The organism is Vibrio sp. ArtGut-C1 (assembly GCF_002105475.1).
GTDB classification, from domain to species: domain Bacteria; phylum Pseudomonadota; class Gammaproteobacteria; order Enterobacterales; family Vibrionaceae; genus Vibrio; species Vibrio diabolicus.
The window spans coordinates 1-57,671 of record NZ_NCTH01000018.1 but is presented as its reverse complement, the minus strand read 5'-3'; the positions used below and the strand labels follow the sequence as shown (position 1 = coordinate 57,671).

Here is a 57,671-nt window from a genome sequence, read left to right as displayed (position 1 = left end):
TTTGGTTGACTTAATGATCTCTGAAATCGATCAAAAACTGTCCAAGCAAGTTGATGCGATTCTTCACAACGAAGAAGTTCAAGCGATTGAGTCAACGTGGCGTGGTCTTAAGTACCTTGTTGATCACACTGACTTCCGTGAGAACATTCAAATTGAACTGATTTCTGCGAAGAAAGATGAAGTACTTGATGACTTCGAAGACGCTCCAGAAGTGGTGAAGTCTGGTCTTTACAAACAGATCTACACACGTGAATACGGTCAATTTGGTGGTAAACCAGTTGGTGCTGTTATCTGTGATTTCGCGATGTCAGCGTCTTCTCCAGATATTAAGTTGATGGAATACATGGCGAACGTGGGTGCTATGTCTCACGCACCTTTCATCACGTCTGCTTCGGCTAAGTTCTTTGGTCTAGATAGCTACGAAGAGCTACCAAACCTGAAAGACCTTAAGTCAGTATTCGAAGGTCCACAATATACGAAGTGGCGCGGTCTACGTGAACACGAAGATGCACGTTACCTAGGTCTATGTACGTCTCGCTTTATGCTACGTACGCCTTACTCAGTAGAAGATAACCCAATTAAGGCGTTTGACTACGATGAGCAAGTAACAGACAGCCATGACAACTACCTATGGGGTAACTCTGCGTACGCGATGGCATCAAAAATTAGTGAGTCTTTCGCTAAGTACCGTTGGTGTCCAAACATCATTGGTCCTCAAAGCGGTGGTACTGTGCATGACTTACCGGTTTACAACTTTGAAGCCATGGGTCAAATCGAAACTAAGATCCCAACTGAGATTCTTGTTTCTGACCGTCGCGAGTACGAGCTAGCAGAAGAAGGCTTCATTGCGCTAACCATGCGTAAAGGTTCTGACAACGCGGCGTTCTTCTCTGCAAACTCTGTTCAAAAGCCGAAAGTGTTTGCGAACACGCCAGAAGGCAAACAAGCAGAGATGAACTACAAGCTAGGTACTCAGCTTCCTTACATGTTCATTATCAACCGTTTAGCGCACTATATTAAAGTGCTACAGCGTGAGCAAATTGGTTCGTGGAAAGAGCGTTCAGACCTAGAAATTGAACTGAACAAGTGGATTCGTCAATACGTTTCTGACCAGGAAAATCCGCCAGCAGAAGTCCGTGGTCGTCGTCCACTACGTGCTGCTAAGGTTGAAGTATCAGACGTAGAAGGCGACCCAGGTTGGTACAAAGTATCAATGTCTGTACGTCCTCACTTCAAGTACATGGGTGCAAGCTTCGACTTGTCTCTAGTTGGTAAGTTAGACCAATAACCCATTGCTGAAACCATAAAGCAGCCAGTAAAGACTGGCTGCTTTTTTCGTAGGAGTGAAGATGGAAAAAGGTTATCGCCTTTTAGAGCGTATTGAGCTTGGTGAACCCAAAAACTGTTACGAGAAAGTCGTTTCTCACAAGCATTTGATTGAATCTATTCATTCTCATCTCGCAGACTTGCTGAATACCCATTCTGGGAATGCAATGATCGACAATGAGTATGGTTTACCAGATTTTAATGACGTACTTTCTAACAACACGAACCTAGTTCGCCACATTCAAAAAAATATCACGTCAACCATAGAACGCTTTGAACCGCGACTGTTGAATGTCGAGGTTAATTACCGTGAAGATCACCATAACCCGCTACAACTCGGCTTTGGTATTCGCGGCGAAGTTTCCCATAACGGCGGTAAAGTCCCAATGTCGATAGACGTCTACATGGGAACCGACGGCCAATTTAACGTTTAGTAGGTGCCACTTGAGTAACAGTAAATACTTTCAAGATGAACTCACGTATTTGCGTGAGTCGGGTAGTGAGTTTGCCAAATATCATCCGAAGTTAACTCACTTTCTATCTGAGGGAACCTTTGACCCAGATGTCGAACGACTTCTCGAAGGTTTTGCCTTTCTGACAGGTCGAATCCGCGAAAAGATTGATGATGAACTGCCTGAGCTGACGCAATCTCTGATGACTTTGCTGTGGCCACATTACATGCGTTCGATTCCGTCTTTGTGCATTAGCGAACTAAAACCGCATACCGGAAGTGTTACTGAGAAAACCGTGGTGAAACGTGGCGCAGAAATGGCGAGTGAACAGGTAGAGGGCACGCAATGTTTGTTCCGTACTTGTTACGACGTCAATCTATACCCAATTACGATCACTAACATCGAACAGACCAACAGCCGCACCAGTTCGATGATTGATGTGACTTTATCGACGGAGCATGGCCTTGAACTGTCTCGGATCGGTTTAGACACGCTGCGATTACACCTGCATGGCGAGATTCATATTACTCGAACTGTCTTCTTATGGCTGTTCCGTTACCTAGATTATGTCGAATTAGATGTTGGTGGTGGTTACAAACATCGCTTAGGGCCAGAATACGTTAAGCCAGTTGGGCATGAAGAGGACGAAGCGCTCTTGCCTTACAGCAAAAATTCATTTGCAGGCTATCGTTTGCTGCAAGAATTCTTCTCTTTGCCAGATAAGTTCATGTTCTTCGACATTAAAGGCTTAGAGTGGTTAAAAGGCATTCCACAACGTAGCACGGTCAAAATCAAATTCCACTTTAAGCGTGCATTACCGTCAGAAGTGGTGCTTAAAGATAAACACTTGAAATTGCACTGTACGCCTGCCGTTAATTTATTTGAAAAAGATGGCGATCCAATTCGTTTAGAGCACCGACGTAACGAGTACAAGGTACGTCCGCAAAGCAACACTCAGGAGCATTACGAAGTCTATTCCATTGAGCAAGTGGAAAGCTGGAGTAAAGACGAGCGTCGTCGAAAGTCTCTGATTGAATTTGAATCATTTGAGCATCAAATTAACCAACGAGATAAGCGCGAGTTCTACAAATCTAAAGTCGCTGAGCGTGTAAGCGGTAGAGGCCTTGAACGCTACATATCATTTCATACTCATAATGGGGACATTGCGGAACTGGGGACAGAAACGGTACTCATGAAACTGCAATGTAGTAACGCAGATTTGGCGGAACGTTTGTCAGTGGGGGATATCACTTACGCGACTCATAAATCACCGACCTATGCGACGTTTAGGAATATTACCAAGCCCACTCAATCGGTCAGTCCGCAAGTGAATGGTGAGCTTCAGTGGCAGCTAATTGCGAATATGTCACTCAACTATTTATCGCTGGCAAATATTGATGTACTTAAAGTACTTCTCTCTACCTATGATTTCCACTCTCGAGTTGACAGACAAGCGCACCGTGCATCAATTCATCGACTTGATGGGGTTATCTCTTCGGAAATGAAACCAATCGACCGTGTGTTTCGTGGCGTTTCGGTACGCGGCAATCAGTTTAAGTTGGTCACCAATTCCAAATTTTTTGTCAATGAAGGCGACATGTTCTTGATGGCAACGGTGCTTAACGAATTCATCCGTTTGTATTCGAGTGTGAACTCCTTTACCGAACTGGAAGTGTTTGATGAAGCGACAGGCGAGGTTTATAACTGGGCAAGTCTTATCGGACAGCAGACGATACTATGATTAATACACTTTCTGATAAGTCGAATGAGTTTAGTTTCTATCAAGCAGTCTTGCTGCTAGAGAAGCATTATCAACTAGAGCCGAACTCTAACTTTGTCGCCGTCGGTGAGAACAAGTACTTCCACCAAGAACGTATTGAGTTCAGCGTTTCGCCAAACTTATCTTTTCCAAAGAGCGATATGGACTTTATTGCTCATATGGAGAGAAATGGCCAGCAGTATTCTAGAGTCGAAACTAACTTTCTTGGCTTGCATGGTTCAAGCTCACCACTTCCTGCTTCTTATACTGAGAAACTGGCAGGGCGAGATCCCGAAGACAATCCGGTAAAAGATTTCTTTGATTTTTTCCATAATAGGTACACCAGTTTGTTGTATCGGGTTTGGAAGAAATACCGATATCACGTGCAGTACCAAAGCGGGGCAAGTGATGCCTTCTCTGGACGTATTCTGCACTTGGCGGGCCTATCTAGCGTAATGCAAGATAGTAAGGTCGCAGAGTTAGATCGAGCGAAAATACTGTCTTATGTAAACCAACTTTCTACGCGTACGCGTTCGCCGAAGCTGATTTCCGGTATTGTTTCGCATTACTTCTCGTTGCCTAGCGTGCGCATTGAAGAGTGGGTATATCGCCGCGTAGAAATCGCAGAAAGCCAACGGAATAAACTCAACCGTGCTAATTGCATATTAGGGCAAAATTTGCACTTAGGACAAAGTATTGCGGACTTAAACGGCAAATTTAATCTTTGCATCGACAGCATCGATTTTGAAACATTTAAGCAGTTTTCCTACGATGGTGAGTTACACAAAACACTGGTCGGCCTAATGCGTTTCATTTTGCGTGACCCGATGTCGTGGGACTTAAAGTTGACAGTTAACTTAGATAGTATACCAGAGAATAAGCTAGGTAATGGGGAAGGGAACCACTTAGGACAAACATTCTGGTTAGGTAACCCAAGTGATAAAGATGCCAAAATCCGAGTTATCGGAAGCATATAAGAAAGCCGCTCTACGAGCGGCTTTTTATGTTGTCATCAAAAAGGTCAGAAAAGCTTAACGGCTGATCGGCTGGTGAAGTACGACGGTAGTATCAAGCCTTTGAATCCCGTTAAATGACTCAATTTCGTTACAAAGATGATGAATAGACTGCAGATCGGGCGCTTCAATTAGGGCAATAATATCAAAGTTGCCACCAACAACGCTTGTTAAGCGAACCTCAGGGATTTCTTTAAGCGCATTTGTTACATCATTTTTCTTACCCTTTTCACAAGATATCAATAGATAGCTTGCGGCTTTGCGCCCTTCGTTTTCTACACGAATTTGTGCGGTATAGCCTTTGATAATACCGGTCTTTTCTAAACGATTAATCCTTTCTGCTACTGCTGTACGAGACAAACCAATGTTTCGAGATAGATTCGCAATAGACTCACGCCCGTTTGACAATAGACTTGAAAGTATTTTTCGATCTAATTTATCTAAACCTTGTAAAGTCATGTTTGAAATCATGTGTTCTGCCTATTTTGTTTTTATATTGTTATTTAATCGACTCTGGGAGCGTAAAGTTATATAGCTCAGCAAGAGTGAATGGGTTTTTCTGCGTCAATGGAGTGATGCGTAAGCTTAAGTCCCTCCCTGACACTTTTATGTCACTGACAAAGCTGCCGTTATGAGTGTTTGTCAAGGTCGAGTCACCTAGCAATCTGTATATCGCCCATTGACCACTCTTATTTAAAACGTGCTGTCTACCTTCGTCGGTTACATCCTGGAGTGTGATACTAATATTGAAGTCACCATTTTGCGGTGGCCAGGCCATTTCACGAATTCGGCTTGGACCGTGGTAGTAACTCATATTGGTATCTGCAATTTTTAAACTGGCTCTAATTGCACTAGAGTCAAGGTCGAGTACTCTTGCACTAAACGGAATATGAACTCGGTTGGTGCTTTTATTAATTAATGTATCTCGAATGACATTATAGTTGCGTAGTTGCACTAGCAGAGCTGGAGAGATTGGCATCGTCTCACCATCTACCTGCTTTGGCGTCCACAAGTTCGTATCGTAGAACGGTGCAAAGTTTTTCTGAATAAATGTGTCTAACAAGCCACCTGAAGCAAATAGCAATTCGAAATCTTCAATTGAGATTTCCTCGGTCGCTGTTAGGTCAAATGGATATTTCCCTAATCCAATCTCTTTAAACTTGGTATAAATTTCACTGTACCACTGAGTTTGGATGCCTTTTGCGGACTCTGTAATCATTACTGACCAGCTTTGCTGAACCACATCTAGTAACCAGCTGCGAACGGGTTCTGGTGATTTTTGTGCAATCTGTTTAAGCTTGATTAATGGGTCCGCCTCAGTACTGTTCATTCGATGCTGTGCTGCTGCTAGCGCCGCCATTTGTGGATCTGGCGCGTCGGCGATGTCTTTCATGTAGGTGCGAACACGACTCAACGCTGCAACGGTCTCATCCCAAGGAGTAGGGGAGTTTGGTGTCTCACTCACTTGAAGCTGGTTTAATAGGTGAAAGGCTTGCTCAACACGTTGCATTAGCAAGTAATCAGGCTTTACCACTTCTTCTACAGCATCTGATGCCGAATCTGCTGCTGCCGCGAGTTTCGGGTCAAGTTTTGAAATTAGAGCGCTTTTTTCGCCAACGGGTGAAAATTGTGTGTTGGCATAGACCTGCTTCAATACCGTTGTCATTGGTGAAGAAGGGCCAGAGATTAAGTCTATCGCGTTGGTCAGGTCACCAACGTTGTCATAGTTTTGGACTTTGAGCTCACTCAGCGCATTACGCCAGTTATTGATGTAGTCATCAGTATATTTTTTTCGCACTTCTTCTTTAAAGGCTTCTTGCTCTTCGTTGGTAGGGATGACATGTTGCGATAGACCTAGAACCCAGTTGTCGCTGATTACTCGTTGTGACATTAAGTCCACGCGTGGTCGATAAAAGGTGCTAAAACCAGTGGAGGTATAGATCTTATCGACGATTAAGCGTTCGCTATCGATTGGCGTATTAAATACATTGCTAAACTCAAAACCGACGGCTCGTTGCAGATCTAATGTTCCTAAATCAATAGAGCTTGCTTCGTTTAAAATGCCTGCATACACGAGGTCGACATTCGAATTTGCAAGTAATGAGCGACGTGTTGCGCGAACAAGATCCATGTTGATATCGATTGGAGCAAATTGTGTGCGAAAGTAGGCGTCTAAGTAGCGCATGGCCTGATCAACGACGTCACTTTGGTTACTCAAATCACTCATCATTTGGAGTGTTTGATGACGTAAAAAACGGATATCACGCTTAGATGGATCGTTAAGCATTAAATACCCCTTCAATAGAGGTAAAGCGCGCGTGAAAGCGTTTTGATTTTGTGCCAATTGTAGGCGGTAACCTTTCTCAATCAGAGGTATTAGCTGCTGAGCGACTTCCTTAAGTAACGCTTCGTAGGCAATGCGAGTGCTTTGATCCAAACGGCTAATATTGAGTGGTAATATTTCCTCATCTAAAGCCTTAGAACCTTTAAGCCATGCCCCATAAGACGGTTCTATCGCTTTGGTTGCATTTTCTAAAAGCTCACTAAATCTTGCATCGTGCTCTGCTTGTGATTTGTCATCAATACTTAGTAGTTGATTCATCACATGTAAATTACTGTCTAACGTAGTTGCAAAAAAGTAACCACCGCCAGCAAGCAGAATAATGGAGCCGAGTATGGCTAACCGGCTTTGTCTCTGAATTAGACGAAGATACGTCTTGTTTTCTCCCGCAAAATCGCTTTCAGGCAATATTTGCGAATCAATCAGAAAGCGAGAAAAATACGGTGTTTCCGTCAACTGGGTATGCTCAGAGGCGATAATTGGTAAGTTGAAGTAGTTACTACAACTTTTTGCTAGTAAATTGTATTTACGACCGCCTTGTAAACTTGAGCTAAAGAAAATTTCACGGATATCTAGCGAATAAACACCGTTGTTAACATCACACAGACGCTCAAGGACATAGCTGACTTCAGACTGACATAGCTCAAACTGCTTAGGGAAAGCGAGAATTGCCTGTTTCTCGTCGATATCTGTTGAGTTAGCTGATGCATCTAGCGCGTTACTTTCAAGCACTTTAACTAGATTTCGGTAGCTATCACGGTAGTATTCTGAAAAAACACCTTTGGCCTCTTTCAGCGGGATAGAAAGGAACTCTACACGTGTCTTAAGAGAGCTAAAGTGCATGTATTCTTTAAATCCATCTAACTTGTCTAGCTTCGACATAATTAGATAAATGGGTAATGCTGACGACGTTTTAGAGTTGATAGTGCTCAAGCGCTCCAATAACGACGAAATAGTGTACTCTTTTTGTTCTGGCTCAGAGACGATCATGAACTCGAAGTCGATAAAGAATAAACAGCCAGAAAATGGTTTTCTAGGTCGGTGGCGAATCACTTCTTCGATGAATGTATTCCATAAAGAAGCATCACTGCTTGATATTTCTTGAAACACTAAGCGTTGGTCTGGTTTGATGTACACAGCGCTGTCAGATTCGTACCATTCAAAAAAATCATTCTTAGCGGTTCTCGTGCGATCCATTGGTTTAATTGCACTAGAATTAAATAAAAATTGACGTCGCCCTGCCCCTTTATTACCAAGCATCAGATAAATTGGTTTCTTGCCTGAGTTAGCAAGAAGAGGCTGGATAACCATAGAAAGAGCTTCTTCCTCAGTTTCCAAATTTTGAGCTTTAGCGCTGTTCTTTTTTTTCAACCATAGTGTGAATTGAAAAGTGACGTAGAAAATGGCGATAACACCAAGGCTCAGCCAAAGATACAGTTTATCTGCATCTTTTAGAAAAAGAAGATAAATAGCGGTAATGGTTATCGCCACTAAAAGCGTTAATATAGTAGAAATCACAACTGGATTTCTAAACAGTTTTTGTTTGAACATAAGCCTAAAACTTCTTTAATTGTATTGTTATTTATTGTCTGTTTTTTCAGCTTGTAGCTGACTCAATTTATATAGGTAGATGTTCAGTAAAAGGGTTGCGCGGTCAATTTCCTTTTGCTGTGAATACTTTTCAGCGTATTCAATACGACCTAGAAGCGGGAATAGTGAGTTACTATATTCGTACGCCGTTTTAGAGTTCTTATCTACATTCTGTCTAGCTACGTTGGCAAACACCGTTCTTGCGTCTGAAAATCGCTTATATACATCCATAAACTGGTCTTCTAAATGGGCGCTCTGTGTCAAAAAGTTTTGACGTAGCTGCTGGGCAGAAGATGAATCTGGATAGATTGCGATTAATTCATTGGTCAAGCTATCGAGCTCGCTGACGTTACTTACTTTGGCCGAGTCTAAAAACCAGTTATTCATCATAATATCTACGCGATTAATAGTTGGTGTTTTCAGTGACTGGGCATATTTTTTATTTTCGTAATCTAACGAGGCGACCAACTTTACAAGTTCATTAAGTGAAGCTTGACTAATTTTTTGCTCCAGCGTTCGATAGCGTTGTTGTTCGTATACAAAATGTGAACATATCGCCGTAACAATCAAGCCAATGATGAAGTAGATCATAAATCGGCCGGACTTTGTTGGGTTCGTTTTTTCACTGTTGTTGAGGGGGGATGGCGAGTCCGGGGCAGGAGAGGGAGATACATTCACTTTAATTTCAGGTGTTGCCTGTGCGGAAGCTGAAGCGTTAGTATTTGCTTGTTTTTTCTCGCGTAACTCTATGGCATGTTGTTGTTCTTTTATCTGTTCAGCCCATTGATTTAAGATACGACGAATGCGACCAAATGAAGGCGCTTGAATACCGTAATGAAGGCGAAGCTCTTCCTCTATTCTTAAACACAACTGGTGCGCAGCTTCAATCAGTGGAAGTTCTTCCGGCAACGCACGGTGCTTATTAATACGTTTTTCAGTATGCTCCACCATCCATTCAATTGCGCTCATTCGTGCTTTTGACTTTGAATGTTCAGGGTATGCGGTATTCCAATAGACGACACACACATCAAGCAATGAATTTAACCCTTCAACAAGGCCTCTTAGACCATCGTTATATGTTGATGCGACTGTGAAGTAGCAGCAACAACGTAAGTCTTTTGCGTGAGTGCTCAAGATTTTTTTTGAGAGTGTTTGAACCGTTTTCCAAGAGACTCTTCCGGTGACTTTATTAAGATTATTTATTTGACGTTTTATTTCGTCAAAGTCTTCAGAGCCATTAGGGTTAGAGCCGCTTGGGTTATTTTCATCGATTGGTCTTCGAGCGAAGTCGCTAAAAAACATAAGGCAAATTCCAACTGATCATATAGAAGTATTAAGGTATACGGGAATAGAAGTATTAAGGCATATGGGAACGATACCATAAAAAACCAATCAATCAACGAATTCGATGTCTCAAAATCAAGAACAACTGCGTATGGTAAATTTTATTTAATAATACAATCACTTAAAAACCATCAAGGATGTAACAAAATATAAAAGGTGATTTAATTCACGCTTTATAAGTGATTTATTTTTTACGATTTTCATAGAGCTAAACTAATTTTCAGGCTTTGTTGCTTAAATCGATGGAACTAAATCAAGAAGCTACGATCTGATCGGCTACACCCATTAATCGTCGTAGCCTCATGCCTAAACCTCGTTACAAAACAACTATACCCGAGTTGCAGGCTCATTGGCATCCAGAATTACGGATAATTTTCAGATATTGAAATCTGCATCTTCAAGTTGAACGGGTATAACTGGACGCAGTACAACAAAGCCTTAATAAACCGTGGTTCTCTGACCTTTTGGATTGATGAGGAAGCGATAGCCGAGTGGAAGTAAAACAAACAAGGCAAGCGCGGCAGACCTCGCCAATTCAGCGACTTAGCCATTACTACTGCACTGATGGTGAAACGCATATTCTCTATGCCCTTGAGAGCACTGCAAGGATTTCTAGACTCGGTATTTAAGCTGGCTAACATCCCGCTAGTTTGTCTCCACTACACCTGTATAAGCCGTCGAGCTAAGGAAGTTGAGGTTTCATTTAAAACTAAAACCAGAGGTGCGATACAACACCTCGCCATTGATGCCACTGGCCTCAAGGTTTATGGCGAAGGCGAATTGAAGGTCAAGAAGCATGGTACTGACGGGAAGCGTAGGGTTTGGCGTAAGCTGCATATCGCAGTAGATACTAGCACCCACGAAATAGTCGCAGCAGAGCTGAGCTTATCTAACGTAACCGATGCCGAAGTACTTCCCAACTTGCTTAAGCAGACACGTCGTAAAATCATTGAGATATCAGGCGATGGTGCTTATGACACAAGGAATTGCCATGATGCCATACGGCTCAAGCGAGCTGTTCCGCTCATTCCGCCACGAGAAGGGGCAGCCTTCTGGGAACGAGGACATCCTCGCAACTTAGCAGTGGGTTGCCAGAAGCTCTACGGCTCTAACAAGAAATGGAAAAAGCGGTATGGTTATCATAAGCGCTCGCTCTCAGAGACAGCAATGTATCGGGTAAAACAGTTGTTAGGTGGGAAATTAAGCCTGAGGGACTACAACGCTCAAGTTGGTGAGACTTACGCTATGATCAAAGCGCTGAACAAGCTTACAGGGCTAGGTATGCCTGAAACTCAGTATGTTGTTTAAGAACTGAACAACATGGGGCTACTATGTCTTCTCATCGAATTAAGCAACAAAGCCAAGGTATATAGGACTCCACTGCTGTTATATTAAATTGTAAGCAGTGCATTACCGAAGTGATTCTATAGATAAAAGAAGTTGTTTAGATAATAAAAACACTTAAAAAATAAATTAAATTATCCTTAGTGTGATCTTTGTTCATAATATTAATGTCAATAGTTCGATTTGTTTTTAAGGAGAGCCTTATATATGACGAAGTCGATCTTTTGAGTTAATAAATGTGATTAAATTGTTAATTTTGTCTGTTTTTTGTTCGTCTGTGTTCTTTAAAATAGCCCTCTTAAATTGGTGATAGAGCCTTCTTAATTTTTATTTAATTAAATAGGTTTACAGGCTCATTGCTTTAACTCAGTTCGGTCCATTAGTTTTTGTTTGTAGGTAAAATAACCAACCCTGTAGTTGAAATGTATTAAGTTATAGGTGTTTTTTTAGGCTTATTGAAAAAGAGAATATAATTGATATCTTTCGCCTCTAAGTAGAATATCGGTTTTCCTAGAGGGACGAAATGCTAAAACCAAGTCAAATCGGGCTGATTTCAGCCATGTGTCTATTTTCTTCTTTTGCAGTCGCAAAGGGAGAGCGTTATGGACTCTCTGCCAGTATGTTGACTATCGATAGCATTAATTACGAAGAAGGTAACAGTGGTGAACAAGACACTCTAAGGTTTGGCTTGGTTCATTCTCGCCCTATTGATGAAAATAATAACCGTTGGCGCTGGTGGTTAGGGCTTAACTACCTAGCAGAAGATATCGAAGCGCCAGCTAGCGGTCTATATCAAGAAGTAACTAACTATGAACTTCGTGTTGTACCGCAATATGCGCTGGCTTCTTGGAGCGTTTTCACACCGTACGTAGGTGCTGGTTTATCTGCAGGTTACTCACAATATTCAAACCGTTGGGAAGTTGACCCAGAAGGTTACCGCTATAAGAGTGTCGAGGACATCGATCAGTTCGAGCTGGGTGCAGTTATCGCCGTTGGTACGGTCATTAAGCTAGGTAGTAACCCAGATGCTCATATACAAATCATTCCTCAAGCCTCTTATATTCTCCCAGTTATCAATGATGGGATAGGTGGGCTTGAACTGTCTGTTTCTATGCTATTTTGAGGTATATAGATGCACTCAAATCAGCTAGTTCTATTTATTTCTAAATGCCCAGAGGAATACACGGGTGCTAAGCACATTGAAATGCCCGAGAGTGGCGGTTCAATGGGGCGTTCACCAAGTTGTAGTGTGTCTTTAACCGATCACAACCGCTTTATATCAGGCACTCATTGCCTGATCAGTGTGTATGGAGATACCTACTATATTAGTGACGTATCCACCAATGGCACTATGGTTAACGGGAACAAAATACTAAAAAATCAACCTGTTGCGATAGTCGATGGCGATATTATTTCTTTAGGACAATATGAAATTGGCGTTTCTCTGGAGCATGTTACCTCGACACAAGACATTGCCGCTGATATAGCCCCTGAGCGAGTATCCAATGATCCTTTGGTTAGCCTCGGAGACGCAGTTGTCGAAGAAGAAGAAAAAGTAGGCGCTTTAGAAGATTTGTTTATGGAGACTAAACAGGATGACATTGATTGTCATGATCCTGTTGCGCACCTTAACTTTTCAATGCAGCGAGATGATGATTATTTAATTCGTGACGATGAGCATCCAGAACCTGAACAGCCTAAAACGGTGGAAAGCACACGTCAGGTGGTCGATGACAGTTTCAGCATATACTCCGAGTTCGATCAGCCAAGCCTCATACCTGAAGATTGGATGGCTACGGAGACCAAGAGTAACGCATCAATAAAGGGTTCGTTAGGGATAGAGGTAGAGAACGGTACGCCACATAGAGAAGATATTGTCTCAGAAGAGACGATTCAACCCCAAACGACGATTCTAGATAGGGCAGTTCAAAGACAACATCGTGCACCTAACTCCACAGAGGCGATCGTCGAACATACTGCTACGGGCTCAAAATGGGAAGAGATGACACAGTCATTTACCCCTTCTTCTCAAACTAATCCGCAACTTCAAATGCCTGCTGCAGAACCTAAGATAAACAGTACGACTAAAGAGCAAGCGGGTATCGAAGCAACCGCCTGTTCTCAAGATATAGCACAAGCGTTTTTTGATGGTTTGGGTATTCGAAATCCTGAGCTAATGACGAATGAAGCTCAGTTGTTCAAACAAATGGGCACTTGTTTGCGCTTATGTATTGATAACCTGCAGAAAGAATTACACGAAGTAGAGTCCTTGAAAGAAGAGCAGAGTACGAGTGAGTCTAACTCTAACATTGCGGAGCTGATGCTGACTCTCAATAGCCAACATCTACTGGCTCCAAATGAACTGGTAGAACAAATGCTTGATGAGTTGAATGACCACCAAGTCACGTTTAATAAAGCGCTGAATGAGCTCATTTTAGAACAATCAGAGACGAACGATCCCGTTGCATTTGCTAACAAAGTGGCGAGTCAATCTTTGTTCTCAACGAAGTCAAAACTGTGGGGCGAATATTTAGATTTCTACTCTAAAAATCGTCGCCTGCTCAACGAAACATCCTTAAAAGGGCTGATTAAGAAAAACTATAACAAAGTGATTAAGGGAAACCATGCGTAGTATCGCCGTATTACTCGGATTTGCCATGTTGTCCGGTTGTTCCATGTGGGATCAATTTAAAGAGTCCACGGGTATCACACCAGAAACTTCGTCCATTGAATTGGTTATTGAGGCGTCACCTGTACTCAATGTGAGAGATGGGGGGCAGTCATCTCCGGTCATTCTCCGCCTTCACGAATTAAATTCGCCAGTTTTATTCCGAAGCTTAGATTTTTTTGCGCTGTTTGAAAACGATAAAGCGTCGTTGGGTGATGAGTACATCAAACGTTATGAATATCAAATACAGCCAGGTGGAAAAGTTCATGAAATGCTAACGCTAGACCCTGACACTCGTGCCGTCGGTTTTTCTGTGGCCTTTCGTGATATTGATGGTTCGTCATGGCGTAAAGTTGAAGTCATTGAAGAGAAGAGCGAGTACTACATCAAGCTCAAGTTAGAAGGCAGTGAGTTAATTTCTGATAATACTCGCGGCATTGAACAGGTTTACTTTTAAGGGATAGAAACATGTCTTTATACAATCCAGTTGTTTGGCAAGATGGAATGTTCATGAAGCCGCAGCATTTTCAACAACTCGATCGTTCGCAAAGTAAACTGTCGAGCATGTTGAGCAACAACGCATCTCCTTTACATTGGGGGATTAAGCGTTTGGAAATAAATTCACAACTGCTAGCCCTCGGTAAAATTGGTATTACGCGTGCAGAAGGCATCCTACAGGACCGCACGCCATTTGAGCTTCCACTGCTCGCTGAACTACCAGAAGTGAAAGATGTGGATCCTTCGATTGCCGATAAAGTGGTTTATTTGTGCTGTCCGTTACCATCGGAACGTTCTGAGTTATTTGGCACTAAAAAAGACGGTGCACGTTATACGATGGAATCTCAAGAAGCGGTTGATGCTTGTTATGATTCGGAAGACATGGCAAATATCGTCGTCGGTAAGCTTAACTTTTGCTTAATGTACGACCATGAAGATAAAAGTGCTTACACGTCTATTCCGATCCTCAAGATCTCGGAAGTGAAGCCAGATGGTAGCGTGATCTTAGATGATAGTTTCATTCCTACCTGTATTGATATTCACGCATCTACGGTACTTAATAAGTTCGCGACGGAGTTTGCTTCTATGCTAAAGCACCGCGCAGAATCCATAGTTCAGCGATTAGGGGTAGTGGATCAACAAGGCGTATCATCAGTTTCTGACTTTATGTTATTGCAAGCGCTCAATAGATACGAACCCTTGTTTTGGCATTTTGCAAACACAGAAGCTGTACACCCTGAGTCTTTGTATCGAATTCTTCTTCAGGCAGAGGGCGAGCTTTCGACGCTGTGCTCGACGACACGCCGACCTATTGAGTTTACTAAGTACAATCATGGTGATCTTACTAGCTGTCTTTCTCGCGTTCTAGACAGTGCGAAAATGACATTGAGCGTGATGTCTGAACAAAGAGCAATTCCACTGACCTTAAAAGATCAGAACTATGGCATCAGAACGGCAGCGATCCCTGACAATAAGATCATTGATACGACGACCTTTATTCTTGCTGTTAAAGCCGACGTTACCTTGGATGTCCTGCATACGCAATTTGTCAGCCAAACGAAGATCGGTTCAATCGATAACATTCGCGACTTGATTAACCTTCAACTGCCTGGGATTGAGATCAAACCAATGCCAGTTGTGCCACGCGCGCTGCCGTATCACGCTGGCTATACCTATTTCGAGCTCGATAAAACGGGCGAAGAGTGGATGGCATTGAAGAACACTGCTGCGATTGCGATTCACGTTGCGGGCGATTTCGCTAACTTATCATTGCAACTTTGGGCCGTTCGTCTATGAGTTACGCAGAAACAGACGTCACCGTAGTCTTATTCCAACCAGAGCCTGGCAAACCAATGGAGGTAATGCCAGCGCCTGACTTATCGAGAAACATCGCAGTACAAGATCTATCTATCGACAACATGGGTATTAACCCGCTGGTAGATCAATTCTCATGGTTGATCGCCAGTCTGTCTTGTATGTCTTCGATCCCTTGGCTTGATGACCCGATGCCATTTCGTGAACAAGTGGCACGTGAGATTCGAAAAGGTGAACGAAAACTTAATGAAATGGAGCTCGATCGTGCTTCGGTTCTTGTTATTCGTTACTGCTTGTGTGCGGCGATTGATGAATCTGTTTGTCGGCAAGAATGGGGGGCAAATAGTCACTGGAGCCAGAACAGCTTACTGTCTGAATTCCATAACGAAACATCTGGTGGTGACAAGTTTTTCGTTATTCTCGACCGCTTAAAAGCCGACCCTCGCAAATACCGTCACGTTATAGAGTTTCTCTATTTATTGCTTCAACTTGGTTTCCAAGGCAAGTACGGCCGTGAAGAGCGTGGTAACGAAAAGTTAGCGGAAATTGGCAGCACCATTTATCGATTAGTGCGAGATGACCGCCTAGCAGAACAAGAAAAAGTTTCTTTAATCAACCTTAAAGCTAAATACCTAAAGAAGCCGTTAAAAAGGGTAATTTCACCCAAGCTGATCTTGAGTCTTAGTGCGATTACGTTTGCGCTTATGTATGCGGCAACCTACATCGTCATAGACTTAAAATTCCAGCAACTGCTTGAAGTGTATAGATAACCAGAAATCTAAAAATGAGATCTTCTGCCAGTTTTAAGGTTTGCTGTGAATGTCACTGGTCTTTTAGTGAAATTCACTAGTCATTTAGAGAGATTGCAATGTGCGATCTCTTTTATCATTCAATCAATAAAATTCAAATGGATTGGTTATGGGCGTAACAGTTGGTGCGAATGGACTTTCGATAGTTCATAAAGGCTCAGGTGGTGAAGCGAATGCAACGCTCCCAGATGTTTGTTTAACTAAGGTCGGCAAGCCAGTCGTTCCTATCCCTTATGGCAACAATGCTAAATCAGCAGACCTTGCTGGTGGGACTACTACAGTCTCTATGGATGGCGGTAACAGTGTCGCTATCAAGGGCAGTACGTTCTCAAAAAGTACTGGCGATGCGGGCGGTGACAGAAAAGGCGTTGCCTCAGGCACGATAGAAGCCGAAGCAAAATTTATTTCAGCTTCACCAACGGTTAAATTTGAGGGCAAGGGCGTTTGTCGCCTGTCCGATCAAATGACCATGAACAAAGCCAACACCATGTGCTTGGGCGGTGCACAAAACCCATCGGTTTCTGTGACGGAAGAGCAGGAAGGGACGTATACGGTTGACTTATACCTCTCATACTCAGACGGTGAACCCGTTCAAGGCGCAACATACACTCTCACAGATCAATCTGGCGCGGTGTTTGAAGGAACTCTCGACAACAACGGTAAAGCATCTGTTGGTGGCGTTGCTCCGGGTGAGTTTGCCATAGAGTACGGCGAGGACAGCCGAGACTTTATGCCGAATGTTCCAACTAAGACCAATCCGAACTTTAATCCTAGTGCTAACGCTCAACTGATCATTGAAGAAACAAAGAAAGGCGAAGTTGGTTTCTGGGAAAATGCTTGGACGCGAATGTCTGGTGCTGCCAGCTGGATTTGGGGTGTGATTCTTGGTGATTTCAACGATGATGCTTCTGTCGAGCAGATCATCGCCAATACGGCGCTGACGATGATTCCTGTTGTAGACCAAGCTGCTGATGTACGCGATTTATCTGCGAACATTATGACTTTGTTGAGTGAAGAAGAGCGTGATAAGCCCGAAAATTGGTTAGCACTTTCACTTACCCTTGTCGGCTGTGTTCCTACGTTTGGTAGTGCGGTTAAAGGCACATGTAAAGTTGCGCTAAAAGGCGGTAAAGGAACATCAAAAGATACTTTGCTGGCCGTTTTAAGAGGCATGGGTAAAGGCGATCCAGAAAAATTTTTGCGCACGTTAGATTGGGTGGATTACGCGAAACAAACCAGCCAGATTGTTAGCGATGTTCTAAAACCTTGTATTGAAGTGGCAACTGAGCTGGCTTCATACGCAAACAGAATGGGCGCAGATGAGCTCGGCGCGTATTTCTTGAAGCTAGCGGATGAAGTGAAAATCATCGATAAGATGGTGCCGGACAAACTAAAAGAAGCGATGGGCGAGTTTGATAAGCTTTTTGCTCGCATCTTAGGTAAGGGCGAGAAAACGTACCCAGCAAAAGTAAAACATAATACCGGTGAGTCTGCTCAGTCAGGAAAGAACTCCGCAAAGGCGAATGAGGACAAAGATAAAAAAGATTTTGTCTGTCCCGTTTGTAAGAAAAAACCAGAAAAATGTGATGCTTATTAGAGGTCAATACCATCATGGCTAAAAACTCAACTGCAAAAACACATTGTCTTATAAAAGGTTCAGGGCCTGCTTTAGCAAAAGCAATTAAATCTAAGCACTATAAGTCGGGCTTCAATGAACATTTATGGGCGGATGGACGTTTGAAGGGGGATGACGGACAGTTCGGACTTCAGGCTCACCACATCATAACAACTAAAAACTTAGATACTCCAGAGTGGAAAAAATACAGAGAAGCATATGAGTATGATATAAACACCTGGAAAAATGGGGTAATGTTCCCTTCCAAAACGGATATCGCTTGTCAAGTCAATACACACGTCCATAAGTCTGGCCATGGTGGAGGTTTGGACTTCAAGACCGAGCAAGAACAGTTTTGGGAAACAAGTTCAGATCTTGAAAGTGGTGAACTTACATCAATTCCGGTAACAAAGGTTCCTGACCCTGTAGTGTCTAAGTTGCGGCTGGATGATATAAAGTATATAAAGTCGGTTAATCGGGATATTAAAGGTGTAAAAGAAAGTGCAAAAAGAGGCTATTATTGCAAATCAGGGAATAAAAGGCACTTTCAGTCTGATTTAGACGACGTCTCTGAAGACATTTTAGTGTGTTTAGATAGCTTTTTATATACAATTTCGACTTTTGGTCATGATTACTCTCCGGCAAGTGATATAGGTTGTGCAGGCGAGAATAATATAGAAAGCAAGAGTAAATCAAGAAGCGCATGCCCAAGTAGATCTTCCAAGCTACCGGAAGAAAAACACAATATAAAGAATGTAAAAGGTAAGATTATGAAACCTAGAAAACTTGAGGTTGGAAAATGAGTGAATATTTTTTTGCAAGAGAGTGTGTCAATTCCCCAATTTACTGTTTTCCAGATGAATACATCGATTCAGTACCCTTAACGAGTTTTACTTACCCTAAAGCACCTGTTCCCTTGATAGTCGAATTTTTTCCACAAGATGATTATGAAATCCCAGATATACTTGAGATGCCAAATTTCTCTATTAAGAAAAATGAATTTTCGAAATTAAATTTTAATAACATTTTTGGGATTAATTGGATCGATATTAAACTTCATGATAAAGGCGAACATGATTTTCTTATGCTACAAGTTGTCAATGAGATCAAGCTAATTGATAGATCTAAAAGTAAGATCAAGAGGTACCGAAAGGATTCTAATGGTGATGAGATGATTAGTGGTATTCTTAATCTTATATTAGATGAAAAACTAATTCAGACTATACCAGTAGATAGAAGGCAGGTAGTTATAGATCCTGGTTGGTTGAAGTGTGTTTTTTTCCATAAAAGTTTAGTTGAAAAAATAAAAAATTCTAAGCTAGTCGGTGTGGAATTTATACCGGCAGACGGCTATTCAGACTTTAGATAGATGAAATTAAATTTGAATGATTTTTATGTAAATTACTATTCTTGAAGTAATATGTATATTAAGTTTATTAAAGAAAATTTAAGCAATATTCTACCAGAAAAAAGACCAGGTATGGTTTTTTCTAACCCTGACTTGTTTATTATTTTTGACAATAATATCCGATTCGTAATTTGGGAAGAAATTTTAGAAAAGTTAAATAAATTTTGGTTAGAAGGAAAAGATACTTGGGATAGTAATTTTGATTTTGGTAGTCATCCTGACGATTATGATAGACAGTTTGATGATTATAAAACAATTGAACTTTTACAATTTCCAACCCTGACAGATTTAGAAGTAGAAGAAAAATATGCTTTTGTTTTTAACGAGAATAATGAATTATATATTAGTGAGAACTTCGTTAAAGACTTGAAGTCAGCTGGATGTGTCGATGTATGGTATGATACCACAGCTCCATATGGCCGTTATTAGACTGCCAGCATTGAAAAGCGCCTCATGGCGCTTTTTCTTTAATATTATTATTGAAGCACCGTTGTTGCCTGTTGAATTAAAGAACAGGAGTAAAATAAGAACGTCAGAGATTGTAAATGAGCGATTATTACTTTGCTAGAGAAGTTGTTGAAACACCACTTTATGATTTTCCGGATGAATTCTCTGATTCGGTTCCATCTAGCGTATTTACATATCCTAATAAGCCAATTCCGCTTGTAAAAAGGTTTGCTCTTAAAGAAGATTATAAGATTACCGATGTGTTTTTAATTCCTTCACTAGTAATAAGGAGTGACGTTTTTGAGGGTATTTCTTTCAATCACTTATTTGGAGTGAACTGGGTTGACATAACTCTTGTCGATAATGGAAATTATGCTTATAAAATGTTACAGCTTTGCAATGAAATAAATGTAATTGACAGAGATAAAAGTGAGTTCGATTTTTACGATGAATTTGAAGGTGAAGAGTTTATCTCTGGAATGAATAAGTTGGTTGTAAATGATGATTTGATCGATAACATAGAAGTTGAAAAAAGACTTATATTTTGGGATTCTGGTTGGAAGGATAAAGTATTTTACCATAACTCCATTGTGAAAAAGTTTCTTGAGCAGAAAGTACAGGGGATAGAATTTTTCTCTGTTGATGATTATTCGGAGTTTGTATAAATTTAATATTAAAAGAGGTGGTTAAGGTTTTTTAGGAAAAGGAAATGATTTTTCAATCCTGATATCTATATTCATATGGTATTGGAAAGTAAGTGACGTAAAATATGAAATTCTCGATTATTAGTGAAAATTACCAAATTTCGCAAATGATTTATACATGTGTTGACAGTAGAGAGCCCTTGTATAGCAAAGCGCAATTTGAGCCCACAAGCTCTTTAGAGCCTATTGTTTGGGAATCTACGGATGGTTTTATTAAAGGTGTAGGTAATATTGCGGATAATGGTGATCTCTGTGTTAGTAAGGAGTTCGCTGAACTGGTGATGAGTTTTGACCCTTATGGGATCGAATGTTACCCCGCAGAACTTAGATTACCAGATGGCTCGTTATCAAGTCGTTATTTGTTGGCACTAAATAATGTTTTAGATGTTATTGATGAATCTAAATCTAGAATGAGAAAGTCACCCAAGAGAAATAAGATGTTAGTTATGGAACTTTATTTATCTGAGGAGAAATTAAAAAAAATCCCTCTTCAAAATAGAGTTTTGTTCCGCGTTAAAGGGGCAGAGACCGCAACAATTTTCTGTGAGGAAATTTTTGATCTTGTGAGTGGCACTGAATCATTTAGTGATTTAAGAGCTTTTAAATTGGATTGTGATAAGGAAGTACCAAAGTACTGAGGCTTAAAATGAAAGAACAATATCATTTACTAACTAAACAAGACCTAGGTAACTTCCCATTCCAGCAAAGCCCTAAGCCAATAGTGCCAGTAGAGCCTGATCTGCTTTTGGAAATGACCTTTTCTCCAAAGCTATTTATCATCAGTGATATTGCGTCAAAAGTAGAGAAACTGGTCGTACACGGAGTAGAGTGGTTAGACGCTCGAGTGGATTGTTCCCCAAGCCAGCCATCTGATGATGAAATTAAAGTTTACGAAGATTATCGAATGCCTTATATCCATCAAACTTATAAATTGACGGACAAAGAAAAACAATACGGTATGTTGAACTGGTTAGATATCGAATCAACAAAGTTTGACTTCTCTAAATTAGAAAATATTCCTTTAGAAGAACGATTAATATTTAAACTAGAAGAAGATTTTGGCTTCGTTTTCATTCACCAAAGTGTGATTGACCTTCTTAAAAAAGACGTCAAAGACGTTTGGATAAGAGATGTATAATTAATAGCGCCGAAAGGCGCTTTTTCTTTTATTAAAAATAAAGTATGGTCTCCCTCCTTTTAAAATGGTAAGTGTTGAATAATTCTACAGTGGTTAGGTAAATGAATAAAATAACTAAACTCGCTTTGGCTTTGTCCGTATTGACATCTGTTGTTGGGTGTCAACTGGTGTCAAATACGCCGATGCAATCGACAGCAACGAAGGAAATAATTGAAAAAGCAAAGGCAGAGTTTGATGGACAACGCTTTTATAAGTTGAATGAATATGATGAAGAAATCAACGTTTCAGATGATGGGGTCATTACCTTCAAGTCTTACTTACCACGCAGCGGCGGCTATGAATGGGTACCAATTGTGATACGCGATACTAGTTTTCGTGTTTCTTGCGATTATTTCAGTGAATATGTTGAAGCTGGAATGGTTGTTCAGGTTCAGTTTGTAGGTAAACGCGGGCGCATTGAAAATTACGACAAGCAACGTTGTGAAGAGTTTGGCGAGCCAACATGGCAATAAGAGCTATAGATAATTAAAGCGCCGACAGGCGCTTTTTATTTACGCCTTAATTAACGTTAGAAGAGGTTTAGACCAATCTTCGGAAGATTAGGCAAGCAATGCGTAGTATCTGGTTAACGAAAAAATACGAAAGTTGCAACAATGTACGTGTCAGTAAAGTAGGAGCGATAAAGCCTCCGCGTACTGTACTCATCGTGTGTTACGTTAATTAGGAGTGTCTACCATGAAAAGCCAGAACGACAATCAAGCAAGTTACCAAGATGAACCTGATGAAGGTCGTCGCAATATGATGAAAATGACGGGTGCCAGCGTGGTTGCTATGGGAGTTGGAGCGCTCTCAACGAGTTCTGTTCAAGCTGAGACGCAAATAAATCTTGGTGACACCTGGGATAAAAGATTTACGAAAAGTAACCAAGTTCAACATCGCAAAGTGAGTTTTAAAAACCGTTATGGCATCACGTTGGCAGCGGATCTTTATCAACCTAAAAATAAAAGTGGCAAGCTTGCGGCTATCGTCATTAGTGGTCCATTTGGCGCTGTGAAAGAGCAGTCTTCAGGGTTATATGCTCAAACATTAGCCGAGCGAGGCTTCATTACTTTAGCGTTTGATCCGTCGTATACCGGAGAGAGTGGTGGTGAACCAAGAAACGTTGCATCACCTGATATCAATACAGAGGACTTTAGCGCAGCTGTGGACTTTATTGGCCTACAGAAAGACGTTGATCGTCAGAAAATTGGTGTGATAGGCATATGTGGTTGGGGCGGCATGGCGTTAAACGCAGTTGCTGCAGATAAACGCGTCAAAGCAGTCGCAACCAGTACGATGTATGATATGACCCGTGTAATGTCTACAGGCTATAACGACAGTACGACGTTTGAACAGCGCACGCAAACGTTAGAGCAGCTAAGCCTGCAACGATGGGAAGACGCCGAAAATGGAACACCTACTTACGGGCCAGTATCGCTTGAGTTAGTTGGAGGTGAGCCCCAATTTGTTATTGAGTATGCAGCCTATTACAAGTCTCCTGAACGTGGCTTTCATCCACGAGCGATTAACTCAAATGCTGCATGGACACTCACAACGCCGCTGTCGTTTATGAATATGCCAATTCTGACCTACATTGAAGAGATATCTCCACGCCCAGTGTTGTTCATTCATGGCGAAAAGGCGCACTCTCGCTATTTCAGTGAAACGGCGTATGAAGCGGCGGCAGAGCCTAAAGAATTGATGATCATTCCAAATGCGAATCATACGGATCTCTACGATCAATTGGATGTGATCCCATTTGATAAATTAGAGAGCTTCTTTAAGGTTAATTTAGTTTAGATCGCCCTCTAGAAGACAACTGAGGAGCGGTTACTATTGTGCTCCTCAGTTCCTATTGATTGAAAAATTCTCTAGATTCTCGGTGAACCATTACGGAGAGTATTTCATTATTATACTCACAAGTCGGTATGAACTTGTTTTGTAGAAAACGCTAATAAAATCGCTAAACAGCTACATGCTAATAGAACGACACCTAAGTTTTGTACTGTTCCAGCCATCGCTAATCCCGTCCCGATCATGATGTAGTACATGAGCCCAAATAAAGCACCTGCGCTACCTACCTGTTGTTTATAATCAACGAGTGCATCACTGAGTATGTTGGGTATCGCAATCCCATACGACATGACGACTAACATCATTGGAGCAACAAACCAGATTGATTGGCTCAGAATCAACACACCGACTGATCCCAAACTAAGCAATACTGCGGAGAGCCAAAGTAGTTGGTTTTTTCGAACATTTTTAGACACTAGGGATTTGTTTAAATAACTCCCAAGCAGAGTGCCTAACCCCAGTACCATGCCACTGTATCCAAATTGTTCGGAGCTATACCCAAGTGCTGAGAAAGTAAATGCGCCAAGCTGGTAATAAGAAAATAGAGCAATGTTATACAAAGCAACCAGTAATCCTGAGCGCCAAATTCGCGCGTCTCTTACCATTTTCCAGCTAAGTTGACGCAACCGTACTGGTGTCTGTTCTTTCTGTGTTTCAGGAAGCTTAATAACGTTATAAGCGAGCAATACTAACGCGATTAAAAATAAAGCGAAAAATACATAACGATATCCACCAAGCCCTGTAAGCTGTCCGCCTAATAGCATGCCTACTACCGGGCTGATTGATATACCCATCCCCATTAAGCTGAAGACTTTACTCAGTTCTTGACCGTCAAACGCGTCACGAAGCATGGTCTGTGTGACAACGGAACCTACCGCGATACCAAATGCGCTCAGGGCTCGCGCAGCCATGACAACAGAAAAACTCTCGGTTTGAGTTGCGAGTAAAGACGCAAAACCATAGATAAAGAGCCCAATAAGCATAGTGGGCCTTCTTCCCAGTTTATCTGCGAGCACTCCCCAAACTACAACGCCAATGGCAAAAGCTAGGAAGTAAATCGACAGTGTTTGTGCTGCTTGTGCGTGGTTTACATCAAATGATAGAGCGATTGAGCTCAACGCTGGGCTATAGATGGTTTCTACAATTTGCGGAAACATCAACATAACCAGCATGAGCCATAAAGAGGGCTTAGTATTCATATTGTTACCCATTGTTAATGAAGTTGGCGGGCAGTATAAATGAGGCTATGATTGAGCCAATAACAACATAAAAACCAAATACATCAACATTCGGACAAAATGGCACTTATTGACGAAGAAACACAATTTGACGCAGACAAAATTTCTAATTGTGTAGTGGGAATTGCTGCGGATATTGGCAAGCACGACTCAGGTATGCATCAGCACAAGAAAGGGCAATTGTTGTACGCACCTCAAGGTTGTATGAGTTTTGCTCTGAAAGACTCGATTTGTATTCTGCCCCCGACAAAGGCGGTTTGGATCCCACCTAATACGCCGCATCGCGCACTGATGACGAATGTGGTGGCGTATCGATCTTTGTATTTTGATTGTGAGGAGTTTGCCTGTCCGAGTAAGATCACGATGATAGAAGTGAATAATTTACTCCAAGCTCTTATTGATAAAATGTCATTTTGGGAGTGGGATAAGCCTAGCAGCGAGATGGTAAATACGACGGCGCTTTTTTGGGAGGAGTTTTATGCTGCGAAACGTTATTCGTTTCAGTTGCCTTTGCCATCGCATCGGCGCTTAACAACGTTTCGTCGAGAGTTGGTTGAACCTTCATTTCTCGCTCCTTCGCTTACTACTCTTGCAAGCAAAGTTGGGGCAAGCACCAAGACGGTAACACGATTATTTAAGTCGGAAACGGGTATGAATTATCAAGATTGGCGTCAACAGTGGAGGCTCTTAAAAGCAGTTGAATTGTTATCTACGGGAATGCAAGTCAGCGCCGTTGCTGATTGGCTGGAGTTTTCTTCAGACAGTGCTTTTATTGCATTTTTCAAAAAGCAAACTGGGCAAACACCGCTAATGTTTATGAAAACTAGACCTTAAAACATCACGATGCTTACGTATTTCTTTAGTACAAATTTGGGTTTTATAGATTCCGTATATATTGGTTCACATAGTGAAATGCTATCGAGCACGTTACTTGTGTTTACTCGGCAGCTGACGAAAATATTGAGTAGCAAAGTCAATAAAGGCTCGGATGCGTTTTGGTTGATGTCGGTCGTGATGGTAAAGGAGTGAAAACTCCACACTCGGAATGCTCCAGTCGGTAAACACTTCTTTTAGCTTGCCTGTCTGGAGTTCTTGTTGGCAATAAAGTGCTGGTACACGGATGATACCATTTCCCGCCAACGCTGCTTTTATCATTACTCTGCCACTCTTACATCGTAACTGTCCACGTATCTGGTGTTCCGTTGACTGCTTTGTATTTGTGTTCTCGAATGCCCAGCGTGTCACACTACCTGTCAAACAAATGTGTTTTTCTAAGTCTTTTGGATGCGAAGGATAGCCATGTGTTTCTAAATAACTTGGGCTTGCGTACGTCCCCATTTCCACATCAATCAGTTTGCGAGCGATAAAGTTGGAGTCGTCTAACTTTCCCATTCGAAAAGCGATGTCGAATTCATCCGCGATTAAATCGACACGATGGCTGCTAAAATCTAAGTTAATGTTCACTTGTGGGTGTTGGATTAGAAACTGAGAAACGATATCTGCAACAACGTCTTCTCCTAAATAACCCCCCACGCAGTTGATACGAATTTCGCCTCTTAATTCTTCTACATCATCAACCACTGCCATAACAGCTTGATCAATATTATGAAGGGCAGTTTCACACTGTTTATACAGAACCTTGCCTGCTTCGGTGAGGTTCAGTGTTCGAGTGGTCCTTTGTAGCAAAGTGACACCAATCTGTTGTTCCAGATTTGTTATTTGACGTGAAACGTGTGAGCGAGAAACGCCAAGTTGCTCTGCTGCTTTCGTGAAGTTTCCTAGTTGAGCGATTAGGACGAAAGAGCGAATATCCGCAAGGTTGATGTGTGTTTGCATGATGACTTCTGCGTAATTCAAAAAAGTATTGTTGCAGTATAACAACAGTGTTTCAACTAGGTCGGTATATATCAACAAACAAAGTTTTCTTAAACTTATCGCCATTGAGGTAAACCGTTCTATTAAGGATTCAAAATGAAAAAGTTAATTGTTATTACAGGCGCTAGTTCAGGCATTGGTGAAGCGATTGCACGTCATTTCAGCGAACAGGGCCATGCTCTTCTTTTGTTAGCAAGACGTGTAGAACGTTTAGAAGCATTAAACTTACCAAATACGCTTTGTGAAAAGGTAGATGTGACCGATAAAGCTTCTTTTGAAGCGGCAATTGAGAAAGCAGAAGCGTTGTATGGTCCGGTAGATGCACTTGTAAATAACGCAGGCGTTATGCTTCTAGGCCAGATAGATACTCAGGACGCATCGGAGTGGAAGCGCATGTTTGATGTGAACGTACTTGGCTTGCTAAATGGCATGCAGTCCGTTTTAGCACCGATGAAAGCGCGTAACAGTGGTACGATCATTAATATCAGCTCTATTGCGGGCAAGAAAACATTTCCTGATCATGCCGCTTACTGTGGTACCAAATTTGCGGTTCATGCGATTTCTGAAAACGTACGTGAAGAAGTCGCATCATCGAATGTTCGTGTTACGACTATTGCACCTGGCGCAGTGGAAACTGAATTACTTTCACATACTACGTCTCAAGATATTAAAGATGGCTATGATGCTTGGAAAGAGGATATGGGGGGCGTGTTGGCAGCCGACGATATTGCACGAGCAGTGCTGTTTGCTTATCAGCAACCGCAAGGTGTATGTGTTCGCGAAATTGCTTTGGCACCAACAAAACAGCAACCTTAACATTAATTTACAGCGACTTCTGGATCATTAGGGCTGTGAATATTTGCACACTGATTCGTGATTGATATGGCATCTTTCAACTAAGTCGTATGAAAATTTAGGTTACCCATTTAAGTCCGTAGCCTAAGTGTGTTATTGCTTATACCCAAGTTACTCAAGGTGAGAAAAAACTTTGAGTAATTTGGGTTTTTATTTGGTCTCAATTTTTAGTATGTCGCTCTATTGGGTCAGCGGGCCACAGTCGTAAAGAAAAGGAGAAGGTGACGTAAAGCAAAATGAAGCAATATCCATAGCTTAATGAGAATTGATTTCATCAACGTCACAAGCCGTTACAATTATCCGTTAGGTATTATACTTTGTGGGTGGTTAATATTTAACCAAACAAGGAGGTGTGTATGAAACGATTCGCGAACATACTTTTTGCAACACAAGGATTGCCTGGTCATAGTGAGGCGCTCGAACAAGCGATGAGGATCGCATCCAGCAACAAAGTACCTGTTTCAGGGCTAATTGCGTGCCCCGATTTCCCCGCGGATATGCTCCAGTATCAGCAAAGTTATGAGCAATCGCTACAAGACTCCCTCAAACAAAGCATTCAGGAATACAGACAGAAGCTCGATCTTTCTGAAGATGATCTGGCATTTCCTCTTACTGTGAAAAGCAGTGAAAAACCCGCTGTCTGTATCATTAAAGAAGCATTAGCTGACAACAAAGATCTTATCATCAAAGAAGCTGAACCACTCGGTGAAGGCGCTGAAGGCTTCAAAGCCATTGATATGACACTGTTACGCAAATGTCCTTGTCCATTATGGTTACACCGACCGATTGATAAGCCGAGAGACAAACGCCGTGTGGCTGTTGCTATAGATCCGTTAACGGCGAGCGATGAACAGCACTCATTAGCGGTGCGTTTACTTGAATTATCTCGTTCAATAGCCGACACCTGTGACAGTCGTTTACATGTGATTTCTTGCTGGGAATATTACTTAGAGAATTACCTACATGACAATGCTTGGATTCAAGTCGACGATGCTGAGTTGAAACATGAACTCGACAAAGCAAAAGCCGATCATAAACAAGCTCTACAACAACTGCTGGAAGAGTCGGGGATTACGGGTGAAATTGTGATTCATCATTTACACGGAAAGCCTGATGAAAAAATCCCGGATTACGTAGAAAGCATAGAAGTGGACGTTCTAGTCATGGGTACCTTAGCGAGAACTGGGATATCTGGCTACGTCATTGGTAATACGGCTGAAAACATTTTGCAATCTATAAACTGTAGTTTGGTCGCTCTTAAGCCCGATGGTTTTGTATCGCCGATTCAGTAATTGGTGTGTAACAAACCTGGGTTTAAGTGGTTGTTTTAGGTAAAGGAGGGAGACGGAGTTCTAGAACATGGAATTATCAGTGTATCAATAAGTTATCAGAGGAGAGTGACATGAAAAACCTATGCCCGAAATGCCACACAGAAATGATAGAACGTTCGAACGTTTATGTTTGTCCGAGAAATGATATCGGTGACTGCACCTACGATGCGTTCGAGTTAACTGATGACGATAATCCATACACATTCAGTCGAGAACACGTAAGTAGTGATCTACGTTCTTACACCGTAGCGGACAGTAAGTAGCTGTTTGTATTAACGTTCCTTTAAGTAGCATTCAGTGATTGCTGATTGCTACTTATCCCTTGGTTTTATGATCTTTTTTGAAATGCTTGGGCTAAAACAATCAAGTGGAGCTTTTTATCTTTGCGCCAAATAGGGCGAACTTTCTTATAAAAATGAATGGGCTGCGATGTTGAATAGCATAACGGGTAAAGAAAACCTGCCGAAAAATCCCGATAATCAGTTGGTCTTACTGATTTTCCCTGTGCTGCCAATTTTAATCTTCTCTTTTCTTTTTTACATCTACACACCCGCAGGCGTAAGCTGGAATGCGGAATGGATACCTGGCCTCGATATTAACTTCAGCTTTAGGTTAGATGGTCTGTCATTCCTTTTTGCCGGGCTGATCAGCGGGATTGGCGCACTGATCCAAATATACGCTTTGGCTTACTTACGAGAGAGTGATAGCCGATTTTCCTTTCATTTATACCTAACCCTATTCATGCTTGCCATGCTAGGGATTGTGATGAGCGATAACATCCTATTGTTGTTCGTTTTCTGGGAACTCACCACCATCACTTCTTACTTGCTGATTGGTTTTAATCACGAAAACAAAACGTCACGAAAAAATGCACTGCAGTCGTTGATCGTTACAGGTGCTGGTGGATTAGCGTTGTTAGCTGGCCTTATCTTGTTGGGAGCGATGGCAGGGAGTTATGAGTTACATACGATCATCGCTCAGGCGGACACGATTGCGCAGCACGAATGGTTTATGCCATCTCTAGTGCTCATACTACTTGGTGCATTTACTAAATCTGCGCAGTTCCCGTTTCATTTTTGGCTACCTAACGCGATGGCAGCGCCCACTCCAGTCAGTGCGTATTTACACTCGGCAACAATGGTAAAGGCGGGCATTTACTTGTTAGCGCGTTTATCGCCAGTTTATGCTCATAGCGAGGTTTGGTTTTATGCCCTAGTGATCACAGGGAGTATCACCGCCGTTTGGTGCACGTTTGTCGCATTAAAACAAACTGACTTGAAGCTGATGCTAGCCTACAGCACGAACGTGGCTTTGGGGAAACTAACATTATTGTTAGGTATGGGCACAGATTTGGCCGTGAGTGCAGTATTGATGTTTATTCTCGCTCACTCTTTCTATAAAGCAGCGCTGTTTATGGTGGTGGGCAATATCGACAAAGCGACAGGAACACGAGATATTGATCAACTGTACGGCTTGAAGTCAGTGCTCGTCATCAGCATGGTTGCGGGGAGTTTGGCTGCATTGTCTAAAGCGGGATTCCCGCCGTTGTTAGGCTTTTTGAGCAAAGAATACATGTACAAATCCGCAGTAGAGCTCAATAACTGGATCGCCTTTGTACTTTTAATGGTCAATATATTGATGGTTGCGCTAACCATTATGCTTATTGCGAGACCATTCTTTGCTCGCCGTGATCTCGTGCCAATTGAAACGAAGCCGATTGAGGCCAAAAAGGCTATGTGGGTTTCACCTTTACTCTTGGCACTTGGCAGTCTCATCGTTCCTTTAGTCGGTTTAAATTGGTTAGATCACAACATCACCTTTCCTGGCTCTGCTGACATTCTGCCTGTAGCCGATATTAAAGCGACATCATTATGGCATGGTGTGAATGTACCGCTAGTCCTAAGCGTTATCACGCTAGTATTGGGGTATGTGGTGTACCGTGTTTATCCCACTGTGTCTGCATTTTTTCAGCGGTTACATCTATTCGTCCCCAAAGCAGAGAATGTTTTTGAACGACTATTAGATGACATGATGACACTGGCGAAGTGGCAAACGGCGCTGTTGCAGCAAAAGAAGTTGAGTCGTTATGTCCTGCTATTTTTCGCGGTACTCGCCGTCGCTTTACTTGGTCAGGTAGCATTTATTCCTCTGCCTTTGTTAGAGCAGCTTTCAAACGTGGCTTTCTATGAGATTGGCATTGCCTTATTGCTGATTGGTGCAGCGATCGTATGTACGTTGTCTCACTCAAGGCTTCTTGCGATTTCTGCGCTAGGTATGATTGGTTTTATGACCACGCTTGTTTTTATGATCTACAGTGCTCCGGACGTCGCGAAGACTCTACTGTTAGTGGAAACATTAATGGTGGTCTTTTTAGCATTGTTAATGCGTCATATGCCGCGTTTAACCACCGTGCCCAAGCATTCAATAAAACGTAAATTGGCGAATGTTTGTATAGCGGGCGTGATAGGTGTTTCGATTACTTTCCTCTTGTTAGGAATCACGTCCCAGCCGATGGATTCATCGGTGTCGGATTTCTTTGCGGAAAATAGTGTCCCAGGCGGGCATGGGCGCAATATTGTCAACGTCATTCTCGTCGACTTTCGTGCGTTCGATACATTGGGAGAGGTTGTCGTCGTTGTCATTGCTGGGATTGCAGCAGTGAGCTTGCTTAAGACAAGAGCGAAAAAGCAAAACCGTATTCAATCATTAATTTTTGCAACCACGGCACATATCGTCGCGGCGCTCATGCTCGTGTTCTCTGTGTATCTGTTATTACGTGGTCATAACGAACCGGGTGGTGGCTTCATTGGTGCATTGATTGCCGTTATTGGCTTATCGCTTCTCATGTTCGCGGAATCACCGAAATACGTTCGTTCTAGATTGTATTTCAAGCCGTTTTTCATTGCGTTATTTGGCATCGCATTGAGCTTGATATCAGGAGCTTTGAGCTTTGCGTTTGATAAACCGTTTTTAACCGGGTTGTGGTGGAAAGATGTGATACCGCTGGGTACGCCGTTGGTTTTTGATGTTGGTGTTTATCTTGCCGTTATAGGTGGCGTGATGGGGATGCTGCTTCGTATTAATGAGGAGCTAGAGTGATGGAAATAGTCTGGAGTGTTGTCGTTGGAGTATTTGTCGCCGCAGGCATTTACTTAATGCTAGAAAAACATATCTTGCGTCTTTTGTTCGGTATCATGTTACTCAGCAGTGCGGTTAACCTTGCTATTTTTACAGCGGGAAGGCTGACTCCTGGAGAGCCGCCATTGATTGGCGATAATGCACTTTTTCCACCAGATGGCGCGGCAAACCCATTACCTCAAGCGCTGATTTTAACCGCGATAGTCATCGGTTTTGGGCTACTTATTTTTGCTTTAATGTTGTTCTATCGAGCTTATAAAGATTCTGGAACCGCAGACGTCGATGAAATGCAACGTTCTGAGGAGGGTCAATGAGTTCGATTTTACTGACGTTACCTGTTGTTCTTTCATTGAGTACGGCGCTGACCATTTTCTTTGTACGTCGCTCAACAAAAAGTGCTGAGTGGTTAAGTGGCGCGAGTGCGATGTTGAACCTTGTTGTCGCAGGACTTCTCACAGAAAACATCATAAGTAATGGTATTCAAGCCGTTGCTTTTGGCCAGTGGCAAGCACCGTTTGGTATCGTCTTTGTCGCAGATTACTTCAGCGTTGCCATGGTGATGATTACGGCAGTGATTGGTGCGATATGTGTTTTCTATGCCATGGTGGACCTTCACCGAAAACCTTCCTATAGCAATTACCATGCGTTGACGCACGTGTTGCTTGCTGGTGTTTATGGCGCGTTCCTCACCGGAGATATTTTTAATCTGTATGTTTGGTTCGAGGTCATGCTCATCGCGTCATTTGGTTTAATGGTATTAGATGCAACGAAAACTCAAATTGATGGGGCAGTGAAGTATGTGATGTTGAACCTGATTTCGACGCTAGTGTTCTTGCTTGCCATCGGTTTGTTGTATGGCGCAACGGGCACCTTGAACTTGGCCGATCTCTATACCAAAGCGGGAGAGAGCGAACTGAGCATCAACATGATGTTGTCCGCCTTGTTTTTGTTTGCCTTTTCTATCAAAGCGGCACTATTTCCTTTATTTGCTTGGTTGCCAGCTTCTTATCACACTTTACCAAGTGGTGTGGTTGCGCTGTTTGCTGCGTTGCTTACTAAAGTCGGCGTATACGCGTTAATGCGAGTCTTCACATTAGTATTTCCGCTCGCCGAGAGTGGTTGGCAGCCGACGTTGATTTGGATTGCTGGCCTCACCATGTTAACGGGTGTTTTGGGGGCGGCAAGTCAATTCGACATTAAGAAGATTCTTTCTTTTCACATCATTAGCCAAATAGGCTATATGATCATGGGGTTGGCGATTTACACTCCCTTAGCTTTAGCTGGTGCTATTTTCTACATTGTTCATCACATCATTGTAAAAGCGAATTTGTTCTTAATCGGTGGCTTTATTGAGCGCAAATATGGCTCTAGTCAACTTGAACATTTGGGCGGGGTATATAAAGCAATGCCTTGGTTAGCGTTCTTGTTTCTTGTCCCTGCGTTTTCTCTGGCAGGATTTCCGCCGCTCTCTGGTTTCTGGGGCAAATTCTTGGTGATCAAATCGAGTTTACAGGCTGAATATTACTGGTTAGCCGGTACCGCGCTGTTGGTGGGGCTGCTTACCGTCTACTCGATGACGAAAATTTGGAGTGAGGCATTCTGGAAAAAGCCGGTTAGGGAGAAAACAGAACAGACTCTGCAAGTCAAAGTACATTGGTTGTATTGCGTTCCAATTGCCGTATTGACCATGTTCACGTTGATCATAGGCTTGGTGGCGGAGCCTTTTTATCAGTTTTCTGTTCAAGCCGCTAAACAACTGTTAAATCCGAATGAATACATTCGAGCGGTATTGGGAGGAAATCCATGATCTATCTATTCCTCAATCTTTTCTTAGCATTAGCATGGATGATGTTAAACGGCAGCTATTCGAGTTTGAATTTTATTGTCGGATTTACGGTCGGTTTTTTTGCCTTACGGTTGAGCCAACCATTTGGATTAAAAACCAGCTACTTTCGACGTTTTGCGTCGGCATTAAAGTTACTGGTGTACTTCGCTTATGAAATGATCATATCGGTTGCAAGAGTCGTGTGGGATGTCGTGACGCCAACGCATTTGAGCCAGCCAGATATCGTCTATGTTCCTTTGGACGTCGATTCCGACCTTGAAATCACCTTACTTGCGAATATGGTTTCTTTAACACCGGGCACACTCAGTTTGGACGTTACGCCTGATAAAAAGCATCTTATCGTTCATGCAATGTTTGCGCCTGAGCATGAAGAAGTTATCCGTGGAATTAAAAACGGATTAGAGCATCGAATTTTGGAGGTGACGCGTGGATAGTTGGCTGCAAATAAGTGTCACTTTTGCCTATGCAGGGTTATTACTCAGTTTTGTTATGGCTTTCTTCCGTTTAATTTTAGGACCAACGCTGGCTGACCGAGTTGTGGCGTTAGATTTGATTTCATTTATCACCATCGGTTTTATTACGGTTTACACCTTAGACAGTGGTGAGGATGCCTTGTTAGATATCGCCATTACATTAGGTTTGGTCGCATTTCTTGGCACAATCGCATTTGCGCGTTTGATCGTTAAAAGGAAGGAGAAAGAATAATGGATGTGTTGATTGGGCTGTTTTTATGTGTAGGGACGTTATTGATCCTAAGCGCTAGTTTAGGTGTGTTGCGGTTGCCAGATCTATATACCCGAATGCATGCCGCAACCAAAGCAGGTACCGTCGGAGTTAGTTGCTTACTACTAGCGGTTGCCTTCTCAATTCCTGAAGTCACCGTGATCTCCCGAGTTATCGGTACGATGTTGTTTATCGTTCTCACTGCGCCAGTTGCCTCCCACCTGCTCGGCAGAGCAATGCGAGAGGTCGGCTACAAAATTTGGCGTAATGATTAAGTTTTTTCTTGTTTAACCAATTGTCACTATTGATTCAGCTGGCTAATTTCTTCCAGAACTTCTGGGTTAGCAATAGCACCAATATTTTTTACAGCTTGCCCGTTCACCAGTTGTTTCACGGCTAGTTCAACCAGTTTTCCTGAGCGCGTTTTAGGAATATCACTGATAGCAAAAATTTGGCGTGGCACATGGCGTGGTGAACATTTTGATTTTAGTGTTTGGCGAATTGAATCGGTGAGTTGTTGGGTTAACTCGACCTCGTGAGCGAGTTTTACTAGTAACCAGATTTCTTCAGACTGCTGGTTTAACTTGCCGACGGCGATGGAGTCCTCGACCTCGGGTAACGCGTTCACTTGCTGGTAGATCTCAGCGGTGCCGATTCGTACGCCGCCTGGATTCAATGTCGCATCGCTACGGCCATAAAAAATAAAGCCGCCATGTTCGGTTTGCATCACATCGTCGCCATGGTGCCAGATATCGGTAAACTTGCTCCAATAAGCGTTGTGATAGCGCTCGCCGTTGTCGTGCCAAAACCCAATAGGGAAGTTAGGTAGTGAGTTATTGCAAGTCAGTTCGCCGCGTTGCGGTGTAATGGTTTTTCCCTCGTCGTCCAAAACACGCACGTCGATTCCAAGCCCTGAACCTTGGCATTCGCCTTTGTAAACTGGTGAGATAGGGTTTCCAAGTACAAAGCACCCGCAAATATCCGTGCCGCCAGCGATAGAAGCGAGATGCAAGTCCTGCTTGATGTGCTGATAGACATAATTAAATTGTTCTGGGTAAAGCACCGAACCAGTCGAACACAGGGTTGTGAGTGATTTCAGGTCATGTTCTGACTTGGGAGAGTAACTCGCATGCTCCAGTGCCTCTAAGTATTTCGCTGACGTACCAAACAGTGACACGCTATGTTCTTCCGCTAATCGCCATAAGACGGAATGATCAGGGTAAACCGGACTACCATCGTAAATCACTAAGGTAGCACCACTCGCAAGTGCTGAAACATGCCAGTTCCACATCATCCAGCCACATGTTGTGTAGTAGAAAACCTTGTCTTTTGGTTTGATATCGCAATGTAGTTGATGTTCTTTGAGGTGATTGAGCAAGGTACCGCCCACGGAATGGACAATACACTTAGGTTGCCCCGTTGTGCCAGAAGAATACAAAATGAATAACGGGTCATTAAACAGTGTTGATTGATATTGAATTGATTGTGGAGAAAAGTGGTGAGCCATATCAGACCAATGCACAAAGTCAGAAGTGTTAGCACTCTCAGCGTTTTGTAAATATTCGATTTGGCATACGCTAATGGTTGCGTCTTCGGAGACACTGCTTAGCTTGCTACTAAGAGTGGTGTTCTTGTCCGTCATATCGAAAGCTTTGCCTCCGAACTGGTAGCCATCACAGCAAAAAAGAACTTTCGGCTTGACCTGGCCAAAACGCTCTACGACGCTATCGATACCAAAATCAGGCGAGGTTGAAGTCCAAATGGCACCAAGACTGGTGGTGGCCAGCATGGCAATAACGGTTTCTGGAAGGTAGGGCAAATAACCCGCAACGACATCGCCTTTGCCAACACCACAATTGAGTAGCCATTGCTGAATGACAGACACTTGTTCGAGCAACTGTGTACCAGTGAGCTGCTTGTGTTCACCGCGTTCATTAGTAAAAACGATAAACTCACGCTCAGGTGTTTGTTCGGCCTGAGAGAGGAGATTCTCTGCGTAGTTAAGCGTGGCGTCAGCAAACCATACGGTGTCCCTATTGACATGGCTCTGAGTAGAATCTGTCTGTGTCCACTTGGGAGCACCAAGGCTTTTGACTTGCGAGCCAATATTTCCAATGACGTTACAGAAATGCCAGGTATGTCGCCAAAATTCGTCATTGTGGTCAATGGACCACTGGTGTAGAGACGTGTAATTGTTGATTACGGCACCTTCGGCTTTGTCTTTATTAACCTTTTCAATGAACCGTAATAAGTTGCTATTGCTGACGCGCTCAGCAGATGGTGACCAAATAGGTGCAGAATTTGGCATAGGTCCCTCAAATTTCAATTCTTTTGAATATGACCAAAACAAAATAAAGGGGCGAACATAGCAGTGTTCGCCCCTTATCTGATCGTTTAAAGTTGTTCGGCAAGCTGAGGTAGTACCTCAAATAAATCACCAACCAATCCATAGTCGGCAACTTCAAAGATAGGAGATTCTGGATCTTTGTTGATCGCGACAATCACTTTGGATTCCTTCATTCCTGCAAGATGCTGGATGGCACCGGAAATCCCAACCGCTATATAAAGCTTAGGCGCAACGATTTTACCGGTTTGACCCACTTGTAAGTCGTTGGCAACAAACCCGGCATCAACCGCCGCGCGAGAAGCGCCAATGGCAGCACCTAGTTTATCGGCAACTTGTTCGATCAACGCGAAGTTCTCTTTGCTACCGACCCCGCGTCCACCTGACACAACCACCTCTGCCGCGCTTAATTCAGGCCGCTCTGACACGGTTTTATCAACAGAAACCAATTCAACCATTGGGTCTGAGATAGTGACCTGCTGAGGCTTAATATCAGCTTGGTTGTGACAAGTAACCGGCTCAAACGCAGACGCGCGCACGGTGACGACGCGAACCTTGTCGCTGGTGGTCACTTTGGCAAATGCGTTTCCTGCGTAAATAGGGCGGATAAAAGTGTTTTCATCGATAACTTGGACAATATCGGAGATTTGCCCAACGCCGAACTTCGCTGCTATTCGCGGTGCAAGATCTTTCCCTTTTGATGATGAGCTAGCCCAGATTGCGTCAAAACCTTCAGCAATACTCACCACAATAGGTGCGATACTCTCGGCAAATTGATGCTTAAGTTGCTCATCATCGACACAAATTACATTTGATATACCATCAACGCGACAGGCTTGCTGAGCGACTTCTTCACACTGGTGGCCCACTACGATCAAAACATTGTCTTGGCTGACTTGTTTTGCTGCATTAACCACTTTGAGTGTGTCCGCATGCAATTGGTTATTGTCATGTTCTGCTATGATTAAGTTCTTCATGAAATCACCTTCGCTTCGTTACGTAGCTTATCGAGAAGCTCTGAGACAGATTCAACCTTGATGCCACCTTTTCTTTGCGCTGGCGGTGTGACTTCTTGAATGGTTTGGCTAAATACCACTTCAACACCCAGACTGTCAGGTATGATTGTATCTAACGGCTTGCGCTTAGCTTTCATGATATTAGGCAAAGAGGCAAAACGCGGTTCATTCAGGCGTAAGTCAGTACTGATCACCGCAGGTAAGTTCATCGCGACCGTCATCAAGCCGCCGTCCACTTCTCTCACGACCTGAACTTTTTGATCTTCTATCTTCACGTCTGAAGCGAAAGTTGCTTGAGGCCAGTCAAGTAGGGCTGCCAACATCTGAGCCACTTGGTTGTTGTCGGTATCAATCGACTGTTTACCCGTAATCACAAGCTGTGCTTGTTCTTGCTCGACCAGAGCTTTGAGCAGCTTAGCGACGACTAATGGCTCTATTTTGTCTTCAGTATCGACATGAATAGCGCGATCGGCACCTAACGCAAGCGCAGTACGTAGTTGCTCCTGACATTGGCTACCGCCAGCACTGACAACGATGACTTCATCTGCAATACCTTGCTCTTTTAGTCGTACGGCTTCTTCAACGGCTATTTCGCAAAATGGATTAATCGTCATCTTGACGTTATTGGTTTCAACATCGCTATGGTCCGCTTTCACACGAACTTTAACGTAGGGATCAATGACCCTTTTGATTGGCACTAGTATTTTCACGTTAGATTCCTTTTTACAGTGAAGACTATGTGTTTACAGTGAAGACGATGTGATGACGTCTTTAAAATGATGTTAATTTACCTTTACGTTTGCGTCAACTTTAAATATATTGTTGCTTAACAAGTTGGCAACATGCAAAGAAAAAGGAATGCAATCATGGAAAGAGACTGCATGGAATTTGATGTTCTGATTGTAGGCGCTGGTCCCGCAGGTTTGTCTGCGGCATGCCGAATCAAACAGTTAGCCGCAGAGAAAGAACAAGACCTCTCTGTTTGCGTGGTAGAAAAAGGCTCTGAAGTTGGAGCGCATATTTTATCGGGTGCGGTGTTTGAAACGCGCAGTTTGGATGAACTGTTTCCAGATTGGCAGGAAAAAGGCGCACCGCTCAATACCAAAGTAAACCAAGATAAAACCTACTATCTAGGCAATGAAATCAATGGTCATGAACTACCTTCTTGGGCAGTGCCTAATACGTTACATAACGACGGTAATTACATTATAAGTTTGGGCAGTCTATGCCGATGGATGGTGTTGCAGGCTGAGAACTTAGGGGTGGAGATCTACCCAGGTTTTACCGCCAGTCAAGCCATCATCGATGAAGACAACCGCGTTTGTGGCGTGATCACGGGCGATATGGGATTGGACAAAAATGGTGAACAAAAAGGAAATTTCGAACCTGGTATTGAACTGCGAGCGAAGTTTACTTTATTTGCTGAAGGCGCGCGGGGTCATATTGGTAAGCAGTTGATTAATCGATTTAATCTTGCTGAAGATAAAACGCCTCAACATTACGCTATCGGCTTTAAAGAGTTGTGGGAAATACCACCAGAGCAGCATCAACAAGGGTTAGTGGTTCACGGCTTAGGCTGGCCGTTATCAAACGAAGCTGCAGGTGGCAGTTACCTCTACCATTTAGAGGGAAACCAAGTTGCCGTCGGGTTGATTGTTGACTTGAACTATAAGAATCCGCACTTGAGTCCATTCGATGAATTTCAGCGTTTTAAACATCACCCGTTGATTGAGCAATACCTCAAAAATGGTAAACGCATTAGTTATGGCGCAAGAGCGATCACCAAGGGCGGTTTCCATTCGCTTCCCACGCAACAGTTTGCTGGTGGCTTGTTGATTGGCTGTGATGCAGGAACGCTTAACGGCGCTAAAGTCAAAGGCACTCACACCGCAATGAAATCTGGCATGCTTGCCGCCGAAGCAGTATGTGAAGCCCTTGAGAGTCAGTCAGTTACTGCTGATTATCAAAAGCATTTCAAACAGTCTTGGTTGTATGAAGAGCTTTGTCAAGCACGTAACTTCTCAAGTGGCATTCACCGCTTTGGATCGTGGCTGGGCGGTGCTTTAGCGCTGCTGGAACATAACGTATTAAAAGGTAAAGCTAAGTGGCATATCCGCTGTGACAAGCCTGATCATCAGTCTCTGTTATTGGCGGAAAACAGCAATGAAATTGTCTATCCGAAGCCTGATGGCGTGTTAAGTTTCGATCGCCTCTCTTCTGTTTATCTATCCAATATCTTCCATGAGGAAGATCAGCCGTGCCACTTACGTTTGGCGAACCAGCGCATTCCCATCGAGCAGAATCTTGAATTATATGCAGAGCCAGCACAGCGCTATTGCCCGGCTGGCGTTTATGAAATCGTACAAGGGGATCAGCAGCCAGAGCTACGAATAAATGCGGCGAACTGTATCCACTGTAAGACCTGCGACATCAAAGATCCAAGTCAAAATATTACTTGGACACCGCCGGAAGGTGGTGGTGGCCCTAACTATCCGAATATGTAGTCGTCTGAGAATAATTTTTATTAACAATTTATTTACTTAAAGTTTGCGTTAGTTCAAATCTTTCTCGATGAACTCGATTGCAACTTAATCTTTCAAGCACTATTCTGATTTTAAATTGACGTTTACGTAAACTGAATACAAAGTTGATGCATAGGTGTAAAAGCGGTTACCAGTATCAAAGTTAGGTTTGATCAAATAGTGCTCAATGGAACGCACTTAAATAACGAAAGGGAGATCAACTATGGTATCGGAATCGCCTCTGTTGCAGGTAAACGATATTTCATTGGCTTTTGGTGGGGTGAAAGCTCTAACTGACGTGAGCTTCCATGTGAATGAAAAGGAAATCTTTTCAATCATTGGTCCAAACGGTGCAGGTAAAACCTCAATGCTCAATTGCATCTCTGGTCGATACACACCAAACAAAGGCTCTGTAATCTTCGCTGGAGATGATGTAACCAAACGAACACCTAGCCAACGAGCTGAGTTAGGGTTGGGAAGGACCTTCCAGAACTTAGCACTCTTTTCTCATATGTCGGTACTCGACAACATTATGGTTGGCCGACACCACCTACTGAAAAACAACTTCGTCACGGGGCCACTTTACTGGTTCTCTAACGCGCAGAAAGAAGAGATGGCGCACCGCAAGTACGTGGAAGACGTGATCGATTTTCTCGAAATTCAGCATATCCGCAAAGCGACCGCAGGCACACTGTCTTACGGTTTACGTAAACGTGTAGAACTCGCTCGTGCTATCGCCTTAAAACCTAAGTTGCTGTTGCTTGATGAACCTATGGCAGGCATGAACTTGGAAGAAAAGGAAGACATGGCGCGTTACATCATGGATCTGAACGAAGAATTAGACATCACCATCATCATGATCGAGCACGATATGGGTGTGGTTATGGATATTTCTAACCGCGTATTGGTGTTGGATTTCGGTAAACACATTGCCATGGGTGAGCCCGAAGAAGTGATGGCCAACCCACATGTGAAACAAGCGTACTTAGGCGAAGAGCTACCGACATTAGAGGAGAGTGCATAATGGCACAGCAACATAATGATTGGGCGGATATAACCAGCTTAGATACCTTTCCAAAAGTGTTGCAGCACAATGCCAAGCACTGGCCAGAGCAAGTCGCAATGCGTGAAAAGGAGTTTGGTATTTGGCGAGAGTTCACTTGGCAAGATTATGAAAACCGAGTGAAGTGGATGTCTCTGGCACTGCAAGATTTAGGTGTTGGTGAGCAAGACGTGGTTGGTTTGCTGGGTGATAACCGCCCGGAATGGGTATGGGGCGAGTTGGCCGCACATGCGATCAAAGGTTACTCGCTCGGTATCTATCAGGATTCCATGCACGAAGAGGTGGCGTACCTCATTAACTATGCCAAAGCAAAAGTCGTGGTTGCAGAAGATGAAGAACAATGTGACAAACTCCTTGAGCTCGGTGATGAGATCCCAAGCGTAGAATTCATTATCTACTGCGACCCGCGAGGGATGCGTAAGTACGACGACCCAAGACTTATCGACGTTGAAAAGGTATACAAAAAAGGTCAACAGATCGACAAAGCGGATCCGGATAAATATTTGAATATGGTTGCGGCAACCAAAGGCAGCGATCTTTCAATTCTTTGTACTACTTCGGGTACGACTTCCAAACCAAAATTGGCCCAGCTACACAGCGGCACTTTTTTGGATCACTGTGCAGCTTATTTGCGTGCAGACCCGCGCTCCCCGGGCGACAACTACGTTTCTGTTCTGCCTTTGCCTTGGATTATGGAGCAGGTGTACGTGGTCGGTCAGGCGTTGATTTCGCGTCAAATCGTTAACTTTGTGGAAGAGCAGGAAACCATGATGTCTGACCTGCGGGAGATCGGGCCGAACTTCGTGCTGCTTGCGCCGCGTGTATGAGAAAACATCGTGGCAGACGTGTCTGCGCGAATGATGGATTCCACACCGTTTAAGCAGAAGATGTACAAACTGGGCATGAGCTTAGCAAACAAAGCGCTGGAGCAGGGTAAACGCTCTAAGTTGGCTGAATGGATTCTTCTGCGTGCTCTGCGTGACCGTTTAGGGTTTTCGAACCTGACATCTGCGGCAACCGGCGGTGCGGCAATGGGACCGGATACGTTCCGTTATCTGCAAGCGATCGGCGTGCCACTCAAACAGCTTTATGGTCAAACCGAAATGTGTGGTGCGTACACCGTCCACCAAGCGGATGACGTGGATTATGATTCGGTCGGCGTCGCGTTTGACAATGCCGAAGTAAAAGTCATCAACCCAGACAGCAATGGTGTGGGCGAGATCATCGCGAAAAGTACGGGCATGTTTACTGGCTACCTGAACAATCAGGAAGCGTATGACGAAGACGTACAAGACGGTTGGATGCACACCGGTGATGCGGGTTACTTTAAAGACTCTGGTCACTTGGTGGTGATTGATCGTCTGAAAGACATGTCGGAAACCAGCCATGGTGACCGCTACTCTCCGCAGTTTATTGAAAACAAACTCAAGTTCTCGCCGTTTATTGCAGAAGCCGTAGTGGTGGGCAAAGGTCGACCTTGGCTATCCGCCATCATCTGTATTCGCTACGCGATCGTCGCGAAGTGGGCAGAGCAGCGTGGCTTAGCGTTCACTAACTACACCAACTTGTCTGCTCAACCAGAAGTGTATCAAGCGATTCGTGAAGAAGTGCTGAAAGTGAACGAATCCCTACCGGATGCACAGAAGATCAGCAAATTCATCCTGCTTTACAAAGAGTTGGATGCCGACGATGGCGAGCTAACTCGTACGCGTAAAGTACGCCGTGGCGTGGTTGCGGAGAAATACGGAGACATCATCGAAACCATCTACAGCGACGAGCCAAAAGTCGATGTGGATACGGTGATCACTTATCAGGATGGCACCAAAACACGCATTCAAACGTCGCTAGTGATTGAAACGCTTATTGAACATGAGTCAACACTGGTGGATAGCGAACAACGGAGGATCGCATAGTGAATACGGATTTATTACTGCAACTCGTCATTAATGGCGTGATCGTTGGCATGTTGTATGGCGTGGTCGCCATGTGCTTTGTTCTGATTTACAAATCAACTCAGGTGGTCAACTTCGCTCAGGGCGAGTTCTTGCTGATTGGTGCATGGGTATGCTGGGCGGCGCTTGTTCATCTGCAACTGCCATTTTTTATCGGCTTTTTACTCACGCTTGCGTTCATGATGGTGTTCGGTATCGCCGTGCAAACCATTGTGCTCAGACCGTTAATTGGTGAACCGATTATCTCTGTGATCATGGTGACCATCGGTCTGTCTATGTTCTTCCAAGCATTGATGAAATGGATATTTGGTGTCTCGGCTGTATCGTATCCGCAAGTGTTCGAAACAAACGTGGTGAATATTGGTGGTTTGAACGTTGAGTTCGCTTACATTCTGAGTTTGATCTTCTCGATGCTCATCATGGGCGCGTTCTACTGGTTCTTCAAATTCAGCAAAATGGGTCTGGCAATGCGCGCAACGGCATTTAACCAGCAAGTAGCCCAGAGTCTTGGCATTTCCATCAAGAAAGTGTTCGCCATCAGTTGGGCTATTTCGGCAATGGTATCTGCAACAGCAGGGATTGTTATCGGGATCGTTAACGGCGTATCTGACGCGCTATCCATTATTGGTATCAAAGTTTTTCCAGCCGTTATTTTGGGTGGCTTAGATTCTGTAGTCGGCGCGATTGTCGGTGGTATCACCATCGGGGTGCTAGAGAACTTAGCTGAGTTTTTTGATAGCCAATACCTGCAAGTGGGTAACCTGTACAACATCGCACCATTCTATGTGCTGTTAATCATTCTTGCCTTCAAGCCATACGGCCTGTTTGGTACCAAAGATATCGAGCGTATTTAAGGAGAAATAACATGGCTCAACTTAGCATGCGCCCATGTGGGGATTTTCGAACCACATACAAAAGTGATACGCCAATTTTTGAAACCAAAACCATTAGAAGCCTAGCGATTGCAGGTGTCATCGCCATGTTGGCTGCGCCTTTGGTATTGGATATCTATTTTCTTAACCTGTTTATTCAGATTGCGTATCTCGGTATCGCGGCGCTGGGTTTAAACATTCTGGTTGGTTTTACCGGACAAATTTCCCTAGGTCACGGTGCGTTCTTTGGCTTTGGTGCCTTTGCATCGGCTTGGCTGAATAACCAGTTCAATATTCCAGTCGTGTTTGCGATTCCGCTTGCGGGTTACTTAACCATGATTGTCGGGATGCTGTTTGGTCTGCCGGCTGCGCGAATTAAAGGCTTATATCTCGCGATTGCGACTTTGGCTGCGCAGTTTATTTTAGAGGACTTCTTTGCTCGTGCAGACTGGTTCAGTGGCGGCTCATATGGTGCTGGTGCAAACCCTATCAATCTGTTTGGCTTTGAGTTTACGACCGATGAAAGCTTCTTCTACATTGCTCTGTTTGCGCTGATCTTTATGTACATGTGGGCATCGAACTTGATCCGTTCTCGTGATGGTCGCGCGTTTGTCTCGGTACGAGATCACTACCTGTCGGCAGAAATCATGGGTATCAACCTAACCAAGTATCGTCTGCTCTCATTTGGTGTGTGTGCGTTCTATGCAGGCATCGGGGGTGCACTCTACGGGCATTATTTAGGGTTCGTATCAGCAGAAGGTTTCACCATCATGATGTCTATCCAGTTCTTGGCAATGATCATCATTGGTGGCTTGGGTTCCGTCAAAGGCACATTGATGGGCACGATATTTATCGTATTACTGCCAGAAGTGTTGGAGTTTGGCGTGACGGGGTTGGCTGCGTTTAGCAATAACACTTCGTTCGTTGATGGGCTTGCTTACTTCAAAGAAATGGCGATCGGCTTGGTCATCATGCTGTTCCTTATTTTCGAACCTCAAGGGTTATCGCATCGCTGGCAACAGATTCGAGCATATTGGAAACACTATCCGTTTTCTTATTAACGTGTAATTAAGTGGAATATACCTCAATAACAAGGACAACGAGTTATGAACAAAGGACATTTAGCGACAACGTTGGTGCTATCTTCGGCACTGTTTACTACCGCCACTTGGGCAAAAGACTCTGTATTTGTCGGGCAATTGGTCGACTTTTCTGGACCAACAGCCTACGTGAGTAAGCCTTATGGTTCTGGTGTGCGAGACGCATTACGCTGGATCAACCAAAACGGTGGCATTAACGGTACTGAGCTCGAATTTGAAACGGTAGACATGGCGTATAAAGTGCCAGTAGCCATTTCCAACTACAAACGTTGGGTGGCGCGTAAAGACATGGTTGCGCTACAAGGTTGGGGCACGGCAGATACCGAAGCACTCATCTCGTTTGTGACCAAAGACAAAGTGCCAGTGTTCTCTGCCTCTTATTCAGGTCACTTAACGGACCCAACCGGCAAGAACCCAAAAACCGCGAAACCAGCGCCTTATAACTTCTTCTATGGTGCGTCGTACTCAGATGCGTGTCGTGCACTAGTGAAGTGGGCGAAAGAAGACTGGGAATCAAAGGGCAACCAAGGTGCGCCAAAATTTACCCACATCGGGGATAACCACCCATTCCCGAATGCGCCAAAAGAAGCGTGTGCAGAATATGCAGAAGAGCTTGGTTTTGAGGTGCAAAACCCAGTCGTTGTGTCACTAAAACCTGGGGACTTCAAAGCGCAATGTCTGTCGCTGAAAGAGTCTGGCACTAACTACGGTTACATTGCCAATATCGGTAGCTCGGTTATCTCACTCGTGAAGTCTTGTAACACGGTTGGTACAGAGTTCCAGTACATGGCGAACATTTGGGGCGGTGACAAACCAGTACTTGAAGCGGCGGGTGACGGCCTTAAAGATTATGTTTTCCCTGGCATGACGGCGTTTTGGGGAGACGATAACGAAGGCATGAAACTGGTTCGTGAGATTTCTAAGCAGTCTGAATCAGAGCCGGGCGAGTTTAGAACTCACCACTACATTCGCGGCATTTGTTCTGCGTTCTACATGAAAGAAGCGATGGAGTGGGCGAAAGACAACGGTGGCATTACGGGTGAAAACATCAAGAAGGGCATGTATGTCCATGACAACTGGGTCCCACAAGGCTTAGAAGGTGTTTGTGTACCTGCGAACTGGAAGCCGGAAGATCACCGTGGCACAACAACCGTGAACGTGTTTATGGGTAACAACAACGGCGGCGCAGTCGATATTAAGAAAGTGTCTCAAGTGACATTGTCACGTCGTGACGATTGGCTAGGTTACTAATCGACGACTTATTAATAACAAAGCTTACTGAAAATAAGGATGGGTGAGAGAACACTCTCACCCTAGCAAGGAGTAGCTTGATGGCTGAATTAGCAACGAATATCGAACCGGCAGAAATACTGCTTTCAGTGAACAACATTGAAGTCGTCTACGACGAAGTAATACTAGTACTTCGCGGTGTGAGCTTAGAAGTTCCAAAAGGGCAGATTGTGACCTTACTGGGCGCCAACGGTGCGGGTAAATCCACGACGTTAAAAGCTATTTCTGGTTTGTTGAAAACCGAAGATGGTGAAGTGACGCGCGGTGAAATCAACTTCATGGGCGAGCGCATAGACAACAAAAGCCCGGAAGAGATCGTCCGTTCGGGCATCTTCCAAGTGATGGAAGGGCGCCGAATTGTTGAAGACATGACGGTAATAGAAAATCTTCGCTTAGGGGCTTACACGCGTACGGACAACGAAGTCGAGCAAGACATCGAAATGGTGTTTGATTATTTCCCTCGCCTTAAAGAGCGCACCGGTCTAGCGGGTTATTTGTCAGGTGGTGAGCAGCAAATGCTAGCGATTGGTCGTGCACTGATGGCTCGTCCAAAAATGATCTTGTTGGATGAACCTTCGATGGGGCTTTCGCCGCTGTTGGTGAAGGAGGTGTTCAGCATTATTAACAAGATTAATAAAGATCAAGGCATTACCATGCTTTTGGTTGAGCAGAATGCCAACTTTGCCCTTCAAGCGGCCGATTACGGTTACATCATGGAATCAGGCAAAATCGTACTGGATGGCAGCAAGCACGAACTGCTAAACAATGAAGATGTGAAAGAGTTCTACCTTGGCGGCGGCGATGAAGATCGCAAGAGCTTCAAGAATCTGAAATCTTACAAACGTCGTAAGCGTTGGTTATAAGGAGCAAGGATGAACGAACTATTTGATGCGAAAGAATCGTTATCTCCGCAGGCACGAGAAGAATCGCTGTTTCAACGTCTGCCAACGTTGATTGAAAATGCAAAAGCCAACAGCGAACATTATGCGGCGCATTTTGCTGAGTTAGATCCTACATTGGCGAATAATCGTGAAGGGCTTACCCAGTTTCCAATTACGCGCAAATTCAATATTCCAAACCAGCAGCAACTTAAACCGCCGTTTGGTGGTTTAAATAGTGTTGCGATTGGTCAGATGGCGCGTGTATTCCAATCACCGGGGCCGTTGTATGAGGCACAAACGGATGAGGTGGATTTCTGGCGTATGGGGCGCGCGTTTCACGCGGCTGGATTTAGTGCGGGCGATTTAGTGCATAACACGCTCTCTTATCATTTCTCGCCTGGTGGATTTATTATGGATGGTGGCGCAAGAGCTTGTGGCTGCGCGGTATTTCCGGCGGGTGTCGGGAATACCGAAGCACAAATTGAAGCGATTAAACAGCTGCAGCCAACGGGTTATACGGGCACGCCTTCTTACTTGCTGACGTTGCTACAAAAGTACCAAGAGAAATATGGTGAGTCGCCGAGTTTTACCAAAGCGCTAGTCTCTGGTGAAGCAGTCACTGCAGACATGCAACAGGCGTTTGCGGACAAAGGCATTGCAGTCTCTCAAGCCTACGCAAGTGCTGAGCTTGGTTTGATTGCTTATCAAGTCACAGGCGAGCAAGGCTTGGTGATTGCCGAAGATATTATCGTTGAAATCGTTAATCCTGATGGCATTCCTGTACAACCGGGAGAAGTAGGCGAAGTGGTCGTGACATCGCTCGATGAGAAGTTTCCGCTGATTCGCTACGCAACGGGAGATTTATCGGCATACCTAGAAACGGGCTCGGATTCGCCACGCACGAATGCGCGAATTAAAGGCTGGATGGGGCGTGCGGACTCAGCGGTGAAAGTGAAAGGCCTGTTTGTTTATCCGCATCAGATCCAAGAAGTCTGTCGTCGCCACGATATTAAAGGTTCTTTGAAAATTGAGCGTGATGGCTTCAACGATACCATTACTTTCTGCTGTCATGATGTTCATGTCTCGGCAGAGGACATTCAAGCGACACTCCAGTCTGTCACCAAACTGAAAGGCAATGTCCAGTTCGTGTCCAATCAGACCGAACAGCCGTTAATCAATGACTTGCGCAGTTAATCCGTCATTGTAAACCGCAGTTATAAAAAAGCTAACAACGTAAAAATCAAAGGCTAGGAGAGGGGGATACCACATTGTGCTGCGTATCCCTTTCTTTTTTGTGCCAGTACAATCAGGAGGGCGATAAATGAAGCAGGCACCGACCATCAATCAACAGTTTTGGGATAATTTGTTTACCCAAGGCACTATGCCATGGGATGCCAAAACCACACCTCAAGAGCTAAAAGCTTACCTAGAAAAAGCGCTTAATAGCGGTCAGTCTGTATTTATCCCTGGCTGTGGCGCTGCTTATGAACTCAGCTCTTTTATTCAATATGGGCATGATGTGATCGCGATGGATTACAGCCAACAAGCAGTAAAAATGGCGCAATCGACGTTAGGCAAGCACAAAGGTAAAGTCGTGCTAGGGGATGTATTTAACGCCGACTTTACGCACTCATTTGATGTGATTTACGAGCGTGCCTTTCTTGCTGCACTACCGAGAGACCAGTGGCCAGATTACTTTGCTATGGTGGATAAATTGCTGCCAAGAGACGGTTTGTTAATTGGTTATTTCGTTATAGATGATGATTACCACTCTCGCTTCCCTCCATTTTGTTTGCGAAGTGGGGAGTTGGAGGGTTATCTAGAACCGGAGTTTAAGCTTTTGGAATCCTCAGTGGAGGCAAACAGTGTTGAGGTTTTTAAAGGTAGAGAGCGCTGGATGGTGTGGCAGAAAAGCTGCCGCATTTAAACGCTATGGCATCAAATAATGAATACAAAATCAGCGTTACATAATGCATATTTTAAAGACAATTATTCTTATGGTAACGATAAGTGTTGTGAATTGGCGAAGTTGTGAGAAATGTAGATCATGTCCGTTGAAAACATAAGGATATATAATATGGACAAATCATTTTCTCTCATCGATAAGCCTACCTTCTTAGGCTCACTCTTTCTTTTACTCAGCGTCGTTATACCTTTAATTTTATTTCCCACACAAGGTGCGGATTGGATAGCTTCAGCCAAATTTTTCATGACTGATAAGCTTGGTGTTTTATACCTCGCACTGGGTATCGCGGCAATGTGTTTTATGATCTATACGATATTCAGCGATCTTGGCCAAATTAAACTTGGTGAAGCCGACGAGCAGCCTGAATTTAGCAATGCATCATGGGCGGCAATGTTGTTTTGTGGTGGCATTGGCGCCAGCATTCTGTACTGGGGGTGTATCGAGTGGGCTTACTACTATCAATCTCCACCATTTCAGTTAGAAGCAGGCAGTGAAGAAGCCATTCGCTGGGCCGCGACGTATGGTCTGTTTCACTGGGGCCCCGTAGCTTGGTCGATTTATCTTATTCCTGCTTTACCAATCGCCTATTTCTTTTATGTGCGTAAGCAACCGGTTTTGAAAATCTCCAGTGCTTTGATGCCGGTATTAGGTGAAAAACGCTCAAACGGCGCTATTGGCAAACTTATCGATGTGCTGTTTATCTTTGGTATGCTTGGCGGCGCGGCGACTACGCTTGGCTTGGCGGCGCCTCTTATCAACGGTGGTCTACATCATATCTTCGGTCTTCCAAACAATACCTTCAGCCAAGTGGCTGTATTACTTCTCTGTACTGCGATTTTTGGTTACTCCGCGTATGCAGGGCTTGAGAAGGGGATCAAATTCCTTAGTAACATTAACTTCTGGGGGGCGATGGGCTTGTTACTCTTTGTACTCGCCGTTGGGCCAACCGTGTTCATGTTAGAAACAGGCTTAGATTCTATTGGTCGTATGTTGTCTAACTTCTTTGTTATGGCTACCTGGGCGGAGCCGTTTGGTGGTTATGGTGAGTTTACAGATACACACTTCCCGCAAGACTGGACTATTTTCTACTGGGCATGGTGGTTGGTCTTTGCTCCTTGCATGGGATTGTTTGTTGCGCGTATCTCGCGTGGAAGAACGATCAAACAGATGGTCGTAGGTTCTATATTTTACGGTTCTTTAGGTTGTTTCTTATTCTTCATTGTTTTAGGTAACTACGGTTTATCGTTGCAATTGACGGGTGAGCTTGATGTCATCGCAATCCTCAACGAATCAGGCGCACCGGCGGCTATTTTTGCAACGTTAGATACACTACCGTTAGGGCCAATCGTTATTGGTGTTTTTACACTGTTGTGTATCATTTTTACGGCGACGTCGTTTGACTCTATCTCGTACATTCTTGCGTCTGTGGTTCAAAATGATGTGACGGAAGAACCGATGCGCTGGAACCGTTTGTTCTGGGCGTTTACTTTGTCTTTTCTGCCAACCGTTTTAATGTTCATGGGAGGTTTATCGACATTACAAACCGCTGCGATCGTGGGAGGTTTACCGTTGTTAGTTATCTCGGTGATGTTGATGGTGTCCTTTGTTCGCGCGGCGAGCCTAGATATTAAACATCAAGCAGAATACGAAGAGCCAACCATTAACATTGAAGAACTGCCGGAAATTGACCCTTGGTCAACAGAGGGAATGGCTTTGGCGAAATTCGAGCGCTTTAAAGATTTAGCTCAACAGGCGGCAGAAGAAGAGCGCGAAGCAATGGCAGCACTGATGGCCATGCGTAAGAGAATTCGCGCATTTGCCTTAGAACACAGCAGTGAATCTGGGTTTTCGGACCATCATTTACCAGAAGAGATGCAAGCAGAGTTACAGCAGTTAACCGAAGCGCTTGAGTTGGCTCAGCAGAAGAAGCAAGAACTGTCTGAGCAAGCCCAAGAATCTCGAATGGAGTTTAATCATGTGTTATTAGGCGGCGCGTCGGCAGGTTTAGCAACGTCGCAGGCTTAAGAACAGACACACAAGAGCCGAGTACAAACTCGGCTCTTTTTTGGCGTGGATACCTTACAGTTAAAAATTCTGCTCAGTCAGTGTTAATGCTTATACTATTTTAGGTTGACCATCTGATGCGGTGGCACCGCCGTCTACAGGTAGGTTTACGCCATTAATGAAAGATGCGTCATCACTTGCCAAGAAAGTCACGACAGACGCAATTTCTTCAGGTTCGGCGGCTCGACCGAGCGCAATGCGCTCATTGAATTTATCGCGGATTTCCTGCGGCCAGCCGTTCGTCATGTTGGTTTTTACTAAGCTTGGGCATACGGCGTTAATTCTTACACCCTCCGCACCATGGTCCAATGCCATCGCTCTAGTAAGGTTGACCACAGCGCCTTTACTCGCGCAATAGAATGCGGCACCCCAGTCACCACCCAAACCAGAAACGGACGCGGTATTCACCATACAACCTTTCGTTTTTAAGAGTTCAGGTAACGCAAACTTCGCGCAATAAACGACGCCGTCAATGTTTACACCAGAGATCTTCTTCCAGTCTTCCACACTACCTTCAATCACGGAACCTGGGACATGTACGCCAGCATTGTTTACTAAAATATCCAGTTTACCGAAACGGGTAACAACATCAGAAATCAGTGCTGCGACTTTATCTGGATCAGAAACATCAATGGAATGCGCAGACACGCGCTGTTTATCAAAGCTCTCAACGGCGTTTGCCAACTGCTCTTCATTCCAATCGGCAAGAGCGACGTTTGCGCCTTCTTCATACAAACGTTTTGCGATGGCCAAACCAATACCATTGGCAGAACCAGTGACGAGTGCGACTTTATTTTTTAATCCTCTCATGCGATTTCTCCTTCGAAACTTACAAAAACGGGATCTTGATTTTTCTCTGTGCGCGGCAACATCAGTTTGTCGTTGTCGCTGTAATCTACGGGGATAGCCACCACTGCTGGTCCTTCAACATCCATGGCTTTATTCAATGTCGGTAGTAATTCGTGTTGACTAGTCACTGCGAAGCCTTTCGCGCCAAATGATTCGGCGTACGCCTTGAAATCAATTGGTCCAAATTTCACACCAGAGCAGCGCTGATATTTGTTGACCTCTTGCATTTCTACCATGTTGTAGGCGTTATCAACCCACACAATATGGAGGATATTGCAGTTCAGTCTAACCGCGGTTTCTAACTCCATGCTCGATTGCATAAAACCGCCGTCTCCTGATATCGATACCACTTTGCTACCTGGTTTTAGTAGGCTGGCACCAATGGCCCATGGTAGTGCAACGCCCATTGTTTGTTGGCCGTTAGACACCAGCATTTGGCGAGCTCGAAAACAACTTAAGTAACGAGCGATCCAGATGTGGAAGCTCCCCATATCAAGGCATAGCGTGGTATCTGGTGTGATGATAGATTGCATGGCTTTAATTAGCGCCAGTGGATGAAACCCTTGCTTGTTATAGACATTGGGATAGGTCTTGATCACTTGCCGTTGCAGTGCTACCTCTTCCAGTACTGAAAGTGCCGTTGGGGAAAGGCGAGTATATTCAGAGATATAGCTGCCCATTTTGTCTAATGACTGCGCAATGTTTCCGACGATTTCAACACAAGGTTGATAATTAAGTTGGTATTCTGCTGGTTCAATATCGAGGTGAATCACTGGGTTGCGGTGGCTGTTCCAAAGCTCAGGGTCATACTCTATTGGGCTAAAGCCGATGGTGAGAATTAAATCGGCGTCCCGCAGTAAAACATCGCCAGGTTGGTTATTAAACAAACCGACACGCCCAGCAAAGTGATGATAGTAATTGATGTCTACTGTGCCGGCGGCCTGGTAAGTGCCGACAACGGGTAGCTGCGTATTTTGAAGAAACCGAGCGATAGCAGCAGCGTTTTGACTGCGGCTCGCGTGAAGGCCAAGTAAAACCACACAGCGCTTTGCTTTACTGATTCGACTGACCGCTTCTTCGATTGCTGCGATGTCTGCGCAACCAGGCTGTGTGTAAGGTGAGGGGACAATAATGTCCGTTTGGGTTTGCTCGGATAAAACATCTTGGGGGAGACTCAAAAAGCAAGCCCCAGGACGACCTGACTCTGCGATACGAAATGCGTTCGCCATGATCTCGTTTGCGGCATCTACATGCTGCACTTCAGCACTGAACTTGGTTATAGAGCGAAAAATACTGACGGTATCCATGCTCTGGTGTGTTTGTTTTTGCTGGTCAGTTCGTTTCACCGCACCACCGATAGCAATCAGCGGATCGCCTTCGGAGTTTGCTGTTGCCACCCCCGTAACTAGATTTCCACAGCCTGGACCTGACGTAACCATTGTGACGCCTGCTTTGCCAGTTAGTCTTCCCATAACGCCCGCCATAAACGCGCCGTTAGCCTCGTGACGTACCGGAATCATTTGGATGTTAGTGTCTTCAATCGCATCGAATAGTCGATCGATTTTTGCACCGGGAATACCGAAAATGTACTTAATGCCGAGAGACTCTAGCTGTTGAGCGATCAACTGAGCTCCATTTTTATTTGAAGGTTTGGATTGCATTTGTTGTCCTTATTATTTGCCTGACTTTGTTACTTTTCCGCCTTTTCTATGGCGGTATTTATATCTTCCTGAGCCAAATTGGCACTGAGGAAGTCTGTCGATACCGGGGTATCAATCACTAGCCGCGAGACTTTGCCAATCTGGAGGAACCCTGACGAAATGCTGTAATCCTGAATATGACCACCTCCTTGGCGGTCATCGGTAATAAAGTGTTCGTGATAGCCGGGTACATTGATGCCAGTCGTATATTTAGGACTGCGAAAGCCGGCGACCACGCCTTGCTTATGCGTGAAGCGGAATGTTGGTTGTTCTTTGACCACTTCAAGCATTGGCCGATAAGGGCGTGTTTGTTTAGGTACGGTGCGAGTACGGACTGAATCGAAAACGCCATCAATGCGCACTGCGCAAAATAGGTTATCGCTTGGAACCAGGTCGTCTATGAGGCTATGGACTTCATGACGTGACATGCGCGATGTTAGTGGCAGCTCGATATCAGGCTTAAAAAAAGTCATGACAGCAAAGGGCGTTTTTTGCGCCAGGTCTGCCGGGTTTGCGGAGCCATCCGACTTGAGTTGAAAAACTTCCTTATCAAACGCAATCAACTCACCATCCAATTCATTGAACGTACCTAAACCAAAATCCCCATGTTTCAGCAGTTCTTCTATGGTTGTTGAGCCTTCGTAAACACCAGCGATCAAAGCACTCATCAACGAAGTCTGATAAATCTCACCATCTCCGGTAACGTGATGGTATTCAGAAAATTCTTTCGCTACTTCAAGCGAACAAGCACATAGAGGGTTATAAAATCCACGCATGAGTAAGACCAGTTATGCAATGAAGAGTATATTTAGATTGACTTCTACACGGTGCTAAATCCAATATAAAAAAGATTTATTTTGATATGGAAAATATATGGAATTTCGCTACCTGAAGTATTTTGTCGCGGTCGCCGAGACTCGTCACTTTACCCGAGCCGCTGAACAGCTAGGGATTGCGCAACCTCCTTTAAGTCAACAAATCAAAAAGTTAGAGCACGAGCTTGGTGTGGACCTATTTAAGCGCTTGTCTAGAGGAGTAGAGCTGACCCATGCAGGGCAAGTCTTTTATACGGATGCGGTAAATATTCTTGCTGATGTGGAACGCGCTAAAGCAAAAGCTCGACAGATTGCCCGTGGTGAAAATACGCAGGTTAAAATCGGGTTCGCAACGTCAACATCAACTTGCATTAAGGTATTAGAGAGGGTGGGGCGAATTCAAGAGGATGGGGTTCACTTACAGACGGCGGAACTGTCAATGCCAGAGCTTGCCGCTCAGTTAAAAAGCAAACAACTTGATCTCGCAATCATGCGGCTACCCTGCTACGCCAGTGAGCCTTTTGAGCGCACTGTGTTGTTTAACGATCCGTTTGTCGCGGTGATTCCGGCGGGGCACGAGCTGGCAAAGTATCCCTGTATCCAGATGAAACAGTTGAGAGACCATAAAATTTTACTGTTTCCACGAGAGACTGGACCTGCATTGTTTGATGGCATGAGCACACTTTTTGCCGACGCAGGAGTAAGACTCGAACCACAATTTGCAGCACCGCAACTTCGTACGACGATTGCCATGGCGCAGGCTGGGTTAGGTATTGCTCTCGTTCCGCGTTCACTGGCTGAACATCTCGATGATTCTGCGACAGTCGCCGAGATTGATGATGTCCCTCTCACTAGTCGTGTTGTTGTTGCTTGGGAGGCATCTAATCTCAATAAACAAGCGTTGAAAGTAGCCATGAACATCGGTCATGTTGAGGCTCTGCTTTAGGCCAAATCATTAGCTCAACACCGCTTGATCAAAAGGCTTCGTTTTATAAACGTTTTTGTTCTTTGGTGATCCAAATACGATATACATTTAATAAGCCGTATAATATTTTCATTGTGATTTGTTTCACGTTAGAGCTGTTTAAATAGATATTATTTTATCAATATTTACTGTATGACCCATCAATAATCATAGAATTTTAAATTCCAGTTAGACTTGAATGTATTGAGAGAGTAAAAGTTAACTCAGTTTCATATGTCAGCCAGCTGGAAGGAATTGAAAGTGTTAGATACAAGTGTCCAAGAGACATTAATTAACGGCATTGAATTAGATATTGATATTACTCCGACTTTTTCACTTGCTGCTCAGCAAAACTCTTATCCAATAATTAAGTCTATCCGAGTGAGTTACCCTAAAAAAGAGGAACAAGAATCCCCCACATATCGGTCGCTTGTTCTTAAACTCGAAGGAGTTGAAGGCTGGCTAGATGAAACATCATGGCATATTGATCGCTTAGAGCCTGGTGAGGTAGTAAGTTTAAAAGTAAAAGAGTTACAGTTTCCCTTTGATAAGCTGTTTGGGTTAACTGAAGAAGTAAAACTATCTTTGTTTTTTAAATTGATGAGTGACGATGGGGAGGTACTCAAAGAGTGTAAAGTTCCTCTTGATGTTCTGCCTGCTGATTATTGGGGCGGAGAGATACGTCAACCAGCTCTGTTAGGTGCATTTGTCAAGCCAAACGGTGTATATGTTGAATCTCTTATTCACAAGGTTACACAAGTTCTTGAAAAAGGTGGCTATGGGCGCTCTGTCGATGGCTATCAGTCGAATACACGTGAAAAGCCGTACCTAATGATCGCAGCTTTGTGGAACGTAATTTTTCAAGAAAAGCTAGCTTATGTAAGCCCGCCTAAGGGGTTTGCGAAATTGGGTCAGCGCGTTAGGTTGCCTTCTGATATTAGTAATTCCAGAATGGCGGCTTGTTTGGATTTGTCTGTGTTGTTTGCTAGTTGTATCGAAGCAATGGGTTTGAATCCTGTCGTGGCAATCACGGAAGGTCATGCTTTTGCGGGTGCTTGGCTTATTGATGAAAGATTACCTATCTTAACAAATGATGACCCGCAGGATGTAAGAAAACGGATAGATAACCGTGATTTAGTGTTGTTTGAAACGACTTTAGTTACTAGTGACTCTCCAATTACTTTTGAGCAGTCGAGAGAGCATGCTCGAGAATTGCTATCAGAAGAACATGAAAAACAGTTTGTGATGGTCATTGATATTGCTCAAGCGAGAGCGCAAGCGATAAAACCACTCTCAACCGTAGAAGCTACACGAGAAGAAAAAACGTCAGAAGATACTTCAGTTGAGCTGATGTTACCTGTTGTTCCACCGTTACCCCCTGTGCGAAAAGAAGAACAAGTGATAGAGGAAACTCCAGAAACTAGGATCGATACTTGGTCACGCAAGCTTCTTGATTTAACAAAGAAAAATAGCCTTCTTAACTTTAGTGACCGAGCCATTGCGATCAAGCTTTATAAATACCACGTTACACGTAACAAGACCTAAGGTGCTGTTTTATAAGGCTTTGTTTTTTGTTACAATTTTATTGAAATTAAATCATCAAT

Annotated in this window: 52 protein-coding genes and 1 pseudogene (1 of these 53 running past the window's edge); 42 read left to right on the top strand and 11 right to left on the bottom strand. The window is 43.8% G+C overall.

The genetic code is table 11. The annotated features are described in order from the left end of the window. The 4 genes from tssC to tssG form a co-directional block, all read left to right on the top strand. Positions 1-1,288: the 3' portion of a type VI secretion system contractile sheath large subunit gene (gene tssC, locus B7360_RS15675; RefSeq protein WP_085343947.1), read on the top strand. The gene continues 188 nt to the left of window position 1, outside the view; 1,288 of the gene's 1,476 nt are visible here — the last part of the coding sequence; its start codon lies beyond the left edge, outside the window; its stop codon occupies positions 1,286-1,288. Positions 1,289-1,349: 61 nt separating this feature from the next. Next, on the top strand, positions 1,350-1,760 hold the full coding sequence (gene tssE / locus B7360_RS15670; protein WP_005392634.1) for a type VI secretion system baseplate subunit TssE: 411 nt from the start codon (positions 1,350-1,352) through the stop codon (positions 1,758-1,760). A 10-nt stretch (positions 1,761-1,770) separates the two neighbouring features. Further along, positions 1,771-3,519 (top strand): type VI secretion system baseplate subunit TssF, encoded by a 1,749-nt coding sequence (tssF, locus tag B7360_RS15665; protein WP_006741090.1) that lies wholly within the window; start codon positions 1,771-1,773, stop codon positions 3,517-3,519. Next, positions 3,516-4,514, top strand: coding sequence for a type VI secretion system baseplate subunit TssG (gene tssG / locus B7360_RS15660; RefSeq protein WP_006741089.1), 999 nt, complete (start codon positions 3,516-3,518; stop codon positions 4,512-4,514). Before tssF ends, tssG begins: the two co-directional genes overlap by 4 nt. A gap of 54 nt (positions 4,515-4,568) precedes the next feature. Here tssG and B7360_RS15655 read toward each other — a convergent pair whose 3' ends face one another. From B7360_RS15655 to B7360_RS15645, 3 genes are read right to left on the bottom strand one after another with little or no spacing between them, the layout of a single operon-like run. Beyond that, on the bottom strand, positions 4,569-5,021 hold the full coding sequence (locus B7360_RS15655; RefSeq protein ID WP_005373369.1) for an Lrp/AsnC family transcriptional regulator: 453 nt from the start codon (positions 5,019-5,021) through the stop codon (positions 4,569-4,571). Positions 5,022-5,049: 28 nt separating this feature from the next. Next, positions 5,050-8,442, bottom strand: a complete 3,393-nt coding sequence (tssM, locus tag B7360_RS15650; protein WP_085343946.1) for a type VI secretion system membrane subunit TssM — start codon at positions 8,440-8,442, stop codon at positions 5,050-5,052. A 27-nt stretch (positions 8,443-8,469) separates the two neighbouring features. Then, positions 8,470-9,783 carry a type VI secretion system ImpA family N-terminal domain-containing protein gene (locus B7360_RS15645; RefSeq protein WP_085343945.1) on the bottom strand — a complete coding sequence of 438 codons (1,314 nt, stop codon included), beginning with the start codon at positions 9,781-9,783 and terminating at the stop codon, positions 8,470-8,472. A 429-nt stretch (positions 9,784-10,212) separates the two neighbouring features. Here B7360_RS15645 and B7360_RS15640 point away from each other — a divergent pair. The 15 genes and pseudogenes from B7360_RS15640 to B7360_RS15570 all read left to right on the top strand — a co-directional run bounded on the left by B7360_RS15640 (position 10,213) and on the right by B7360_RS15570 (position 23,609). After that, positions 10,213-11,133: pseudogene (locus tag B7360_RS15640) on the top strand (IS5 family transposase). Between the two features lie 559 nt (positions 11,134-11,692). Next, positions 11,693-12,292, top strand: a complete 600-nt coding sequence (locus B7360_RS15635; RefSeq protein WP_006741086.1) for a hypothetical protein — start codon at positions 11,693-11,695, stop codon at positions 12,290-12,292. Positions 12,293-12,301: 9 nt separating this feature from the next. Beyond that, on the top strand, positions 12,302-13,801 hold the full coding sequence (gene tagH, locus B7360_RS15630) for a type VI secretion system-associated FHA domain protein TagH (protein WP_085343944.1): 1,500 nt from the start codon (positions 12,302-12,304) through the stop codon (positions 13,799-13,801). Next, positions 13,794-14,294, top strand: a complete 501-nt coding sequence (gene tssJ, locus B7360_RS15625) for a type VI secretion system lipoprotein TssJ (RefSeq protein ID WP_005392625.1) — start codon at positions 13,794-13,796, stop codon at positions 14,292-14,294. The genes tagH and tssJ overlap by 8 nt, the downstream gene beginning before the upstream one ends. Positions 14,295-14,305: 11 nt before the next feature. Then, on the top strand, positions 14,306-15,631 hold the full coding sequence (gene tssK, locus B7360_RS15620; protein ID WP_006741084.1) for a type VI secretion system baseplate subunit TssK: 1,326 nt from the start codon (positions 14,306-14,308) through the stop codon (positions 15,629-15,631). Then, positions 15,628-16,419 carry a type IVB secretion system protein IcmH/DotU gene (gene icmH / locus B7360_RS15615; RefSeq protein WP_006741083.1) on the top strand — a complete coding sequence of 264 codons (792 nt, stop codon included), beginning with the start codon at positions 15,628-15,630 and terminating at the stop codon, positions 16,417-16,419. The genes tssK and icmH overlap by 4 nt, the downstream gene beginning before the upstream one ends. 148 nt (positions 16,420-16,567) lie before the next feature. Beyond that, positions 16,568-18,055, top strand: coding sequence for a PAAR-like domain-containing protein (locus B7360_RS15610; protein WP_085343943.1), 1,488 nt, complete (start codon positions 16,568-16,570; stop codon positions 18,053-18,055). A gap of 14 nt (positions 18,056-18,069) precedes the next feature. Beyond that, positions 18,070-18,876: an AHH domain-containing protein gene (locus B7360_RS15605; protein WP_085343942.1), complete on the top strand. Its 807-nt coding sequence runs from the start codon at positions 18,070-18,072 to the stop codon at positions 18,874-18,876. Next, positions 18,873-19,442 (top strand): hypothetical protein, encoded by a 570-nt coding sequence (locus tag B7360_RS15600; protein ID WP_085343941.1) that lies wholly within the window; start codon positions 18,873-18,875, stop codon positions 19,440-19,442. Before B7360_RS15605 ends, B7360_RS15600 begins: the two co-directional genes overlap by 4 nt. Before the next feature lie 51 nt (positions 19,443-19,493). Further along, positions 19,494-19,910: a hypothetical protein gene (locus B7360_RS15595; protein WP_085343940.1), complete on the top strand. Its 417-nt coding sequence runs from the start codon at positions 19,494-19,496 to the stop codon at positions 19,908-19,910. Between the two features lie 116 nt (positions 19,911-20,026). Continuing rightward, positions 20,027-20,593 carry a hypothetical protein gene (locus B7360_RS15590; protein ID WP_085343939.1) on the top strand — a complete coding sequence of 189 codons (567 nt, stop codon included), beginning with the start codon at positions 20,027-20,029 and terminating at the stop codon, positions 20,591-20,593. 104 nt (positions 20,594-20,697) lie between these two features. Beyond that, positions 20,698-21,270 carry an imm11 family protein gene (locus tag B7360_RS15585; protein ID WP_254048128.1) on the top strand — a complete coding sequence of 191 codons (573 nt, stop codon included), beginning with the start codon at positions 20,698-20,700 and terminating at the stop codon, positions 21,268-21,270. An 8-nt stretch (positions 21,271-21,278) separates the two neighbouring features. Then, a complete protein-coding gene (locus B7360_RS15580; protein WP_085343938.1) occupies positions 21,279-21,770 on the top strand; it encodes a hypothetical protein in 492 nt (163 codons plus the stop codon). A 101-nt stretch (positions 21,771-21,871) separates the two neighbouring features. Then, positions 21,872-22,282: a hypothetical protein gene (locus tag B7360_RS15575; protein ID WP_006741077.1), complete on the top strand. Its 411-nt coding sequence runs from the start codon at positions 21,872-21,874 to the stop codon at positions 22,280-22,282. 223 nt (positions 22,283-22,505) lie between these two features. Then, on the top strand, positions 22,506-23,609 hold the full coding sequence (locus B7360_RS15570) for an alpha/beta hydrolase (RefSeq protein WP_085343937.1): 1,104 nt from the start codon (positions 22,506-22,508) through the stop codon (positions 23,607-23,609). A 116-nt stretch (positions 23,610-23,725) separates the two neighbouring features. Here the strand turns inward: B7360_RS15570 and B7360_RS15565 are convergent, their stop codons facing one another. Further along, positions 23,726-24,862 carry a multidrug effflux MFS transporter gene (locus tag B7360_RS15565; protein ID WP_085343936.1) on the bottom strand — a complete coding sequence of 379 codons (1,137 nt, stop codon included), beginning with the start codon at positions 24,860-24,862 and terminating at the stop codon, positions 23,726-23,728. Between the two features lie 99 nt (positions 24,863-24,961). On the opposite strand from B7360_RS15565, the gene B7360_RS15560 reads away from it, so the two are divergent. Beyond that, on the top strand, positions 24,962-25,735 hold the full coding sequence (locus B7360_RS15560; protein WP_085343935.1) for a helix-turn-helix domain-containing protein: 774 nt from the start codon (positions 24,962-24,964) through the stop codon (positions 25,733-25,735). A 93-nt stretch (positions 25,736-25,828) separates the two neighbouring features. Here the strand turns inward: B7360_RS15560 and B7360_RS15555 are convergent, their stop codons facing one another. Further along, complete coding sequence (locus B7360_RS15555) at positions 25,829-26,737, bottom strand: LysR family transcriptional regulator (RefSeq protein ID WP_085343965.1); 909 nt, start codon at positions 26,735-26,737, stop codon at positions 25,829-25,831. Between the two features lie 135 nt (positions 26,738-26,872). On the opposite strand from B7360_RS15555, the gene B7360_RS15550 reads away from it, so the two are divergent. The 9 genes from B7360_RS15550 (at position 26,873) to mnhG (ending at position 34,944) form a co-directional block, all read left to right on the top strand. Further along, positions 26,873-27,592, top strand: coding sequence for an SDR family oxidoreductase (locus B7360_RS15550; RefSeq protein ID WP_046875926.1), 720 nt, complete (start codon positions 26,873-26,875; stop codon positions 27,590-27,592). A 395-nt stretch (positions 27,593-27,987) separates the two neighbouring features. After that, the gene (locus B7360_RS15545) at positions 27,988-28,923 is read left to right on the top strand and encodes a universal stress protein (RefSeq protein ID WP_046875927.1); all 936 of its coding nucleotides are present in this window, start codon (positions 27,988-27,990) and stop codon (positions 28,921-28,923) included. Positions 28,924-29,033: 110 nt separating this feature from the next. Then, positions 29,034-29,225 carry a hypothetical protein gene (locus B7360_RS15540; RefSeq protein ID WP_005392611.1) on the top strand — a complete coding sequence of 64 codons (192 nt, stop codon included), beginning with the start codon at positions 29,034-29,036 and terminating at the stop codon, positions 29,223-29,225. A 166-nt stretch (positions 29,226-29,391) separates the two neighbouring features. Next, positions 29,392-32,061, top strand: coding sequence for a hydrogen gas-evolving membrane-bound hydrogenase subunit E (gene mbhE, locus B7360_RS15535; protein WP_101911905.1), 2,670 nt, complete (start codon positions 29,392-29,394; stop codon positions 32,059-32,061). After that, a complete protein-coding gene (locus B7360_RS15530; protein WP_085343934.1) occupies positions 32,061-32,414 on the top strand; it encodes a Na+/H+ antiporter subunit C in 354 nt (117 codons plus the stop codon). Before mbhE ends, B7360_RS15530 begins: the two co-directional genes overlap by 1 nt. Continuing rightward, on the top strand, positions 32,411-33,907 hold the full coding sequence (locus B7360_RS15525) for a Na+/H+ antiporter subunit D (protein ID WP_085343933.1): 1,497 nt from the start codon (positions 32,411-32,413) through the stop codon (positions 33,905-33,907). Before B7360_RS15530 ends, B7360_RS15525 begins: the two co-directional genes overlap by 4 nt. Continuing rightward, positions 33,904-34,380: a Na+/H+ antiporter subunit E gene (locus tag B7360_RS15520; protein ID WP_005392607.1), complete on the top strand. Its 477-nt coding sequence runs from the start codon at positions 33,904-33,906 to the stop codon at positions 34,378-34,380. Before B7360_RS15525 ends, B7360_RS15520 begins: the two co-directional genes overlap by 4 nt. Then, positions 34,373-34,651, top strand: a complete 279-nt coding sequence (locus B7360_RS15515; protein ID WP_005392606.1) for a cation:proton antiporter — start codon at positions 34,373-34,375, stop codon at positions 34,649-34,651. The genes B7360_RS15520 and B7360_RS15515 overlap by 8 nt, the downstream gene beginning before the upstream one ends. Continuing rightward, positions 34,651-34,944, top strand: a complete 294-nt coding sequence (gene mnhG, locus B7360_RS15510; RefSeq protein ID WP_085343932.1) for a monovalent cation/H(+) antiporter subunit G — start codon at positions 34,651-34,653, stop codon at positions 34,942-34,944. The genes B7360_RS15515 and mnhG overlap by 1 nt, the downstream gene beginning before the upstream one ends. 26 nt (positions 34,945-34,970) lie before the next feature. Here the strand turns inward: mnhG and B7360_RS15505 are convergent, their stop codons facing one another. The 3 genes from B7360_RS15505 to B7360_RS15495 all read right to left on the bottom strand — a co-directional run bounded on the left by B7360_RS15505 (position 34,971) and on the right by B7360_RS15495 (position 38,739). Beyond that, the gene (locus tag B7360_RS15505; protein WP_085343931.1) at positions 34,971-36,977 is read right to left on the bottom strand and encodes an acetoacetate--CoA ligase; all 2,007 of its coding nucleotides are present in this window, start codon (positions 36,975-36,977) and stop codon (positions 34,971-34,973) included. A gap of 86 nt (positions 36,978-37,063) precedes the next feature. Further along, positions 37,064-37,990 carry an electron transfer flavoprotein subunit alpha/FixB family protein gene (locus B7360_RS15500; RefSeq protein ID WP_085343930.1) on the bottom strand — a complete coding sequence of 309 codons (927 nt, stop codon included), beginning with the start codon at positions 37,988-37,990 and terminating at the stop codon, positions 37,064-37,066. Further along, positions 37,987-38,739 carry an electron transfer flavoprotein subunit beta/FixA family protein gene (locus B7360_RS15495; RefSeq protein WP_085343929.1) on the bottom strand — a complete coding sequence of 251 codons (753 nt, stop codon included), beginning with the start codon at positions 38,737-38,739 and terminating at the stop codon, positions 37,987-37,989. Before B7360_RS15495 ends, B7360_RS15500 begins: the two co-directional genes overlap by 4 nt. Positions 38,740-38,895: 156 nt before the next feature. Between B7360_RS15495 and B7360_RS15490 the strand changes: the two genes are divergently transcribed. From B7360_RS15490 to B7360_RS15445, 11 genes are all read left to right on the top strand, one after another. After that, positions 38,896-40,533, top strand: a complete 1,638-nt coding sequence (locus B7360_RS15490; RefSeq protein ID WP_085343928.1) for an electron transfer flavoprotein-ubiquinone oxidoreductase — start codon at positions 38,896-38,898, stop codon at positions 40,531-40,533. 241 nt (positions 40,534-40,774) lie between these two features. Then, positions 40,775-41,575, top strand: coding sequence for an ABC transporter ATP-binding protein (locus tag B7360_RS15485; RefSeq protein WP_005392600.1), 801 nt, complete (start codon positions 40,775-40,777; stop codon positions 41,573-41,575). Further along, positions 41,575-42,441 carry an AMP-binding protein gene (locus B7360_RS25265; RefSeq protein WP_254048127.1) on the top strand — a complete coding sequence of 289 codons (867 nt, stop codon included), beginning with the start codon at positions 41,575-41,577 and terminating at the stop codon, positions 42,439-42,441. The genes B7360_RS15485 and B7360_RS25265 overlap by 1 nt, the downstream gene beginning before the upstream one ends. A gap of 9 nt (positions 42,442-42,450) precedes the next feature. Beyond that, positions 42,451-43,527: an AMP-binding protein gene (locus tag B7360_RS25260; RefSeq protein WP_254048126.1), complete on the top strand. Its 1,077-nt coding sequence runs from the start codon at positions 42,451-42,453 to the stop codon at positions 43,525-43,527. After that, positions 43,527-44,420: a branched-chain amino acid ABC transporter permease gene (locus tag B7360_RS15475; RefSeq protein WP_005392598.1), complete on the top strand. Its 894-nt coding sequence runs from the start codon at positions 43,527-43,529 to the stop codon at positions 44,418-44,420. Before B7360_RS25260 ends, B7360_RS15475 begins: the two co-directional genes overlap by 1 nt. Before the next feature lie 11 nt (positions 44,421-44,431). Then, positions 44,432-45,499 (top strand): branched-chain amino acid ABC transporter permease, encoded by a 1,068-nt coding sequence (locus tag B7360_RS15470; protein ID WP_006741060.1) that lies wholly within the window; start codon positions 44,432-44,434, stop codon positions 45,497-45,499. A gap of 45 nt (positions 45,500-45,544) precedes the next feature. After that, positions 45,545-46,789, top strand: a complete 1,245-nt coding sequence (locus tag B7360_RS15465; protein ID WP_006741059.1) for an ABC transporter substrate-binding protein — start codon at positions 45,545-45,547, stop codon at positions 46,787-46,789. 80 nt (positions 46,790-46,869) lie between these two features. After that, positions 46,870-47,691, top strand: coding sequence for an ABC transporter ATP-binding protein (locus B7360_RS15460; protein ID WP_005392594.1), 822 nt, complete (start codon positions 46,870-46,872; stop codon positions 47,689-47,691). A 9-nt stretch (positions 47,692-47,700) separates the two neighbouring features. After that, on the top strand, positions 47,701-48,903 hold the full coding sequence (locus B7360_RS15455) for a phenylacetate--CoA ligase family protein (RefSeq protein ID WP_085343927.1): 1,203 nt from the start codon (positions 47,701-47,703) through the stop codon (positions 48,901-48,903). A gap of 127 nt (positions 48,904-49,030) precedes the next feature. Continuing rightward, positions 49,031-49,636 carry a methyltransferase domain-containing protein gene (locus B7360_RS15450; protein ID WP_085343926.1) on the top strand — a complete coding sequence of 202 codons (606 nt, stop codon included), beginning with the start codon at positions 49,031-49,033 and terminating at the stop codon, positions 49,634-49,636. A gap of 150 nt (positions 49,637-49,786) precedes the next feature. Further along, complete coding sequence (locus tag B7360_RS15445) at positions 49,787-51,700, top strand: BCCT family transporter (RefSeq protein ID WP_085343925.1); 1,914 nt, start codon at positions 49,787-49,789, stop codon at positions 51,698-51,700. 90 nt (positions 51,701-51,790) lie between these two features. Here B7360_RS15445 and B7360_RS15440 read toward each other — a convergent pair whose 3' ends face one another. From B7360_RS15440 to budA, 3 genes are read right to left on the bottom strand one after another with little or no spacing between them, the layout of a single operon-like run. Further along, complete coding sequence (locus B7360_RS15440; RefSeq protein ID WP_069549253.1) at positions 51,791-52,549, bottom strand: SDR family NAD(P)-dependent oxidoreductase; 759 nt, start codon at positions 52,547-52,549, stop codon at positions 51,791-51,793. Beyond that, complete coding sequence (gene alsS / locus B7360_RS15435; protein WP_085343924.1) at positions 52,546-54,249, bottom strand: acetolactate synthase AlsS; 1,704 nt, start codon at positions 54,247-54,249, stop codon at positions 52,546-52,548. Before alsS ends, B7360_RS15440 begins: the two co-directional genes overlap by 4 nt. A 29-nt stretch (positions 54,250-54,278) precedes the next feature. Beyond that, a complete protein-coding gene (gene budA, locus B7360_RS15430) occupies positions 54,279-55,064 on the bottom strand; it encodes an acetolactate decarboxylase (protein ID WP_101911904.1) in 786 nt (261 codons plus the stop codon). A gap of 97 nt (positions 55,065-55,161) precedes the next feature. Here budA and B7360_RS15425 point away from each other — a divergent pair, with 97 nt between their 5' ends. Both B7360_RS15425 and B7360_RS15420 read left to right on the top strand, forming a co-directional pair. After that, positions 55,162-56,049, top strand: a complete 888-nt coding sequence (locus B7360_RS15425; protein ID WP_085343922.1) for a LysR family transcriptional regulator — start codon at positions 55,162-55,164, stop codon at positions 56,047-56,049. A 279-nt stretch (positions 56,050-56,328) separates the two neighbouring features. Further along, positions 56,329-57,612, top strand: a complete 1,284-nt coding sequence (locus tag B7360_RS15420) for a hypothetical protein (protein ID WP_085343921.1) — start codon at positions 56,329-56,331, stop codon at positions 57,610-57,612. Positions 57,613-57,671 lie beyond the last annotated feature (59 nt).

Excerpts from the sequence above, each read along its gene's own strand:
- tssE (WP_005392634.1), top strand. The coding sequence starts at position 1,350 with ATGGAAAAAGGTTATCGCCTTTTAGAGCGTATTGAGCTTGGTGAACCC.
- tssG (WP_006741089.1), top strand. The coding sequence starts at position 3,516 with ATGATTAATACACTTTCTGATAAGTCGAATGAGTTTAGTTTCTATCAA.
- B7360_RS15655 (WP_005373369.1), bottom strand. The coding sequence starts at position 5,021 with ATGATTTCAAACATGACTTTACAAGGTTTAGATAAATTAGATCGAAAA.
- tssM (WP_085343946.1), bottom strand. The coding sequence starts at position 8,442 with ATGTTCAAACAAAAACTGTTTAGAAATCCAGTTGTGATTTCTACTATA.
- B7360_RS15645 (WP_085343945.1), bottom strand. The coding sequence starts at position 9,783 with ATGTTTTTTAGCGACTTCGCTCGAAGACCAATCGATGAAAATAACCCA.
- B7360_RS15635 (WP_006741086.1), top strand. The coding sequence starts at position 11,693 with ATGCTAAAACCAAGTCAAATCGGGCTGATTTCAGCCATGTGTCTATTT.
- tagH (WP_085343944.1), top strand. The coding sequence starts at position 12,302 with ATGCACTCAAATCAGCTAGTTCTATTTATTTCTAAATGCCCAGAGGAA.
- tssJ (WP_005392625.1), top strand. The coding sequence starts at position 13,794 with ATGCGTAGTATCGCCGTATTACTCGGATTTGCCATGTTGTCCGGTTGT.
- tssK (WP_006741084.1), top strand. The coding sequence starts at position 14,306 with ATGTCTTTATACAATCCAGTTGTTTGGCAAGATGGAATGTTCATGAAG.
- icmH (WP_006741083.1), top strand. The coding sequence starts at position 15,628 with ATGAGTTACGCAGAAACAGACGTCACCGTAGTCTTATTCCAACCAGAG.
- B7360_RS15610 (WP_085343943.1), top strand. The coding sequence starts at position 16,568 with ATGGGCGTAACAGTTGGTGCGAATGGACTTTCGATAGTTCATAAAGGC.
- B7360_RS15605 (WP_085343942.1), top strand. The coding sequence starts at position 18,070 with ATGGCTAAAAACTCAACTGCAAAAACACATTGTCTTATAAAAGGTTCA.
- B7360_RS15600 (WP_085343941.1), top strand. The coding sequence starts at position 18,873 with ATGAGTGAATATTTTTTTGCAAGAGAGTGTGTCAATTCCCCAATTTAC.
- B7360_RS15595 (WP_085343940.1), top strand. The coding sequence starts at position 19,494 with ATGTATATTAAGTTTATTAAAGAAAATTTAAGCAATATTCTACCAGAA.
- B7360_RS15590 (WP_085343939.1), top strand. The coding sequence starts at position 20,027 with ATGAGCGATTATTACTTTGCTAGAGAAGTTGTTGAAACACCACTTTAT.
- B7360_RS15585 (WP_254048128.1), top strand. The coding sequence starts at position 20,698 with ATGAAATTCTCGATTATTAGTGAAAATTACCAAATTTCGCAAATGATT.
- B7360_RS15580 (WP_085343938.1), top strand. The coding sequence starts at position 21,279 with ATGAAAGAACAATATCATTTACTAACTAAACAAGACCTAGGTAACTTC.
- B7360_RS15575 (WP_006741077.1), top strand. The coding sequence starts at position 21,872 with ATGAATAAAATAACTAAACTCGCTTTGGCTTTGTCCGTATTGACATCT.
- B7360_RS15570 (WP_085343937.1), top strand. The coding sequence starts at position 22,506 with ATGAAAAGCCAGAACGACAATCAAGCAAGTTACCAAGATGAACCTGAT.
- B7360_RS15565 (WP_085343936.1), bottom strand. The coding sequence starts at position 24,862 with ATGAATACTAAGCCCTCTTTATGGCTCATGCTGGTTATGTTGATGTTT.
- B7360_RS15560 (WP_085343935.1), top strand. The coding sequence starts at position 24,962 with ATGGCACTTATTGACGAAGAAACACAATTTGACGCAGACAAAATTTCT.
- B7360_RS15555 (WP_085343965.1), bottom strand. The coding sequence starts at position 26,737 with ATGCAAACACACATCAACCTTGCGGATATTCGCTCTTTCGTCCTAATC.
- B7360_RS15550 (WP_046875926.1), top strand. The coding sequence starts at position 26,873 with ATGAAAAAGTTAATTGTTATTACAGGCGCTAGTTCAGGCATTGGTGAA.
- B7360_RS15545 (WP_046875927.1), top strand. The coding sequence starts at position 27,988 with ATGAAACGATTCGCGAACATACTTTTTGCAACACAAGGATTGCCTGGT.
- B7360_RS15540 (WP_005392611.1), top strand. The coding sequence starts at position 29,034 with ATGAAAAACCTATGCCCGAAATGCCACACAGAAATGATAGAACGTTCG.
- mbhE (WP_101911905.1), top strand. The coding sequence starts at position 29,392 with ATGTTGAATAGCATAACGGGTAAAGAAAACCTGCCGAAAAATCCCGAT.
- B7360_RS15530 (WP_085343934.1), top strand. The coding sequence starts at position 32,061 with ATGGAAATAGTCTGGAGTGTTGTCGTTGGAGTATTTGTCGCCGCAGGC.
- B7360_RS15525 (WP_085343933.1), top strand. The coding sequence starts at position 32,411 with ATGAGTTCGATTTTACTGACGTTACCTGTTGTTCTTTCATTGAGTACG.
- B7360_RS15520 (WP_005392607.1), top strand. The coding sequence starts at position 33,904 with ATGATCTATCTATTCCTCAATCTTTTCTTAGCATTAGCATGGATGATG.
- mnhG (WP_085343932.1), top strand. The coding sequence starts at position 34,651 with ATGGATGTGTTGATTGGGCTGTTTTTATGTGTAGGGACGTTATTGATC.
- B7360_RS15505 (WP_085343931.1), bottom strand. The coding sequence starts at position 36,977 with ATGCCAAATTCTGCACCTATTTGGTCACCATCTGCTGAGCGCGTCAGC.
- B7360_RS15500 (WP_085343930.1), bottom strand. The coding sequence starts at position 37,990 with ATGAAGAACTTAATCATAGCAGAACATGACAATAACCAATTGCATGCG.
- B7360_RS15490 (WP_085343928.1), top strand. The coding sequence starts at position 38,896 with ATGGAAAGAGACTGCATGGAATTTGATGTTCTGATTGTAGGCGCTGGT.
- B7360_RS15485 (WP_005392600.1), top strand. The coding sequence starts at position 40,775 with ATGGTATCGGAATCGCCTCTGTTGCAGGTAAACGATATTTCATTGGCT.
- B7360_RS25265 (WP_254048127.1), top strand. The coding sequence starts at position 41,575 with ATGGCACAGCAACATAATGATTGGGCGGATATAACCAGCTTAGATACC.
- B7360_RS15470 (WP_006741060.1), top strand. The coding sequence starts at position 44,432 with ATGGCTCAACTTAGCATGCGCCCATGTGGGGATTTTCGAACCACATAC.
- B7360_RS15465 (WP_006741059.1), top strand. The coding sequence starts at position 45,545 with ATGAACAAAGGACATTTAGCGACAACGTTGGTGCTATCTTCGGCACTG.
- B7360_RS15460 (WP_005392594.1), top strand. The coding sequence starts at position 46,870 with ATGGCTGAATTAGCAACGAATATCGAACCGGCAGAAATACTGCTTTCA.
- B7360_RS15455 (WP_085343927.1), top strand. The coding sequence starts at position 47,701 with ATGAACGAACTATTTGATGCGAAAGAATCGTTATCTCCGCAGGCACGA.
- B7360_RS15450 (WP_085343926.1), top strand. The coding sequence starts at position 49,031 with ATGAAGCAGGCACCGACCATCAATCAACAGTTTTGGGATAATTTGTTT.
- B7360_RS15445 (WP_085343925.1), top strand. The coding sequence starts at position 49,787 with ATGGACAAATCATTTTCTCTCATCGATAAGCCTACCTTCTTAGGCTCA.
- B7360_RS15440 (WP_069549253.1), bottom strand. The coding sequence starts at position 52,549 with ATGAGAGGATTAAAAAATAAAGTCGCACTCGTCACTGGTTCTGCCAAT.
- alsS (WP_085343924.1), bottom strand. The coding sequence starts at position 54,249 with ATGCAATCCAAACCTTCAAATAAAAATGGAGCTCAGTTGATCGCTCAA.
- budA (WP_101911904.1), bottom strand. The coding sequence starts at position 55,064 with ATGCGTGGATTTTATAACCCTCTATGTGCTTGTTCGCTTGAAGTAGCG.
- B7360_RS15425 (WP_085343922.1), top strand. The coding sequence starts at position 55,162 with ATGGAATTTCGCTACCTGAAGTATTTTGTCGCGGTCGCCGAGACTCGT.